At 63.2% G+C, this 56,276-nt stretch carries 53 protein-coding genes, 2 tRNA genes and 1 pseudogene (1 of these 56 running past the window's edge); 29 read left to right on the top strand and 27 right to left on the bottom strand.

The features are described from left to right. The 5 genes in view from kdpA to ACODSN_RS09670 are tightly spaced (at most 44 nt apart) and all read left to right on the top strand, a layout consistent with a single transcriptional unit that may run on beyond the window. Positions 1-683 carry the 3' end of a potassium-transporting ATPase subunit KdpA gene (gene kdpA, locus ACODSN_RS09690; RefSeq protein ID WP_489054957.1) on the top strand. Its footprint begins 1,021 nt before the window's first position, so only the last 683 of its 1,704 coding nucleotides appear in the window; its start codon lies off the left edge, out of view; it ends in the stop codon at positions 681-683. Positions 684-695: 12 nt separating this feature from the next. Then, positions 696-2,726: a potassium-transporting ATPase subunit KdpB gene (gene kdpB, locus ACODSN_RS09685; protein ID WP_489054956.1), complete on the top strand. Its 2,031-nt coding sequence runs from the start codon at positions 696-698 to the stop codon at positions 2,724-2,726. Positions 2,727-2,737: 11 nt separating this feature from the next. Continuing rightward, on the top strand, positions 2,738-3,343 hold the full coding sequence (gene kdpC / locus ACODSN_RS09680; protein WP_489054955.1) for a potassium-transporting ATPase subunit KdpC: 606 nt from the start codon (positions 2,738-2,740) through the stop codon (positions 3,341-3,343). Between the two features lie 44 nt (positions 3,344-3,387). Then, entirely contained in the window at positions 3,388-6,009 is a 2,622-nt protein-coding gene (locus tag ACODSN_RS09675; protein WP_489054954.1) for a DUF4118 domain-containing protein, read from the top strand. Beyond that, on the top strand, positions 6,006-6,674 hold the full coding sequence (locus ACODSN_RS09670; RefSeq protein WP_489054952.1) for a response regulator: 669 nt from the start codon (positions 6,006-6,008) through the stop codon (positions 6,672-6,674). The genes ACODSN_RS09675 and ACODSN_RS09670 overlap by 4 nt, the downstream gene beginning before the upstream one ends. Positions 6,675-6,681: 7 nt before the next feature. Here the strand turns inward: ACODSN_RS09670 and ACODSN_RS09665 are convergent, their stop codons facing one another. Continuing rightward, complete coding sequence (locus ACODSN_RS09665; protein ID WP_489054950.1) at positions 6,682-7,242, bottom strand: TetR/AcrR family transcriptional regulator; 561 nt, start codon at positions 7,240-7,242, stop codon at positions 6,682-6,684. Between the two features lie 109 nt (positions 7,243-7,351). On the opposite strand from ACODSN_RS09665, the gene ACODSN_RS09660 reads away from it, so the two are divergent. Beyond that, positions 7,352-8,008: a glutathione S-transferase gene (locus ACODSN_RS09660; RefSeq protein ID WP_489054949.1), complete on the top strand. Its 657-nt coding sequence runs from the start codon at positions 7,352-7,354 to the stop codon at positions 8,006-8,008. Between the two features lie 23 nt (positions 8,009-8,031). On the opposite strand, the gene ACODSN_RS09655 is transcribed toward ACODSN_RS09660, so the two are convergent. Beyond that, positions 8,032-8,931, bottom strand: coding sequence for an LLM class flavin-dependent oxidoreductase (locus tag ACODSN_RS09655; RefSeq protein WP_489055089.1), 900 nt, complete (start codon positions 8,929-8,931; stop codon positions 8,032-8,034). A gap of 170 nt (positions 8,932-9,101) precedes the next feature. Between ACODSN_RS09655 and ACODSN_RS09650 the strand changes: the two genes are divergently transcribed. After that, positions 9,102-10,253: an alpha-hydroxy acid oxidase gene (locus ACODSN_RS09650; RefSeq protein WP_489054948.1), complete on the top strand. Its 1,152-nt coding sequence runs from the start codon at positions 9,102-9,104 to the stop codon at positions 10,251-10,253. Positions 10,254-10,259: 6 nt separating this feature from the next. Here ACODSN_RS09650 and ACODSN_RS09645 read toward each other — a convergent pair whose 3' ends face one another. From ACODSN_RS09645 to ACODSN_RS09635, 3 genes are all read right to left on the bottom strand, one after another. Next, positions 10,260-10,442 (bottom strand): hypothetical protein, encoded by a 183-nt coding sequence (locus tag ACODSN_RS09645; RefSeq protein ID WP_489054946.1) that lies wholly within the window; start codon positions 10,440-10,442, stop codon positions 10,260-10,262. A 102-nt stretch (positions 10,443-10,544) separates the two neighbouring features. Continuing rightward, a complete protein-coding gene (locus ACODSN_RS09640; protein WP_489054944.1) occupies positions 10,545-11,216 on the bottom strand; it encodes a glutathione S-transferase family protein in 672 nt (223 codons plus the stop codon). Positions 11,217-11,290: 74 nt separating this feature from the next. Then, positions 11,291-12,031: an NADPH-dependent F420 reductase gene (locus ACODSN_RS09635; protein ID WP_489054943.1), complete on the bottom strand. Its 741-nt coding sequence runs from the start codon at positions 12,029-12,031 to the stop codon at positions 11,291-11,293. Positions 12,032-12,233: 202 nt separating this feature from the next. On the opposite strand from ACODSN_RS09635, the gene mazG reads away from it, so the two are divergent. Further along, entirely contained in the window at positions 12,234-13,022 is a 789-nt protein-coding gene (gene mazG, locus ACODSN_RS09630) for a nucleoside triphosphate pyrophosphohydrolase (protein ID WP_489054941.1), read from the top strand. A gap of 34 nt (positions 13,023-13,056) precedes the next feature. Here the strand turns inward: mazG and hflX are convergent, their stop codons facing one another. The 7 genes from hflX to dusB form a co-directional block, all read right to left on the bottom strand. Then, the gene (gene hflX, locus ACODSN_RS09625; protein ID WP_489054939.1) at positions 13,057-14,391 is read right to left on the bottom strand and encodes a GTPase HflX; all 1,335 of its coding nucleotides are present in this window, start codon (positions 14,389-14,391) and stop codon (positions 13,057-13,059) included. 63 nt (positions 14,392-14,454) lie between these two features. Beyond that, entirely contained in the window at positions 14,455-14,937 is a 483-nt protein-coding gene (gene hfq, locus ACODSN_RS09620) for an RNA chaperone Hfq (RefSeq protein ID WP_489054938.1), read from the bottom strand. 134 nt (positions 14,938-15,071) lie between these two features. After that, the gene (gene ntrX, locus ACODSN_RS09615) at positions 15,072-16,442 is read right to left on the bottom strand and encodes a nitrogen assimilation response regulator NtrX (RefSeq protein ID WP_489054936.1); all 1,371 of its coding nucleotides are present in this window, start codon (positions 16,440-16,442) and stop codon (positions 15,072-15,074) included. After that, positions 16,432-18,687: a sensor histidine kinase gene (locus tag ACODSN_RS09610; protein ID WP_489054935.1), complete on the bottom strand. Its 2,256-nt coding sequence runs from the start codon at positions 18,685-18,687 to the stop codon at positions 16,432-16,434. Before ACODSN_RS09610 ends, ntrX begins: the two co-directional genes overlap by 11 nt. Positions 18,688-18,836: 149 nt before the next feature. After that, positions 18,837-20,279, bottom strand: a complete 1,443-nt coding sequence (gene ntrC / locus ACODSN_RS09605) for a nitrogen regulation protein NR(I) (protein WP_489054933.1) — start codon at positions 20,277-20,279, stop codon at positions 18,837-18,839. Further along, the gene (locus tag ACODSN_RS09600) at positions 20,279-21,388 is read right to left on the bottom strand and encodes a two-component system sensor histidine kinase NtrB (RefSeq protein WP_489054932.1); all 1,110 of its coding nucleotides are present in this window, start codon (positions 21,386-21,388) and stop codon (positions 20,279-20,281) included. Before ACODSN_RS09600 ends, ntrC begins: the two co-directional genes overlap by 1 nt. Then, positions 21,385-22,419 (bottom strand): tRNA dihydrouridine synthase DusB, encoded by a 1,035-nt coding sequence (dusB, locus tag ACODSN_RS09595; RefSeq protein ID WP_489054930.1) that lies wholly within the window; start codon positions 22,417-22,419, stop codon positions 21,385-21,387. Before dusB ends, ACODSN_RS09600 begins: the two co-directional genes overlap by 4 nt. Positions 22,420-22,511: 92 nt before the next feature. On the opposite strand from dusB, the gene ACODSN_RS09590 reads away from it, so the two are divergent. Together ACODSN_RS09590 and ACODSN_RS09585 are read left to right on the top strand one after the other, a co-directional pair. Continuing rightward, on the top strand, positions 22,512-23,699 hold the full coding sequence (locus ACODSN_RS09590; RefSeq protein ID WP_489054928.1) for a bifunctional 2-C-methyl-D-erythritol 4-phosphate cytidylyltransferase/2-C-methyl-D-erythritol 2,4-cyclodiphosphate synthase: 1,188 nt from the start codon (positions 22,512-22,514) through the stop codon (positions 23,697-23,699). Positions 23,700-23,702: 3 nt separating this feature from the next. Beyond that, the gene (locus ACODSN_RS09585) at positions 23,703-24,221 is read left to right on the top strand and encodes a CinA family protein (protein ID WP_489054927.1); all 519 of its coding nucleotides are present in this window, start codon (positions 23,703-23,705) and stop codon (positions 24,219-24,221) included. Here ACODSN_RS09585 and ACODSN_RS09580 read toward each other — a convergent pair. Both ACODSN_RS09580 and lipA read right to left on the bottom strand, forming a co-directional pair. Then, positions 24,167-24,643: a type II toxin-antitoxin system RatA family toxin gene (locus ACODSN_RS09580; RefSeq protein ID WP_489054926.1), complete on the bottom strand. Its 477-nt coding sequence runs from the start codon at positions 24,641-24,643 to the stop codon at positions 24,167-24,169. The genes ACODSN_RS09585 and ACODSN_RS09580 overlap by 55 nt on opposite strands. A 3-nt stretch (positions 24,644-24,646) precedes the next feature. Next, entirely contained in the window at positions 24,647-25,582 is a 936-nt protein-coding gene (lipA, locus tag ACODSN_RS09575) for a lipoyl synthase (protein WP_489054925.1), read from the bottom strand. A gap of 65 nt (positions 25,583-25,647) precedes the next feature. Between lipA and ACODSN_RS09570 the strand changes: the two genes are divergently transcribed. Genes ACODSN_RS09570 through ACODSN_RS09560 form a run of 3 tightly spaced genes read left to right on the top strand, consistent with a single transcriptional unit; the run spans position 25,648 to position 27,361 of the window. Beyond that, positions 25,648-26,298, top strand: coding sequence for a carbonic anhydrase (locus ACODSN_RS09570; RefSeq protein ID WP_489054924.1), 651 nt, complete (start codon positions 25,648-25,650; stop codon positions 26,296-26,298). Further along, a complete protein-coding gene (locus ACODSN_RS09565; RefSeq protein ID WP_489054922.1) occupies positions 26,295-27,080 on the top strand; it encodes an NYN domain-containing protein in 786 nt (261 codons plus the stop codon). Before ACODSN_RS09570 ends, ACODSN_RS09565 begins: the two co-directional genes overlap by 4 nt. Continuing rightward, a complete protein-coding gene (locus tag ACODSN_RS09560) occupies positions 27,080-27,361 on the top strand; it encodes an acylphosphatase (RefSeq protein ID WP_489054921.1) in 282 nt (93 codons plus the stop codon). Before ACODSN_RS09565 ends, ACODSN_RS09560 begins: the two co-directional genes overlap by 1 nt. 52 nt (positions 27,362-27,413) lie before the next feature. Here the strand turns inward: ACODSN_RS09560 and ettA are convergent, their stop codons facing one another. Further along, positions 27,414-29,093, bottom strand: a complete 1,680-nt coding sequence (ettA, locus tag ACODSN_RS09555) for an energy-dependent translational throttle protein EttA (RefSeq protein ID WP_489055088.1) — start codon at positions 29,091-29,093, stop codon at positions 27,414-27,416. Between the two features lie 328 nt (positions 29,094-29,421). Here ettA and ACODSN_RS09550 point away from each other — a divergent pair, with 328 nt between their 5' ends. Further along, positions 29,422-29,634, top strand: coding sequence for a hypothetical protein (locus ACODSN_RS09550; protein ID WP_489054920.1), 213 nt, complete (start codon positions 29,422-29,424; stop codon positions 29,632-29,634). 106 nt (positions 29,635-29,740) lie between these two features. Here ACODSN_RS09550 and ACODSN_RS09545 read toward each other — a convergent pair whose 3' ends face one another. Continuing rightward, positions 29,741-30,451 carry a Crp/Fnr family transcriptional regulator gene (locus ACODSN_RS09545; RefSeq protein WP_489054918.1) on the bottom strand — a complete coding sequence of 237 codons (711 nt, stop codon included), beginning with the start codon at positions 30,449-30,451 and terminating at the stop codon, positions 29,741-29,743. A gap of 205 nt (positions 30,452-30,656) precedes the next feature. Between ACODSN_RS09545 and ACODSN_RS09540 the strand changes: the two genes are divergently transcribed. Beyond that, positions 30,657-31,127, top strand: a complete 471-nt coding sequence (locus ACODSN_RS09540; protein ID WP_489054917.1) for an NUDIX hydrolase — start codon at positions 30,657-30,659, stop codon at positions 31,125-31,127. A 22-nt stretch (positions 31,128-31,149) separates the two neighbouring features. Here the strand turns inward: ACODSN_RS09540 and ACODSN_RS09535 are convergent. From ACODSN_RS09535 to ACODSN_RS09525, 3 genes are all read right to left on the bottom strand, one after another. Beyond that, a tRNA-Ile gene (locus ACODSN_RS09535) sits at positions 31,150-31,226 on the bottom strand. Between the two features lie 24 nt (positions 31,227-31,250). Further along, positions 31,251-32,288, bottom strand: coding sequence for a polysaccharide deacetylase family protein (locus ACODSN_RS09530; RefSeq protein WP_489054916.1), 1,038 nt, complete (start codon positions 32,286-32,288; stop codon positions 31,251-31,253). Between the two features lie 58 nt (positions 32,289-32,346). After that, positions 32,347-34,092, bottom strand: a complete 1,746-nt coding sequence (locus ACODSN_RS09525) for a sensor histidine kinase (protein WP_489054914.1) — start codon at positions 34,090-34,092, stop codon at positions 32,347-32,349. A 204-nt stretch (positions 34,093-34,296) separates the two neighbouring features. Here ACODSN_RS09525 and ACODSN_RS09520 point away from each other — a divergent pair, with 204 nt between their 5' ends. After that, entirely contained in the window at positions 34,297-34,782 is a 486-nt protein-coding gene (locus tag ACODSN_RS09520) for an Lrp/AsnC family transcriptional regulator (protein WP_489054912.1), read from the top strand. A gap of 3 nt (positions 34,783-34,785) precedes the next feature. Here the strand turns inward: ACODSN_RS09520 and ACODSN_RS09515 are convergent, their stop codons facing one another. After that, positions 34,786-36,069 (bottom strand): hypothetical protein, encoded by a 1,284-nt coding sequence (locus ACODSN_RS09515; protein ID WP_489054911.1) that lies wholly within the window; start codon positions 36,067-36,069, stop codon positions 34,786-34,788. Positions 36,070-36,170: 101 nt separating this feature from the next. Further along, positions 36,171-37,445 carry a hypothetical protein gene (locus ACODSN_RS09510; protein WP_489055087.1) on the bottom strand — a complete coding sequence of 425 codons (1,275 nt, stop codon included), beginning with the start codon at positions 37,443-37,445 and terminating at the stop codon, positions 36,171-36,173. Positions 37,446-37,713: 268 nt separating this feature from the next. Here ACODSN_RS09510 and gyrA point away from each other — a divergent pair, with 268 nt between their 5' ends. Further along, positions 37,714-40,383, top strand: a complete 2,670-nt coding sequence (gene gyrA, locus ACODSN_RS09505) for a DNA gyrase subunit A (protein ID WP_489054910.1) — start codon at positions 37,714-37,716, stop codon at positions 40,381-40,383. After that, positions 40,380-40,727: a DUF952 domain-containing protein gene (locus ACODSN_RS09500; protein ID WP_489054908.1), complete on the top strand. Its 348-nt coding sequence runs from the start codon at positions 40,380-40,382 to the stop codon at positions 40,725-40,727. Before gyrA ends, ACODSN_RS09500 begins: the two co-directional genes overlap by 4 nt. Here the strand turns inward: ACODSN_RS09500 and ACODSN_RS09495 are convergent. Beyond that, complete coding sequence (locus tag ACODSN_RS09495; RefSeq protein ID WP_489055086.1) at positions 40,706-41,839, bottom strand: glycosyltransferase family protein; 1,134 nt, start codon at positions 41,837-41,839, stop codon at positions 40,706-40,708. The two genes, ACODSN_RS09500 and ACODSN_RS09495, sit on opposite strands and share 22 nt — an antisense overlap. 65 nt (positions 41,840-41,904) lie before the next feature. On the opposite strand from ACODSN_RS09495, the gene ACODSN_RS09490 reads away from it, so the two are divergent. From ACODSN_RS09490 to ACODSN_RS09460, 7 genes are all read left to right on the top strand, one after another. Beyond that, positions 41,905-42,768, top strand: coding sequence for a lysophospholipid acyltransferase family protein (locus ACODSN_RS09490; RefSeq protein WP_489054906.1), 864 nt, complete (start codon positions 41,905-41,907; stop codon positions 42,766-42,768). 31 nt (positions 42,769-42,799) lie between these two features. Beyond that, the gene (locus ACODSN_RS09485) at positions 42,800-43,441 is read left to right on the top strand and encodes a phosphoribosylanthranilate isomerase (RefSeq protein ID WP_489054904.1); all 642 of its coding nucleotides are present in this window, start codon (positions 42,800-42,802) and stop codon (positions 43,439-43,441) included. 114 nt (positions 43,442-43,555) lie between these two features. Further along, positions 43,556-44,797 (top strand): tryptophan synthase subunit beta, encoded by a 1,242-nt coding sequence (trpB, locus tag ACODSN_RS09480; protein WP_489054903.1) that lies wholly within the window; start codon positions 43,556-43,558, stop codon positions 44,795-44,797. Continuing rightward, positions 44,794-45,624: a tryptophan synthase subunit alpha gene (gene trpA / locus ACODSN_RS09475; protein WP_489054902.1), complete on the top strand. Its 831-nt coding sequence runs from the start codon at positions 44,794-44,796 to the stop codon at positions 45,622-45,624. Before trpB ends, trpA begins: the two co-directional genes overlap by 4 nt. Further along, positions 45,621-46,472, top strand: a complete 852-nt coding sequence (gene accD, locus ACODSN_RS09470) for an acetyl-CoA carboxylase, carboxyltransferase subunit beta (RefSeq protein WP_489054900.1) — start codon at positions 45,621-45,623, stop codon at positions 46,470-46,472. Before trpA ends, accD begins: the two co-directional genes overlap by 4 nt. Positions 46,473-46,493: 21 nt before the next feature. Continuing rightward, positions 46,494-47,816 carry a bifunctional folylpolyglutamate synthase/dihydrofolate synthase gene (locus ACODSN_RS09465; protein ID WP_489054898.1) on the top strand — a complete coding sequence of 441 codons (1,323 nt, stop codon included), beginning with the start codon at positions 46,494-46,496 and terminating at the stop codon, positions 47,814-47,816. A 66-nt stretch (positions 47,817-47,882) separates the two neighbouring features. Continuing rightward, entirely contained in the window at positions 47,883-48,320 is a 438-nt protein-coding gene (locus ACODSN_RS09460; protein ID WP_489054896.1) for a DUF6628 family protein, read from the top strand. On the opposite strand, the gene ACODSN_RS09455 is transcribed toward ACODSN_RS09460, so the two are convergent. Both ACODSN_RS09455 and ACODSN_RS09450 read right to left on the bottom strand, forming a co-directional pair. Further along, complete coding sequence (locus tag ACODSN_RS09455) at positions 48,308-49,630, bottom strand: AmpG family muropeptide MFS transporter (RefSeq protein WP_489054894.1); 1,323 nt, start codon at positions 49,628-49,630, stop codon at positions 48,308-48,310. The two genes, ACODSN_RS09460 and ACODSN_RS09455, sit on opposite strands and share 13 nt — an antisense overlap. A 78-nt stretch (positions 49,631-49,708) precedes the next feature. Then, positions 49,709-50,152, bottom strand: coding sequence for a response regulator (locus ACODSN_RS09450; RefSeq protein WP_489054893.1), 444 nt, complete (start codon positions 50,150-50,152; stop codon positions 49,709-49,711). A gap of 172 nt (positions 50,153-50,324) precedes the next feature. On the opposite strand from ACODSN_RS09450, the gene ACODSN_RS09445 reads away from it, so the two are divergent. Both ACODSN_RS09445 and rsmD read left to right on the top strand, forming a co-directional pair. Beyond that, positions 50,325-51,401: a pseudouridine synthase gene (locus tag ACODSN_RS09445; RefSeq protein WP_489054891.1), complete on the top strand. Its 1,077-nt coding sequence runs from the start codon at positions 50,325-50,327 to the stop codon at positions 51,399-51,401. Then, positions 51,398-51,934 carry a 16S rRNA (guanine(966)-N(2))-methyltransferase RsmD gene (gene rsmD / locus ACODSN_RS09440; RefSeq protein WP_489054889.1) on the top strand — a complete coding sequence of 179 codons (537 nt, stop codon included), beginning with the start codon at positions 51,398-51,400 and terminating at the stop codon, positions 51,932-51,934. Before ACODSN_RS09445 ends, rsmD begins: the two co-directional genes overlap by 4 nt. Before the next feature lie 46 nt (positions 51,935-51,980). Here the strand turns inward: rsmD and ACODSN_RS09435 are convergent, their stop codons facing one another. Together ACODSN_RS09435 and ACODSN_RS09430 are read right to left on the bottom strand one after the other, a co-directional pair. Continuing rightward, positions 51,981-52,397: a Fe-S oxidoreductase gene (locus ACODSN_RS09435; RefSeq protein WP_489054888.1), complete on the bottom strand. Its 417-nt coding sequence runs from the start codon at positions 52,395-52,397 to the stop codon at positions 51,981-51,983. Between the two features lie 143 nt (positions 52,398-52,540). Next, positions 52,541-52,937: pseudogene (locus ACODSN_RS09430) on the bottom strand (GFA family protein). 103 nt (positions 52,938-53,040) lie between these two features. On the opposite strand from ACODSN_RS09430, the gene ACODSN_RS09425 reads away from it, so the two are divergent. Together ACODSN_RS09425 and ACODSN_RS09420 are read left to right on the top strand one after the other, a co-directional pair. Continuing rightward, entirely contained in the window at positions 53,041-55,320 is a 2,280-nt protein-coding gene (locus tag ACODSN_RS09425) for an ATP-dependent helicase (RefSeq protein WP_489054886.1), read from the top strand. 51 nt (positions 55,321-55,371) lie between these two features. Further along, on the top strand, positions 55,372-56,064 hold the full coding sequence (locus tag ACODSN_RS09420; protein ID WP_489054884.1) for an HPP family protein: 693 nt from the start codon (positions 55,372-55,374) through the stop codon (positions 56,062-56,064). A 32-nt stretch (positions 56,065-56,096) separates the two neighbouring features. Here the strand turns inward: ACODSN_RS09420 and ACODSN_RS09415 are convergent. Continuing rightward, positions 56,097-56,172: transfer RNA gene (locus ACODSN_RS09415), tRNA-Ala, on the bottom strand. Positions 56,173-56,276 lie beyond the last annotated feature (104 nt).

The following is a 56,276-nucleotide window of genomic DNA, read 5'->3' as shown; positions in this document are numbered from 1 at the left end:
TCACGACCGCCGCGAGCTGCGGCGCGGTCAATGCGATGCATGACAGTTTCACGGCGCTGGGCGGCATGATCCCGCTCATCAACATCCAGCTTGGCGAGGTCGTCGTCGGCGGCGTCGGCGCAGGGATTTACGGCTTCCTGCTGTTCGCCATCCTCGCCGTGTTCGTCGCCGGGCTGATGGTCGGCCGCAGCCCCGAATATGTCGGCAAGAAGATCGAGGCGCGCGAGGTCAAGCTCGCCGTGTTCGCCATCGCGGTGCTGCCACTCATCATTCTGGGCTTCACCGCGATCGCCGCCGTGCTGCCCGCCGGCCTCGCCGGGCCGCTCAACAAGGGACCGCATGGCTTCACCGAGATTCTCTACGCCTTCACCAGCGCGGTCGGCAATAACGGGTCGGCCTTTGCCGGTCTCACCGCCAACACGCCTTTCTATGACGGCCTTTTGGGGATCGCGATGTGGATAGGCCGGTTTTTCGTCATCATCCCGATGCTGGCGATCGCGGGCAGCCTTGCGGCCAAGAAATATGTGCCGGCCGGGGCGGGGTCTTTCCCGACCACGGGGGCGCTGTGGATCGGCCTGCTGATCGGCATCATCCTGATCGTCGGCGGCCTCACCTTCCTGCCCAGCCTCGCGCTTGGTCCCATCGCCGATCATCTCGCGATGATCCATGGCCAGCTTTTCTGAAAGGCCCGCAACATGGCGCGCTCTCAATCCCTCTTCACCGCTGAACTGATCGCCCCCACGATCGGGCAGTCCTTCCGCAAGCTCGATCCCCGGCAGCTCATCCGCAACCCCGTGATGTTCACGACCGCGACGGTCGCGACCCTGCTCACCGTCCTCCTGCTCGTCGGGCAGGACGGGCTTTCCGCTGCTTTTCAGATCCAGCTTGTCATCTGGCTGTGGCTGACCGTGCTGTTCGGCACGTTCGCGGAGGCTCTCGCCGAAGGACGCGGACGGGCGCAGGCCGCATCGCTGCGCGCGGCCAAGGCGGACCTGACGGCCAAGCGGCTGTTGGGGGTCGGCGACACTTATGAGGTAGTGCCCGCGCACTGGCTGCAAAGCGGCGAACTCGTGCTGGTGGAAACGGGCGATCTCATTCCGGGCGACGGCGAAGTCGTCGAGGGCGTCGCATCGGTCAATGAAGCCGCGATCACCGGCGAAAGCGCGCCCGTCATCCGCGAAGGCGGCGGCGACCGTTCGGCCGTCACCGCCGGAACGCGGGTGATTTCGGACCAGATCAAGGTGCGCATCACCGCCGAGCCGGGCCAGGGATTTCTCGATCGCATGATCGCGCTGGTCGAAAGCGCCGAACGCCAGAAAACGCCCAACGAGATCGCCCTCACGATCCTGCTCGTCGGCCTGACAATCATCTTCCTCATCGCCGTCGCGACCATTCCGGGCTTTTCCCGCTATGCTGGCGGATCGGTGCCGGTCGCGATCCTCGCCGCCCTGCTCATCACGCTGATCCCCACGACCATCGCCGCGCTGCTGTCGGCGATCGGCATTGCGGGGATGGACCGGCTGGTGCGCTTCAACGTGCTCGCCAAGTCGGGCCGGGCGGTCGAGGCGGCGGGCGATGTCGACACGCTGCTGCTCGACAAGACCGGCACGATCACGATCGGCGACCGGCAGGCGAGCGCGTTGCGTCCGGTGGGCGGTGCTTCGGTCGAGGCGCTGGCGGAGGCGGCGCTGCTCGCCAGCCTGGCCGACGAGACGCCCGAGGGTCGTTCGGTCGTGGCGTTCGCGCGCGAACAACATCGCGTGATGACGAGCACCCTGCCCGCCGATGCCCAGATCATCCCCTTCACCGCACAGACGCGCATTTCCGGCATCCAGACCGACAGCCTCATCATTCAGAAAGGCGCGGTGGATTCCATCCTGCGCGCCAATCCGGGGCTGGAGGGTTCGCCGGACGCCGCCGATTTGCGCCGGATCACCGACGAGATCGCGCGCGGCGGCATGACGCCGCTGGCGGTGGCGCGCAACGGCAAGCTGCTGGGCGCGATCGCGCTCAAGGATGTCGTGAAGGCCGGGGTTGCCGAACGTTTCGCCGAACTTCGCCGCATGGGCATCCGCACGGTGATGATAACCGGCGACAATCCCCTGACCGCTGCGGCCATCGCGGCGGAAGCGGGGGTCGATGATTTTCTCGCGCAGGCGACGCCAGAGGACAAGCTGGAGCTGATCCGCAAGGAGCAGCAGGGCGGCAAGCTGGTCGCCATGTGCGGCGATGGCACCAATGATGCACCGGCGCTGGCGCAGGCCGATGTCGGCGTGGCCATGAACACCGGCACGCAGGCGGCGCGCGAGGCGGGCAATATGGTCGATCTGGACAGCGACCCGACCAAGCTGATCGAGATTATCGGCCTCGGCAAACAACTGCTGATGACGCGCGGCAGCCTGACTACCTTTTCGGTCGCCAACGACGTCGCCAAATATTTTGCCATCATCCCGGCGATGTTCATCGTGCTCTATCCCGGCCTTGGCGTGCTTAACGTGATGGGGCTGGCGACGCCGCAGAGCGCGATCCTGTCCGCCATCATCTTCAACGCGCTCATCATTCCCGCGCTGGTGCCGCTGGCGCTGAAAGGCGTGACCTATCGCCCGATCGGCGCCGGGCCGCTGCTGGCGCGCAACCTGTCCATCTACGGCCTTGGCGGGCTGATCGCGCCGTTCGTCGGCATCAAGCTGATCGACCTTGTCGTATCCGGCCTCCACCTCGCCTGAAGGAACGCGCCATGAAAAATGATATTGTCTCCGCGCTGCGTCCCGCCATCATGATGACGCTGCTCATGGCCGTGCTGCTCGGCCTCGCCTATCCGCTGACGATGACCGGCATCGGCCAGACGCTTTTCGCGCATCAGGCGAATGGCAGCCTGATCGTGGATCGGGGCCATGCGGTCGGCTCCGAACTGATCGGGCAATCCTTCACCGCCGACCGCTATTTCCACGGACGACCGTCGGCGGCGGGCAAGGGCTATGACGGGCTTGCATCCTCCGGCTCCAATCTTGGCCCCACGAGCAAGGCGCTGGCCGACCGGGTCAAGGCCGATGTCGCCGCCGCGCGATCCGCGCCGAACGAGCCGGTTCCGGCCGATCTTGTGACAGCCTCCGCCTCGGGGCTGGACCCGCATATCAGCCCGGATGCCGCCTTGTTTCAGATGGATCGCGTGGCGCGCGCCCGCCATGTCGTCCCGGCCCGGTTGCGCGCGATGATCGCTTCGGTTCGTGAAGATGCTATATTGGGCTTCATCGGGGAGCCGCGAGTCAATCTGCTCGCGCTCAACCGCGCGCTCGACGCTCAATGGCCTGAGGATCGATCGCAGAAGGGAGCGCCGCACTGAACCCGTCCGAACCTGTCCGCGCCGATCCGCAGGCGCTGCTTCGTGTGGCCGCCCGTGAAAATCGCGGGCGGCTGAAACTGTTTCTGGGCGCGGCGCCCGGCGTCGGCAAGACCTATGAAATGCTGTCGGAAGGCGCGGCGTTGCTCCGCGACGGGCTGGATGTGGTGGTCGGCGTGGTGGAAACCCATGGCCGCCGCGAAACGGAGGCGCTGGTCCAGCCATTCGAGATCGTGCCGCGCCAGACCATCGACCATCGCGGACAGACGCTGACGGAAATGGATCTGGACGCCATCCTGATGCGGCATCCGGCATTGGCGCTGGTCGATGAACTGGCCCATACGAACGCGCCGGGCACGCGCCACCCCAAGCGCTGGCAGGATGTCGAGGAACTGCTGGCGGCGGGGATCGATGTGTGGTCGACCGTCAATATCCAGCATCTCGAAAGCCTCAACGATGTCGTCGCCTCCTTCACCAAAGTCCGCGTGCGCGAAACCGTGCCGGATCATATGCTGGAGCAGGCGGAGATCGAGATCGTCGATATTCCGCCCGACGAACTGATCGCCCGGCTCAAGGACGGCAAGGTCTATGTGCCCGAAGAGGCCAGCCGCGCGCTCGACCATTTCTTTTCCAAATCGAACCTGTCGGCGTTGCGCGAACTGGCGCTGCGGCAGGCGGCGCAGGCGGTCGATGCGCAGATGCTCGACTATCTGCGCGCCCATGCGCTGGGCGGCAGCTTCGCGGCCGGCGAGCGGGTGCTGGTGGCGATCAACGAACGGCCCGAGGCGGCGACGCTGATCCGCGCGACCAAGCGCCTCGCCGATGCTCTGCGCGCGCCATGGATGGCGATCCATATCGAAACCGGCCGATCCGCCTCCTATCAGGATGCCGACCGGCAGGCGCTGGCGCGAAACCTCGCCCTGGCCGCGCAACTGGGTGCGACGACGCAGAGCGTGCCCGCGACCAACATCGTGCAGGGACTGACCGACCATGCGCGCGACATCCGCGCGACCCAGATCGTGCTGGGCAAATCAGAGCGTAGCTGGTGGTTCGAACTGCGCCACGGATCGGTGGTCGACCGGGTGGTCCGGCGGGCGCAGGGGCTTGCCGTCCATGTGCTGCCAGTCGGCGGAGCGCCGATATCCCGCGCCCGGCGGGACTTTAAGCGCACGGTCGATGCACGGCCCTATCTGGCCACCGTCGCCATGGTCGGGCTTACCGCCCTGTTCGGCCTTGGCCTGATGCGCCTGCTCGACATCGCCAACATCGCGATGCTGTTCCTGCTCCCGGTGCTGGCGGTCGCGAGCCGTTTTGGTCAGCGGCCCGGCCTGTTTGCGGGCCTGCTGTCCGCGCTCGCCTATAATTTTCTGTTCCTGCCGCCGCTTTACACCCTGTCCATCGGCAATCCCGAAAATGTCGTAGCCTTCGTCGCGCTGTTGACGGTAGCGCTGGTGACGAGCCACCTCGCGTCGCGCATGCGGGCGCAGGCTGACCTCGCCACCCGTTCGGCGCGACAAAGCGCGGCGCTCGCCGGGTTCGCGCAGCGCATCGCCGGGGCAGGCAATGCGGTGGAGCTGGCCCAGTTGGTCTGTGCGGAGATCGGACGACTGATGCATGTCGACACCATGTTGTTCACCCCCTCCCCGCTCGGCGCCGCGCTCACGGCGGCCCTGCCGGAACATGCGCAACCCGCACAGCTCGATCTGGCGGCGGCGAACTGGTCGCTCGAACGGGGCGTGCCGGCCGGGCGCGGATCGGATACGCTGACCGCATCGGACTGGCTGTTCCAGCCGATCCGCAAGGGCGACCGGACCTTGGCCACCTTGGCGCTGGCCGATCCCGACGGCGCGCAGGCGGTCAGGGCGGACGAGCTGCCCCTGTTGATGAGCCTGCTCGATCAGTCCGCGCTCGCCTTCGACCGCATGGAACTGGCCGACGCGATGCGGGAGCTGGACGCCGTGCGCGACCGCGACCGGCTGCGCGCTGCTTTGCTTTCATCGGTCAGCCATGATCTGCGCACACCGCTGACGACCATCATGTCGTCGATCGCCGAACTGCGCGAGCATGGCGCGGGACCCGGCCCGGTAATCGACGCGCTGGAAACCGAAATCCATCGGCTGAACCGCTTTATCGCCAATCTTCTCGATATGGCGCGGGTGCAGGCGGGTGCGATCCGGCTGGCGATCGAACCGGTCGATCTGGTCGATGCCGTGACCGCAGCGGCGCATGATGTCCGGCAGGTGCTGAGCGGCCATGACATCCGCCTCGACATGCCGCCCGACCTGCCCATGGTCCGCGCCGATCCGCAACTTCTCCATCACATCATGATTAATCTGCTCGATAATGCCGGGCGCTATGCCGATCCCGGCACGCCGATCACGATCGCGGGTCGCCGGTCGCCCGATGGCCTGACGCTTTCGGTCCGTGATGAGGGCGAGGGGCTGGCGGAAGGCGCCGAACAGGCGGTGTTCGAAATGTTTCGGCGCTTCGACGGCTCCGATCGGTCGCGCGGCGGGACTGGTCTCGGCCTCGCCATCGCACATGATTTCGCGGCGGCGATGCATGTGGATATTCGGGCGGAACGGCTGGTCGACCCTTCGGGCGCGAGCTTTACGCTGGCCTGGCCCGACCGGCTGGTCGTGCGCATACAGGATGAGGCGGACCAGTGAAGATTTTGGTTATCGACGATGAGCCGCATATCCGCCGGCTTCTGTCTGCCGCGCTCCGCCGCGCGCAGCATGATCCCGTGGAGGCGCATGACGCCGCCAGCGGCCTGCATGCCGCGAGGGTCGAACGCCCCGACCTGATCCTGCTGGACCTTGGCCTGCCGGATCGCGACGGGCTGGAACTGATCCCGCTGCTCAAGGCGGCGGGCGATGCCGCCCTGCTCGTCATCTCCGCGCGTGACGCGACCGAAGAGAAGGTAGCGGCGCTCGATCTGGGCGCAGATGACTATGTGACCAAGCCGTTCGATACCGAGGAATTGCTGGCCCGGCTCCGCACCGCGTCGCGCCATCGTGCATCGCGGGCGAGTGACCAGTTGGCGGCAGGCCCGGTGACGATCGATCTGGGCGCGCGGCGCGTCCGGCGCGATGGCGTGGAACTGCACCTTACCCGAAAGGAGTTCGCGCTGCTCGCACTGCTCGCCAGTCATCCGGGCCGGGTTTTGACCCACCGGCAGATATTGCACGACATCTGGGGACCGGCGCACGAACAGGATATCGAATATCTGCGCGTCGCGATGCGCAGCCTGCGGCAGAAGGTCGAGGTCGATCCGGCCCGGCCGCGCCTTTTGGTCAACGATCCCGGTGTGGGCTATCGCCTCGATCTTTAAGGCGCGGTCAGCCGGGCAGGAGACCCGCGCCCCGAAAGCTCTCGATCAGCGAGTCATAAATCCCCGCATCACAACGGCTTCTCGCCATAAGCTGCGCACCGATGATAGCTGCATAAATGGCGCGCGCCCTCGCCTGCCCATCGCCTTCGATCAGGCCAGCGGCGGATAATCGACCGGCCAGCCACGCCACATGAACGTCCGTGAACGCCTGCACCTCGACCTTCACCGCGTCGGGCAGATCATCATATTCGGTGGCCATGAAACTGGCGAGACACATGCGGTTATCATTCTCCAGCGCCGCCCGGAACAATATGGGATATCGGCGCAACGCCTCGACTGGATCGCCAGTTTCGTCCGTCAGCGCCTGCAATGCGGCCGCCGCATCCTCCCGATACCGTCGCGCCACCGCCGCGCCCAGATCCGCCTTGCCGGGAAAATGATAGTGGACGCTGGCCGCCTTGATGCCGACATGCTCGGCCAGATCGCGGAAATTCAACCCGCCATAGCCATGCGCCTGCGCCGCGCGCCGGGCCGCGTCGAGGATCAACTCCCGCCTGTTCTCGTTCATTCCCATATCCCGCCGGGCACCTTTCCACGAAAAGGCAAATAAGCATTTGACGCCCTTATCATCCTAGCCCTATTTCTGTCTACCAAGTGGCAGGTAGATTGGAGACGACATGAAGATTCACGATTTTCCGCTAGGTCCCTACCCCGCGCGCGTGCGCATCGCGCTCGGCGAGAAGGACATGGCGTCGCGGGTCGAGTTTGTGACCGTCGATCTTCGCACCGGGGAGCATAAAGCGTCCACATTTCTGGCGAAAAACTATTCCGGCACCTTGCCCGTGCTGGAACTGGACGATGGGACCTTCATCGCGGAATGCACCGCGATCACGCAATATTTTGACACGCTCGATGGTAAACCCACGCTTACGGGCGTGACACCGCGCGAACAGGGCGTCATCCACATGATGAACAAGCGCGCCGAAATCGAGCTGCTCGATGCCATCAGCGTCTATTTTCATCATGCGACGCCGGGCCTTGGGCCGCACGTCGAAATCTATCAGAATGCGGAGTGGGGCCTGTACCAGCGGGACAAGGCCATAAGGGGCATGCGCTATTTCAACGACATTCTGACGCGGCAGCCCTTTGTCGCCGGCGACAGTTTTTCCATGGCGGATATCACCCTCATCGCGGGGCTGATCTTCGCGGACGCCCTGGAATTTGCCATCCCCGCCGAGTGCGACACATTGCTGGCATGGTATAGGCGGATGCAGGAGCGCCCCAGCGTGAAGAACCGCATCGCCATATCAGAGGGGACAGAAGCGGAGGCGTAAAGCGATCTTTCGGAGGCAGGCTCTTAGTCATATAGCGCAAAAATATTCGCATAATGGCTGGTGGAGCCTGCCTCCCTCAACACGGGACTGAGGATGGGCATGACGCCGATGTCGAACAGCGCCTCGATACCGTCCCGCACCGTCGAGGGCGTCCCGAAAAGCGCGATGTTCCTGAGCCAGGCTTCGCTCAGCAATTGGGGCACCCGGTCCTGCTCGCCCCGAGCCAGGGCGGCTTCCACGGCGTCCATCTCTTCGACATAGCCGACAGACCGCCAGTAATTGCGATAATTTTCCAGCCCGACATAAAAGGCCTGGCTCTGCCGGATGACCTCCAGCGCGACCGCGGGATCGTCATCGATGACGGTCGGAATGGAATTGGCGACGATAAAACCCGCATCACGGCGCTCGGCCGGAATGCGGGCGACCCGAGCCGCAAGGTGCATGCGGCAGGCGCGTGAGGTGACGACCCCGTCGGCGATTTCCACCGCAAGGTCGAACATCCGGCCGCGAAGCGCCGCCATCACGATCGGCGGCTGCGGCCCGCTCCCTTCCGCTGCGGCGCGCAGAGCGGCCACATAAGCGCGGCAATCCTCAAGCGGCCGACCCGGCTCGATCCCGTAGGATTTGTTGGACAGGGCATGCCCCACCCCGATCCCCAAACGAAATCGTCCGCCACTTACTTCATGGATATGCGCCCCCGTTTCCGCGAGCGACAAAGGCAGGCGATGATAGATCGGCTGCACCGCGGCCATGACGGCGATCGATCCGGTCGCATGCAGGATAGATTGGGCCATCGCCACGCAATCCCCGCTGCTCGGACAGGAAATAAGGGAAAATCCCCGCCGCTCAATCTCGCCAGCAAGATCTATGATCTGCCTTCGATGCCCGATAACCGACGATACGCCCGTTCCAAAACCTGGCATCCTCGTCATTCCACAGTCCTTCCAAAGGCTAGCAAGCCGAAACAGAGAGGGGGCATAGCCCCAAAGCACCCCATCCCTATCAATATACAAAATTTACCAGAAGCCCCGTCAGAAACTATGCCTATCGGTAAAGCCGTTGCGCGAACAATTCGACGCGATTATGCAGCGTCATGCGATTGGATGATTGCCACAATATTGATGATTTTCGGCGTCTCGCCAAACAGCGGCTGCCATGGCCGGTATTTGATTATATCGATGGCGGCGCGGATGACGAGAGCAGCAAGGCACGCAATACGGCCGCCTATGATGATTTTGACCTTGTGCCCAATGTGCTGGCCGGCGTCGCGGAAATAGATAGCTCTGTCACTATCCTCGGGCGCAAGAGCGCGCTGCCGCTCATCCTCTCGCCAACGGCCCTCCAGCGCATATTCCATTGGCAGGGTGAGCGCGCGGTGGCGAAAGCTGCCGAGAAATTCGGTTTGTGGTTCAGCGTTTCCAGCCTTTCGACCGTGAGCATCGAGGAAGTGTCCGCGATGGTTACGGGTCCCAAACTGTTTCAATTCTACTATCACAAGGATCGCGGCCTGAACCGCTCCATGCTCGAGCGATGCAAAGCGGCCAATTTCGATGCGATCGCCCTCACTGTTGACACGATCGTGGCCGGCAGGCGAGAACGTTGTGCCAGAAGCGGTTTCACCTCGCCGCCACGCTTCACCTTATCATCTGCGTTATCCTACGCGATCAAACCACGTTGGGCGCTCGATTATCTGTTCCGCGAAAAATTCGCGCTTCCCAATCTGGACACCCATGTTCGAGAGGGCACGGACAAGCCGGTTTCGGTCGCCGACTACATCAATGGCATGCTCGACCCGTCCATCGACTGGAAAATGGCGGAGGAATTGCGCGAAAGCTGGGGCGGAAAATTCTGTCTCAAAGGTATCATGAGTGCGGGCGACGCCAGACGTGCCGTCGAAATCGGCGCGGATGCGATCATGCTATCCAACCATGGCGGGCGCCAACTCGACGGCAGCAGGGCGCCTTTTGACCAATTGCCCGAAATCGTCGACGCTATTGGCGGTGAGATCGAGATCATCTGCGACGGTGGAGTACGGCGCGGCACCCATATATTAAAATCGCTGGCAGCGGGGGCTGATTGCGCCTCTGGCGGCAGACTCTATCTCTATGCGCTCGCCGCAGCAGGCCAAGCTGGCGTGGAACGTGCGATTGGACTTCTGAAGGACGAGATCGAACGCGGGATGCGCCTAATGGGGGTGACCAGAATCGATCAACTCAACAACAGCCAGCTACGAAAGCGCAACTAACTGCAATCAGTCGTTGCGGTGAGGCTTACCGCGTACTGACGGTTTAACGGTCACATGGTCAAGCTTTGCGAGCAGATCGGCGAACAAATCGTCACTTTCCTGCAAGGGGAAATGCCGTGTGAACTGGCGTCCCAACATTTCCAGGTCTCGCTCACTCAGCAGTCCGACGGCAATAATTCGGTCGCGCATGGCGTTCTCCCAATCACTTAACCGACGACAACCGCTTGAGTGCCAAGGATTTCACATATGAAAGGAAAATGTCTGGACTTCCGGCGGGGCCGGCACGCAATCTCAGGATGAGCCTGTATCGGTTGCCCCATGCGCGCCTTCGAACACCGCCAATTGACCTGCAAAAGCACGTTTAAAGGCAGGTCGCGCTTCTCCGCGGGCGACATAGGCCAGCAGATTGGGATAACGGGTTAGCATGTCGCCTCCGCCCAACCGGCGCAGCACAGCGATCATCATCAAATCGCCTGCACTGAATATATCGTCGTCAAGCCAGTCAGCTTCGCCGAGTCGTTGGGATAATTCGCCCAGCCGGCCCTGGACGCGCTCCTCCAGACCGGGCAGGCGATCGGCGAACCAACTCTTCTTGCGGTCCAGCATTCTGGCCATCCCCCAATCGACGATGGGCGGCTCCATGGTGTTAAGCGCGGCGAACATCCACATGACCGCCCGAGCCCGCGCATCGGGGTTTTCCGGCAAAAGCCCGCCATGCCGCTGCGCGACATGCGATACGATTGCTCCTGATTCAAAGAGGGTAAGGTCATCTTCCTGATAAGCGGGGATTTGACCGAATGGGTTGAGCGCCCGGTAAGCTGGCTGCTTCAGCTCTGCCAACGATATCAGACGGACGTCATAAGGCCGCCCCACCTCTTCAAGCGCCCAGCGAACCGGCATATCGCGCGCCAGCCCACGACCACGATCGGGAGACCGACGAAATACGGTGATGGTAATCGTCATCCTGCCCCCCTGACGCGTCCTCAGCCGAGGGCTGACCATCTTCATGACGGTCGCCCTCGACGAGGCTTTGATGCTTAGGCGGGCGCCGTTCCCGCCCGGTTTAGCGCAATGATATCGTCATGAGTCAGGCTGTCGGCCTTTGCGAAAACTTCCTTGATCAATGCTTCGCGATATTTCGGCGCTTCGGTCTTGTTGGCGAGGGTCAGGGCGTTTTGAAGCTCCTCCCGGTTGAGTTCGGTGCAATAGGCAGGCGTGCCGGGCTGCTGACGCCAGGACTCGGCGAGGCTGCCAGCATCGACCGGATCGAAGCCCGCATCATCGACCAACTGGATGGCGATCGCCTTGCCACGCGCATCATCGCCCGCCACCGGCATCGCGATCCGGCCTGCGCTGCCTTTGGGCAAGGCTCTGGCCGCCTGGGTGTGAGCAAGGGCGGCATTAAACGCCTTGATGACCGGCCGGCCGATTTGCTCGCTTACCCAGACGCTCTCCGGCTTGCCGGCCTCCAGTTCCTCGACCGAACCATCACGGAACGGATAATAGTTGCCCGTGTCGATGATCGTGGCATCGGGAGAGACGCCCTGAAGCAGACCTGCCAGTTCGGGGATAGCGAGGGTCGGGATAGAGATAACAACCGCGTCGACGTCCTTGATCACATCGTCCAGCTCGACCGCGGTGGCACCGGCGTCCGCGACTTTCTCGCGAATGGCATCGCGTCCCTGCGCGTCCGCGACCCGAACCTCATGACCTGCCCCAGCGAGGTTGCGGGCGACGCTAGATCCAATATTTCCAGCGCCAATAATGCCGATTTTCATCGCTTTTTCCTATATTATGATGGGAAGACGGATCATTATCTAAGCTTGGCCATAAGGTTCTTCAAGCGCCGCGCCGCCTCCAACGCACGGCTATCCTAAATCTTGCAGGGCTCAACGGATTCACTCTTTGCGCGCTGCGGGACTGGCAGGCATGCGGGCAAATCGCTATCGATTACCGGCCCGTTCAAAAATTCAGGTTGTCATGCGCGATAATAGTGCCCTTCCCGCCGATGTCATGCCGCTCGCCGAGATTATGGCGCGCCTTCGCGATCCCGAAAATGGCTGTCCCTGGGACACAGCTCAGGATTTCCGGTCGATCGCTCCTTATACGATCGAGGAAGCCTATGAGGTCGCGGATGCGATCGAGCGCGATGACATGGCGGCGCTGCGCGACGAACTGGGCGATCTGCTGCTTCAGGTGGTATTCCACAGCCATATGGCGCAGCAGACAGGGCATTTTACATTACAGGACGTGATCGACGGGATCACCGCGAAAATGATCCGCCGACACCCCCATGTCTTCGATAGGGAAGCGCAGGCAATAGGCGGCGCGGGCCAGTGGGAAGCCATCAAGGCAGCTGAGCGCGCCGAAAAGGAACCGGACCCGAGCGCCCTTGCTGGCGTCGCCCGTGCTCTGCCCGCACTGCTCCGTGCGGAAAAGATTCAGAAGCGCGCCGCGCGTACTGGCTTCGACTGGCCCGACACGGTTGGCGCGGTCGCCAAGATCCATGAGGAAATGGACGAGCTCGCGGCAGCCGCTTCTCCCTCCGAGCGCGAAGAGGAAGTCGGCGATCTGCTGTTCGCGGTCGTCAATCTTGCGCGCCATCTCAAGGTCGATCCGGAAGTTGCGCTCCGGGCGGCCAATACGAAGTTCGAGATGCGTTTCAGGGCGATGGAAGCAATCGCCGCAGAGACCTTCCAAGACCTGTCGCTAGACGACAAGGAATCGCTATGGCGACGGGTTAAGCGGGAAGCTAATAAGGCAGGCTGATCCGTGCTAAGTCTCCGCAGGGCTGGCGAATGGGCTAAGGCCGCTCGCGCTTGAGAAAACGGGCGAGCGCGGAATCCGACAGCCGCACATCCAGTAGCGAATCCTCCCCGTCGACGCGGCTTCCCATCACTTCGCCATGTTCATGCAGCCAGGCGATCGCGGCACCGTCGGACATCGGCACGCGGAGCGTCTGGACCTGCGCACCCGCCGTCAGATGGGTGCTGACGGCGCGCTGAAGCCCATCTACGCCCGCGCCGGTCAAGGCCGACAGGATGACGACATCATCACGCCGGGCTGCCAGTTCATTGATGCGCGCCGCCCCGTCCGGGTCGAGCAAGTCGAGCTTGTTCCAAGCTTCGATAATCGGGGGCGGATCAGCCGCTTCGCCATCGCGGGCGTAGGCGGCTTCTCCGGCGACGCCCAGTTCGCCCAATACGTCCATGACATCGTCGCGCTGCGCTTCGCTGTCGGGATGAGCGATATCGCGAACGTGGACGATCAGGTCGGCGGACAGCACTTCCTCCAACGTCGCGCGAAAAGCCGCGATCAACTGGGTCGGAAGATCGGAAACGAAGCCCACCGTGTCGGACAGAATTGCCTTGTCGAGACCGGGCAACGCGATTTGACGCATGGTGGGATCGAGCGTTGCGAACAGCAGATCCTCCGCCATCACATCGGCCCCGGTCAGCCGGTTGAACAGCGTCGATTTTCCCGCATTGGTATACCCGACGAGAGCGATCACCGGCCATGGCGCGCGCTGCCGCCGGGCACGATGCAGCCCGCGGGTACGGGTCACCTGATCCAGTTCGCGTCGGATCTTCGCCATGCGATCGCGGATCATCCGGCGGTCGGCCTCGATCTGGGTTTCACCCGGCCCGCCGAGAAATCCGAAACCGCCGCGCTGCCGCTCCAAGTGGGTCCAGCTGCGTACCAGCCGTCCGGCCTGATAATCGAGATGCGCCAGTTCGACCTGAAGCCGCCCCTCGTTGGTCGCGGCCCGCTCGCCAAAAATTTCGAGGATCAGGCCGGTCCGATCGATGACCTTGGTCTGACAGGCCTTTTCCAGATTGCTTTGCTGGACCGGGCTGAGCGCATTATCGACGATGACCAGTTCGGCCTCCTCGGCCTGCGCCAGCGTCGCGATGCTATCCACCTGCCCGCTACCGAACAGCGTCGCCGGCTTGCGATCGCGCACGCGGAAAGCCTGCGCCGCGCGCACGTCGATGCCGATGGCCAGCGCGAGGCCTCTCGCCTCTTCCAGCCGGGCGTCACTGTCGCGGCGATCGGCGCCATGGGTTTCGGCATGAACGACAACGGCGCGCGTGCCGCGCGTAACCTCATCATCCGAATCGCGATTGAAAATGGCCATGGGCGCTTAACGCATCCGTTCGCCCTCCGGTCCACCCGAAAGCGGACCGGAAGCGAATCAGGATCAGTCGTCCTGCTCGTTCTCGCCGGTCAGATCGAGCGCGTGGAGTGGCTGGACGGTCGAAATGGCGTGCTTGTAGACCAGCTGAACCATGCCGTCGCGTTCGAGCAGCATGCAGAACAGATCGAACGCTGCGATCTCGCCCTGAAGCATGACGCCGTTCACCAGGAACATCGTGACCGGGCTGCCGGACTTGCGCACGGCGGTGAGGAAGATTTCCTGGAGCAGTTTGGATCGGCCGCCGCCGTCACCCGCCTTGCGCAATTCGCCCAGGTCCATGGGCTGTGCGGGCATGACCGTGGAAATGGCATGCTTGTACACCAGCTGCGACTGGCCGTCGCGGCGCAGCAGCACGGAGAAATTATCAAACCAGGTGATGATGCCCTGCAACTTCACGCCCTTGACCAGGAACATGGTCACCGGGGTCTTGGTCTTGCGCAGGTTGTTCAGGAAAATATCCTGAAGGTTGTTCACTTTGTCGGCCATGATGCTGCCGTTCCTTTATTGGCGGGACGTTACCCGCTCTTGCACCCCTGGGCAGGGTGTCTTGCCTGCCTCCGCTTGTCGAAGGCTGGTCATTCATATCGCAGTTGCGAACACACGTCTATCCCGAACGCGACTTAGCCATCTTTTCCGTCGGTGATGCCCAACAGCTTGAGTTTGCGGTGCAGCGCAGAACGCTCCATGCCGATGAAGGTCGCTGTGCGCGAGATGTTGCCGGAAAAGCGCCGGATCTGAATGCGCAGATATTCCCGCTCGAAACTTTCCCGCGCCTCGCGCAGCGGCGCACCCATGATCGCCGACTGGCCTACCCCCTCGCCGCCACTGCTGGTCAGTTCGACCGGCAGCATGTCCAGTTCGATTCGTCCGATCCGGTCGCCCGGCGCCAGGATCATCGTCCGTTCGATCACATTGCGTAATTGCCGGACATTGCCCGGCCATTCATTGGCCTGCAACGCAGCCAGCGCATCGCTCGCGATTTCAGGCGCGGGAACGCGGCGTTCGGCGGCGAAGCGGGCGAGATAATGTTCGACCAGGGGCGGAATGTCGTCGCGGCGCTCGGCAAGCGGCGGAATGGCGAGCGGAACCACATTGAGGCGATAGAAGAGGTCCTCGCGGAAGCGCCGCTCCTCGATCTCCATCGTCAGGTCGCGCGCGGTCGAGGATATGACCCGAACATCGACCTTCACCTGCCGCTGTCCGCCGACGCGCGTGAAGCTTTGATCGGTCAGCACGCGCAGGATCTTGCCCTGGGTAGTGACCGGCATGTCGGCGATTTCATCGATATAGAGCGTGCCGCCATGCGCCTGTTCCAGATAGCCCGGACGCACGAGCCCGCTAGGGTCCTCGACGCCGAAAAGCTCATCCTCGACGCGGTCCGGGTCCATCCGGGCGGCCGCCACGACCACGAATGGCGCGTCGGCGCGCCCGCTCCAGCTATGCAGCATACGCGCGGCGATTTCCTTGCCGACGCCGGCCGGCCCGGAAATCAACACACGGCTGCCCGTGCCCGCAACCTTCTTGATGGTTGCGCGAACCCCGTTGATGGACGCTGACGTCCCCGTCAGTTCGTCATCCTGCCCGAAGCGCGCGCGCAGCACCTGGTTTTCCCGACGCAGCCGCTCGGTTTCGGTCGCGCGCGATACGAGATGGAGCAGCCTGTCGGCCTCGAACGGCTTTTCGATGAAATCGGCTGCGCCACGACGGATGGCGGCGACCGCGGTGTCGATATTGCCATGGCCCGAAATCATCAGCACCGGGATCGTCGGGTCGCGCCGCTTGATTTCATCAAGCAGTTCCAGCCCGTCCATCTTCGACCCCTGCAACCAGACGTCGAGCAGGACCAGAGAGGGGCGCCGTGCATCCAGCGCCTCGATCGCGCCGTCGCTGTGCGCCGCCGTGCGCGCCGTGAAGCCTTCATCCTCCAGCACGCCCGCGACCAGATCGCGAATGTCCTCTTCGTCATCGACTATCAGAATATCAAGCGCCATTGGCCGTCACTTTTCCCTTCGACAAGGCGATAACCTGTCCTTCTTCGAGCTTTTCCAGCGCGGCGACGGGGAAGCGCAGGGTGACGCACGCGCCCCCGCCCTCCGCATCCTCCAGCCGGATGTCACCCATATGTTCTTCCACAATCTTCTTGACGATGGCGAGGCCAAGACCCGTACCTTTGGATCGCGTCGTCATATAAGGTTCGAGAATTCTTTCGCGCTCGGGCGGTAGCCCAATGCCGTCGTCGCGGACCGAAATGATCAGTTGCTCATCCTCGAGACGCAGGGCCATGGCAACATGTCCGCGCGGCTGACCGTCCTCGGTGGCGGGCCGGGTCTCGATCGATTCCACGGCGTTTTTGACGATATTGGTCAGCGCCTGACCCAATTGCCGCCGATCGCAGACCATCTCCGTATCCTGCGTATCGATGCGAAAATCAAACTTGATGTCCGGGTGCGCGACCTCATGCAGGAAGAGCGCGTGGCGGGCGATATCCTCCACCCCTTCGCGCCGGAATACCGGCTTCGGCATACGGGCGAAGGAGGAAAATTCATCCACGATCCGCCGAAGATCGGCCACCTGACGAACGATCGTGCCGGTCAGGCGAGTGAAGGTCGCCTTGTCACTCGTCACCTCCTCGCCATAACGGCGTTGCAGCCGTTCCGCCGCAAGCTGGATCGGCGTCAGCGGGTTCTTGATCTCATGCGCGATCCGCCTTGCGACGTCGGACCAGGCCGCGCGCCGCTGGTCCGAAAGCTGCTGCGTGATATCGTCGAAGGTCAGGATATGACGGGATGCGTCGTGCGACACCTTGACCGCCAGGGTGCGGATATCGCCCTGCACGCGCAGCTGGACGATGCCCGCGCTCTCCCCGCCCGCGACCAGTTCGGCCAGTTCGTCCGACACTTCGGCCAGCCTGCGCCCGACCGGATCGTCGCCCTCCGCCGCCAAAATAGCCGCGGCAGAACTGTTGAGCAACTGAATGACGCCGTCATGATCGACCGACAGCACGCCAGCGGTGACGCCCGAAAGGATAGCCTCGATAAAGGCGCGGCGTTCGCCCAACTGGCTGTTGGCGGCCACCAGCGCCCCGGTCTGCGCCTCCAGCCGCTGGGTCATGCGGTTGAACGCCGATGCCAGCGTGCCGATTTCGTCGCGGGCGGGAGAACTGGTCACCCGCGCCGACAGGTCGCCCGCCGTAATCCGGCGGGCAGCGTTCACCAGCTCGTTGACCGGACGGACCATCCAGTCCGCCACGGCGAGCGCGATATAGACCGCAATGCCGACCAGCAACAGCGATCCCACGAACAGCGCCATGTTGAAGCGCAACTGCAACGCGCGCGACTGGGCCGCGAACAGGTCGTAATCGGCCAACACCTTCTGCGCCCGCTCGACATTGCTGAACGCGGAGGACCCGGAGTCGCGGGTCGCATAGAGATAGATTTTGGCGCCCGGATAAAGCAGCGTCACCGCCTCGATCTGTTTGGGTTTCGCTTGAACGACGACATTCTCCCCCGCCTCGAGCCGCTTGACGACGGCGGGCGATAACAGGCCTGCGGCGGGGCGGCTGTCGGGGTCGACGGTGGCGGCCGTGCGGGCAACACCATCCGAGCCAACCTCGATGATGGCGGATCGATTGAGCTTCCGCGTGACGACCTGATAGATATAGCCCTCGGCAAAACGCGGGCTCGATACCTTCGACTGGTTCAGATAGTCGCGCAGGTCACTCGCCATGGTGACGGTTTCGTCGCCGACCTCGCGCAAATTCTGTTCATAATAGCCACGCGCCAGATCGCTGGCATTTTGCAGCATGCCGCGCGCACTGTCCGAAAACCAGAATTGCACGCCATATTGGAACAACAGCGACGCGAAGATCACCACCAGCAGCATCGGCACGCTGGCGACGATGGAAAAAATCGCGACGAGCCGAACGTGCAACTGGCCGTCGCTGCCGATCGCCGACTGAGTCGCACGCCGCTTCGCCACCCTGCGACCCAACAGCACCAGCAACGCAATGGCCGGGACGAGGTTGGCTACCAGCAACAGCGCCACGATAGGCGGCGTCAGCAGCGTGTAGGATTGGACCTGCCCCGACAGCAGGCGATAGGTGACACCCGCAATCGCGAGGAAGAGAATGAGCGTAACGCCCTCGATAACCGGCGCCAGCCTGCCCCCTCGCAAAAACGGAGGCAGCCGGGCGCGCCATCCGGTAATGTGTTGAGGGGGCAGTTCCGCAGTCGCCATAGTGGCTTTCTTACAACAAGGTCGGGCGCAATAAAACCACAGTATCGGGCGCACTGCGTCTCAACTATAAAATGCGCAGTGAAACGTCAGATGAACGGGCTACGTGGACCCGTTTCCGCGACGATCCGACCAGCGGTTGAAAGCAGCTGTCAGTCGTTCAGGCGCAATTGCATGGGATCCAGCCCATAATCAGTGAGCTTCTTGCGCAGCGTGTTGCGATTGATCCCCAGCAGCCCGGCGGCCCGGATCTGGTTGCCGTCCACGCTGGCCAGCGTCTCCTGCAGCAACACCGGCTCCACCATCGCGAGCAAATCCTCGTGCAAGCTGCAATTGGGCTGGAGGAGACCGACACCCAGCTGGCGCTTCGTCCATTCGCGGACGGCATGGGCCAACTGGTCGGATGTCACACCATGATCGAGCGGCATGGCGTCGAGCGGCAGGGCATGGCGCAAAATATCGGCGGCGATCACATTTTCACGGCTCAGGACAGCCAGCCGTTGCATCAAATTCTGAAGCTCACGCACATTGCCGGGCCAATGATAGGCCATCAGCAACTGCGCCGCATCTTCCGCCAGCGCCTTGCGCGGAAGTCCGTCCTGCGCCGCCCGATCGAGGAAATGGCGCGCCAGCAGAACCACATCCTCCCGCCGTTCGCGCAAGGGCGGCAGCGCGATAGGAACGACATTGAGGCGGTAGTATAGATCTTGCCGAAAGCGGTTGTCCTCGATCAACTGCGACAAATCCTTGTTGGTCGCGGCGATGATGCGCACGTTGACGCGTACCGGCTTGGAGCCGCCCACCGTCGTCACCTCGCCCGATTGCAGGACCCTCAGCAGCCGCGTCTGCGCCTCCATCGGCATGTCGCCGATCTCGTCCAGGAACAGCGTGCCGCCCTGCGCCTGCTCGAACTTGCCGGCGGTGCGCACCTGCGCCCCGGTAAAGGCGCCCTTTTCATAACCGAACAATTCGGCTTCGATCAGTTCGCGGGGGATCGCCGCCATGTTGATAGCGACGAACGGCTTGGTCCGCCTCTGGCCAAGGCTATGGATCGCTTCCGCCACCAGTTCCTTGCCCGTACCCGACTCCCCCAGCACCAATATGCTGAGGTCGTTGGAGAGGACGCGGGCGATGGTGCGATACACCTCCTGCATCGCCGGCGAACGCCCCACCAGCGGCAACCCGTCATGGGGCAAGCCCGTATCGGCAAGTTCCTCGCGGTTGAGCCGGGTCCCGAGCGCGTCCGCGACCGCGCGAGTCAGTTCGTTGAGGTCGAACGGCTTGGGCAGATATTCGAACGCACCCTTCTCGGTCGCGCGAATCGCCGTGTTAAGCGTATTCTGCGCGGACAGGACGATGACGTTGAGGTCGGGCCGATGCTCCAATATGCTGGCGACACCCTCCAGCCCGTCACCATCGGGTAGCATGACGTCGGTGATCAGAACGTCGGGCGCGAAGCTTTCAATGAGCGCCGCCCGCTCGCGGATCGAGGCTGCCGTCTTGACCCGATGGCCCTGCCGCCGCAGCGCTTCGCCGACGACGACGCAGATCGCGGGATCATCGTCCACGACCAGGATTGCACCCGCGACGCCCATCAGCCCATCCCCATCGACAGTAATATGCGGAAGGTGGATTCGCCCGCTTCCTGATCGCGCGAATATTGAACGAAGCCGTTCATGTCGCGCACCAGCTTGTCGACCAGCGCAAGCCCCAGCCCCTGCCCGTCGCGCTTGCCCGTGATGAACGGGTTGAACAGATGATCGAGAATATGTTCGGGCACGCCCGGACCATTGTCGATCACCAATATCTCAATCGGCAGAACCGAACTGCCCTTGCCATCACCGACGACGACCGAGACGCCGTGGCGGAAAGCGGTTTCCACGCGGATGCAGGGATTTTCCACATTCTCAAGTGCTTCGGCAGCATTTTTGAGAAGGTTTATCATGACCTGCACCAGCGCATCGTCATTGATGTTCGCAAAGGGCAGGGACGGGTCGTAGCGCTTGATGATCCGTATGTTGCGCGCAAAGCCTGCGGCCGCGACATGGGCCGCCCGGTCGATCAGCGGATAGATATTGCCCGGTCCGCATTCCAGATGAAGATCGGTCGTGAAATCCTGCATCCTGTCGATCAGGGCAGCAATGCGGTCCACCTCGTTGCAGATGAGCTGGGTAAGCGCGACATCGCGCCCGCCATTGCCCGATTCGAGCAGCTGCGCCGCGCCCCGGATGCCGGATAGCGGATTCTTGATCTCATGCGCCAGGATCGCCGCCGCGCCCATCGCCGATCGCGCACCGCCGGCGGTGCCGCGATGACCGATCTGGCGCGCCTGACTCTGGGCATGGATCGTCACCACGCGCCAGCCTTCATGATCGGAAATCGGCGCGATCATCAGATCGATCTCCATCTCCGCCATGCGGCCGACATGGACCTTGATGTCATAAGCCGCGATCGGCTTGTTATTATGCCAGATATCGAAACGCGCGCCCATTTCGGCGATGCGGATCGTGCGCGACACGTCGCTGCCGACGATCGCCGATCGCGCCATGTTGAGCAAGGTTTCCGCCGTGACGTTCGCGTCGGCGATGCTGTTGTCGGGCCGGACGATCAGGGTGGCGACCGGCAGGGCCGTCATCTGATCCGACAGAGAGGGTCCGTCCTGCTGCAACCGAAGCGGCGGGACGGAAACCGCTGGCATGGTCATGCCGCCCTGAGCGCCTCGGTCGGGCCGGCCTCGACCGCCTCTCCTGCCGCGATCAGAGGTTCGTAGAAACCCGCCAGCATCTCCAGCACGCGCGCGCCGTCAGGTTCCTGATTTACCGCATGACGAAACTCGGCCGATCCCGTTAGCCCCTTGGTATACCAGCCGATATGCTTGCGAGCCATATTGACGCCGGTATGAAGGTCATAATGATCCAGCATCGCCCGATAATGGCCGATGATGGCGCGATATTGTTCTTCCAGCGACGGGTCGGGCAAGCGCTCGCCGGTGGCGAACCAGTGCATGACCTGACCGATCAGCCACGGCCGACCATAAGCCCCGCGTCCGATCATCACGCCGTCCGCGCCGCTCTGGTCAAGCGCGGTATCGGCATCCTCGATCGAACAAATATCGCCATTGACGATCACGGGCAAGGAGACCGCATCCTTCACCTTGCGCACGAAAGCCCAGTCAGCCGATCCCTTGTACATCTGGCAGCGGGTGCGACCATGCACGGTGATGAGCTTCGCGCCCAAATCCTCGGCAATGTGCGCGAGTTCGGGCGCGTTCAGGCTCGCATGGTCCCATCCCATGCGCATCTTGACCGTCACCGGCACGTCCACCGCCTTGACCGTCGCGGCGATCAGCGCGGCGGCGAGCGGCAGGTCGCGCATCAGCGCGCTTCCGGCATCGCCGTTCACGACCTTTTTGACCGGGCAACCCATATTGATGTCGATGATCGCCGCGCCGCGATCAGCATTCAGCTTGGCCGCGTCCGCCATCTCCTGCGGCGAGCAGCCGGCGAGCTGCATCGAAACCGGCTCTTCCAGCGGATGCCAGGCGGCTTTTTGCAGCGACTGCCGGGTCTCGCGAATCATCGCCGCCGTCGCGATCATCTCGGTGACGTTCAGGCCCGAGCCATAGCGCCGGACCAGCGTGCGAAAGGGCATGTCGGTGACGCCCGTCATCGGCGCCAGCACGACCGGCATGTCGATCGTCACCGGACCGATGGAGATAGGGGAAAGCCTGCGCATGAAACCTGATTGCCTAAAAAACAGGCAGGCATTAGCCGGAATCACGCGCTGCGGCAAGACGCAGCCACTGGCGGGCGGCGCATCGCTCGTTTATGCGGCGCGATATGACAATGGGCAATGACAGGACGGTTGCACTGCTGATGGCAGCAGGACAGGGCAGCCGCGCAGGCGGAGACCGTCCCAAGCAGTTCCGGCTGGTGGGCGATAAAGCCGTGATCGCCCATGCGGCCGAGGCGCTGGCGGCGCATCCCGCCATCGACGCGCTCTATATCGTCGTAAGCGACGGACAGCAGGCCGAAGCGCAAATGCTAGTCGGCGCGCTTCCCGTCGCAGGGTTCATTGCCGGCGCGGACAGCCGCTGCGGCTCGGTGCGCGCGGGACTGGAGGCGATCGCTGCGTCAGGCGGCGCTGCGAACATCCTCATTCATGATGCGGCGCGTCCGTTCCTGCCGCACGAAGTTGTCGACCGGCTGATCGAAGCGCTGGGGAGCGGCGTCGGCGCCATTCCGGTCCTGCCGGTCATCGACACGCTGTTGCATGGGGTTGGTGGCCACGCCGGGGAAGCGGTGGATCGCACAGGCCTGTATCGCGTGCAGACGCCCCAGGCGTTCCGCTTCGACGCCATATTATCGGCGCACCGCGCCTGGAACCCGGCCGATGAAGCGACCGACGACGCGCAAATCCTGAAAGCTGCGGGTCATGATGTCATGCTCGTAGCTGGCGACGAAGGACTTGAGAAATTGACCTACCCCCAGGATTTCGAACGGGCAGAGGCGCGTCTCGCCGCGTGCATGCGGACCAGCGTCGGCATGGGCTATGATGTTCATCGCCTCGTCCCCGGCGCGCCTTTATGGCTAGGGGGCCTTCTCATCCCCCACGATCAGGGGCTTGCGGGCCATAGCGATGCCGATGTCGCGCTCCACGCGCTGGTCGACGCCATCCTGGGGGCACTTGCGGAAGGGGATATCGGCAGTCACTTTCCCCCCAGCGATCCGCAGTGGCGCGGCGCGGATTCGTCGCAATTCCTGCGTTATGCCGGTGATCGGGTCGCGGCGCGCGGCGGCCGGATCGATCATCTCGACCTGACGATCATCTGCGAAGCACCCAGGATCGGCCCGCATCGCGACGCCATGCGCGCCCGGATCGCTGGGATATTGGGAATCACGACCAACCGTGTCAGCGTGAAGGCCACAACCACCGAAGGTCTGGGCTTTACCGGACGGCGCGAAGGGATCGCCGCGCAGGCGGTTGCCAGCCTCTCCCTCCCCGCGCTATCCTGAGCCATGCCTGACACCATCCTCAACCCGCAACTGGTCGAACTGGCCGAGCGCGTCATCATCGCCAACCGTCGCGCCGGTCGCACCGTCGCCGTGGCGGAAAGCTGCACCGGCGGCCTCGTGTCCGCAGCGCTCACCGAAATCGCCGGCTCGTCCGATGTCTTCGAGGCGGGTTTCGTGACCTATTCCAACGAGATGAAGGTCGAACTGCTCAAAGTTTCGCAGGATGTGCTGGAGACCTTTGGCGCTGTGTCGATCGCGACAGCCTGGGCGATGGCGCAGGGCGCGCTGGTCAAAAGCCATGCCCATGTCGCCGTCGCCATCACCGGCATCGCCGGACCCGGTGGCGGATCGGAGCAAAAGCCGGTGGGAACCGTCGTGTTCGCCCGGGCGGAACGGGGCGGCAGTCCTGACAAGGTGGTCGCGGACATGCATCATTTCGAGGATAATGGCCGGGCCGGCGTTCGCCTTCAGGCGGCGTTGTGCGCGCTCGAACTGCTGCTGCCCGACGCCCCCGCGCCGTAAAGCGCGGCGGCCCGATCCTCGAACGCGCCGATCATCTTGCGCAACGCCTTGTCGAACATCTGGCCGGCGAGCATTTCGAACAGGCGATTCTTGAATTCGAACTCCACCTCGAAATCAACCAGCACGCCGCCATGCCCGTCATCGCGAAACGCCCAGAGATTGTGGAGATGCTTGAGCGGCCCGTCGAGATAATCGACGCGCACGCTGTCGGGCCGGTGCTTGACCACGCGAGAGGTGAAGCTCTCCTTGATCCCCTTGAACCCGACGATCATGTCGGCGACCATCTCGGTCTCACCGGAGGATCGAACCCGGATCGCGCTCACCCAGGGCAGGAATTGCGGATAGGCGGCGACGTCCGCGACCAGATCGAACATCTGCGTCGGCGTATAGGGCAGATGCCGCGTCTCATGATGCGTGGGCATGGCCTAGCGGGCGGTCTTGGCCAGCTTAGCTTCGCGCGCGGCGCGCATTTCCGCGAAATCCTTGCCTGCATGATAGCTTGAGCGCGTGAGCGGGCTGGACGCCACCTGAAGAAACCCCTTGGCGCGCGCAATCGAGCCATAGGCGGCAAACCCGGCCGGGGCGACGAACTCAATCACCTTGGCATGTTTGGGCGTGGGTTGCAGATATTGCCCCATCGTCAGGAAATCGATGTCGGCCGATCGCATGTCGTCCATCACCTGATGCACTTCCAGCCGCTCCTCCCCTAGCCCCAACATGATGCCGGACTTGGTGAAGATCGACGGGTCGAGTCGCTTTACCGATTCGAGCAAACGCAGCGACGCATAATAGCGCGCGCCGGGCCGGATCGTCGGATAGAGCCGGGGCACCGTTTCCAGATTATGATTATACACGTCCGGCCGGGCCGTAACGATCATCTCCACCGCCCGCTCATGCTTGTTGCGGAAGTCGGGGGTTAATATTTCGATGGTCGTGCCGGGCGTCGTGCGGCGCAGCGCCTCGATCACCTTGACGAATTGCGACGCGCCGCCATCGGGCAGGTCATCGCGATCGACCGAAGTAATCACAATATGCTCCAGCCCCATTTCCGCGCAGGCATCCGCGAGATTTTGCGGCTCGTTCACGTCCACCTTGCGGGGCATGCCGGTCTTGACGTTGCAAAAGGCGCAGGCGCGCGTGCACACATCGCCCAATATCATGACCGTCGCATGTTTCTTGGTCCAGCATTCGCCGATATTGGGACATGCCGCCTCTTCACAGACCGTCACCAGCCCCTTTTCCCGCATGAGCTTGCGGGTTTCGTTGAAGCCCGGACTTGTCGGGGCCTTCACCCTGATCCAGTCGGGCTTGCGGGGGCGTTCGGGCTTCGCCGGTGCGGGGATCGCGGTCATATCGGTCATGCGCTCCAGATAGCGACGCTTGCGCCCACTTGCCAGCCCTGAACTTGTGCGGCAGAGAACCGCGCATGACCGACTTTACCGACATGCTCCAGGGCTATCGCCGCTTCCGCAACACCGGCTGGTCGCAACAGCGCGAACGCTGGGGCGAATTGAGCGAGGGCCAGAACCCGCGCGTCATGGTGATCGCCTGTTCCGACAGCCGCGTCGATCCCGCGCAGATTTTCGACAGCAGCCCCGGCGAAATCTTCGTCGTACGCAACGTCGCGGCTTTGGTGCCCCCGTTCGAAACCAATCCCGGCCATCATGGCGTGTCGGCAGCGCTCGAATTCGCGGTTCAGGTGCTCAAGGTCGGCGAGATCGTCGTGATGGGCCATGGCAAATGCGGCGGCTGCAAGGCCGCGCTCAGCCAGGAGTTGAAGGATGCGCCTCCCGGCGAAGGCGGCTTCATCGCCGACTGGATCGAGATGCTGGACGGCGCGCGCGATACCGTGGTTGCGCGCTTTGGTGACGATCGCGGCCGCGATGCACATCGCGCGATGGAGCAGGAGGGCGTCAAGGTCAGCCTCGCCAATCTGCGCACTTTCCCCTGCGTGCGCTCCAAGGAGCGCAGCGGCGAACTCAAACTGGTCGGTGCATTCTTCGCGATCGCCGATGGTCAGTTGCATCTGCTGGACGAACAGAGCGGGGAGTTTCAACCGGCCGAGCAGGACGCATGACCCCGTCAGGGGGCGCTAGCGGCAATATCGCGCTGCTGATCGACGCGGACAATGCGTCGGCGGCGCATTTCGACCCGGTCATGACCGTGCTGGCGGAGCTTGGCACCGTCAATATCCGTCGCGCCTATGGCAATTGGAGCAAAACGACACTCAAGAACTGGGCGGCGCTTTCGGTGGCGCAGGCGATCGAGCCGCAGCAGCAGTTCGACCTGACCAAGGGCAAGAACGCGACCGACATGAAGATGACGATCGACGCGATGGACCTGATGGCCAGCGGACGGGTCGACGGCTTCGGTCTGATGTCGAGCGACAGCGATTTCACGCCACTCGTCACCCGCATCCGGCAACAGGGCATTCCCGTCTACGGCTTCGGGTCGGCGAACACGCCCGAAGGGTTCAAGCGCGCCTGCACCCGCTTCATCGACGTCAAGGCGCTGGTTCCAGCGGAAGTCGTGGTTCCGGCGAGAATTGTGGCGAAGCCGCGCAGTACACCAGCATCTTCGCCGCCTCCGGCCCCCGCGGCCAAAGCGCCCCAACCCGTGCCGGTGCCAGCGGTCGATGAAGAGGTCGTCCGGCTGCTGATCGACGCCTATGATGCGGCCAAGCGCGACGAGCGCGGCTTCGTGGCGCTGGGACCCGTCGGCCAGCGGGTCGGCAACCGATCCAGCTTCGACGTGCGCAATTACGGCTTCAAGCGCCTGTCCGATCTGGTTCAGGCGATCCCAGAGTTCATCACCGAAATCCGCGAGGGCGGACAGACCTGGATCAAACGGGTCCGCTGATGTCGATTATCGCGCGGCGGCTGATGATCCATGGCCGTGTGCAGGGCGTATTTTATCGCAAATGGGCGGCGCGGACCGCGACCGATCTGGGATTGACGGGCTGGGTCCGCAACCTGGCCGAAGGCAGCGTCGAGGCCGTGATCGAGGGGCAGCAAGACAGTGTGGAACGCTTCGTCGCGCTTGCCCGCCAAGGCCCGGCGGCTGCGTCCGTAAGCCGGATCGACATGGAAGAGGCCGAGCCGTTCGGGCTGGCGACCTTCGAACAACGAAACACGCTATAGTTTCGAAGGAGAGGGCCACTCCTTTGAGAAGCCCTCCCCATCACTGTTGGCTTCAGCGCGTCAGCTTTTTATAGGCAAGGCGCGTCGGGCGGTCGGCCGCATCGCCCAGACGGCGGCGCTTATCCTCCTCATAGGCTTCGAAATTGCCTTCGAACCATTCGACATGGCTGTCGCCCTCGAACGCGAGGATATGCGTCGCGAGCCGATCGAGGAAGAAGCGATCATGGCTGATGACGACGGCACAACCGGCGAAATTCTCCAGCGCATCTTCCAGCGCGCGTAGCGTTTCGACGTCCAGATCGTTGGTCGGTTCGTCGAGCAGCAGCACATTGCCGCCCTGCTTCAACATCTTGGCGAGGTGGACGCGATTGCGCTCACCGCCGGACAATTGCCCGACCTTCTTCTGCTGGTCCGGCCCCTTGAAATTGAACGCGCCGACATAGGCCCGCGTCTGAATTTCATGCTTGCCGATGGTCATGAGTTCATGCCCGCCGGAAATTTCCTGCCACACATTATGGTCGGGGTTCAGGCTGTCGCGGCTTTGGTCGACATAGCCAAGCTGCACGGTCTCGCCGACCTTGATGCTGCCCTCGTCCGGCTCTTCCTGCCCGGTGATGAGGCGGAACAATGTGGATTTGCCCGCGCCGTTCGGACCGATGACGCCGACGATGCCGCCCGGCGGCAACAGAAATTCCAGATTTTCAAACAACAGCTTGTCGCCATAGCTTTTCGTCAGACCATGTGCTTCGATCACCTGCCCGCCGAGCCGCTTGGGCGTCTGGATGACGATTTGCGCCTTGCCGGGCGCCCGGTTTTCCTGCTTTTCGACCAGTTCGTCGAACGCGCGGATGCGGGCTTTGGACTTGGTCTGGCGCGCCTTGGGCGACTGCCTGATCCACTCCAGCTCTTCCTTGATCGCCTTCTGGCGGCCCGCCTCCTCGCGCTCCTCCAGCTCCATCCGCTTGCCTTTAGCTTCGAGCCAAGCCGAATAATTGCCCTCATAGGGAATACCCCGGCCGCGATCGAGTTCGAGTACCCAGCCTACGACATTGTCGAGGAAATAGCGGTCATGGGTAACGAGGATGACGTTGCCAGTGTAGTTGATGAGATGCTGTTCGAGCCACTGGACGCTTTCGGCGTCGAGATGGTTGGTCGGTTCGTCGAGCAGCAGGATATCCGGCTTTTCGAGCAGCAACCGGCACAGCGCTATGCGACGCTTTTCGCCACCTGACAGGCTTTCGACGCTCCAGTCGCCGGGCGGGCAACGGAGCGCTTCCATCGCGATTTCGAGCTGATTGTCGAGCGTCCAGCCATCGACCGCGTCGATCTTTTCCTGAAGCGTGCCCATTTCCTCCATCAGCGCGTCGAAATCGACATCTTCCGGTGGGTCGCCCATGATCGTGCTGATTTCGTTGAAGCGATCGACGAGATCCGCGATCGGGCGCACGCCGTCCTTCACATTTTCCATCACCGTCTTGCTGGCGTCGAGTTGCGGCTCCTGCGCGAGATAACCGACGCGCATTCCTTCCGCCGCCCACGCCTCGCCCTGAAAATCCTTGTCCATACCGGCGATGACTTTCATCAGCGTCGATTTACCCGCGCCGTTGACGCCGATGACGGCGATCTTCGTGCCGGGCAGGAATTGCAGGTGGATATTGTTGAAAACGGGCTTGTTTGCACCGGGGAAGGTCTTGGTCAGGCCCTTCATGACGAAGCTGTACTGGACGGCCATCGGGTCGGTCTCTCTCATATAGGCGTGCGACGGATTTGGCGCCCGGTTAGCGGAGGCGCGGCGCATTGGCAAATCGCCGTTGGCAGGACGCAGCCATTTCCCCCCGCCCGCGAGGCTGAGGTATAGATAAAGGCCCCGTGAGAGAGCCGATGAAAACAGGAGTGCTAACCGAACTTTTCTTGTAGACAACGATCCATCGCGTGATTCCATCGTTTCACCGATGTAGAAAAGCATTGATTTGTGCATCGCACACGTTAATGCGGGTCGCTCGCGTAGGGTCACATCTGTAACGTGCCTGACGCGGCATATGCTATGGGAGCCGTACACAATGAAGAAGATCGCTGTTGTTTTCGCTTCGGCCAGCCTGATGGCCCTCGCTGCTTGCGGTGAGAAGCCGGCCAACGAAACCGCGAACGCTTCGAACGCAGTCGTTGAGAACGTTGTCGAAAACGCCGCTAACGCTGCTGACAACGCCGCCAATGCAGCGAATGCCGCTGGCAACGCTGCAAACGCAGCCGCGAACGCGTCGAACGCGATGTAATCTTCGCTTTCGCGAGATTTTTAAGGGGCGGGTCGTTAAACGGCCCGCCCTTTTTATTGGCGTTCAGTTCCGGTCATGACTGATGCCGGAGAGCGCAACTATCGCCTCATCTCTCGATGAAGAGGTAGGACGGGTCGAACTCGCAGAGCCGAATGAGCGCGGGTTTGTCGATCATCGTCACCATGCCGTGCCGCACTGTCATCAGCCCCATTTCCTTCAGTTCCCGCAACATCCGGTTCATGTGGACGGGCGTTATCCCACATGCTTCGCCTAGGTCCGCCTGGGTCAGGGGGAGCCGGAACGTCGAACCATCGCTCCGGCCCACGGCCCTGAGTTTGGCTTCAATCTCGCAGAAAAAATGCCCGACCCTCGCGATCGCATCGAGGCGGCCCAGACGAAATATCCATTCGCGATGCATCGCCGCGTCCAGCAAAGTGCTGAACCACAGCATCTTCGCCAGGTTGGGACGGGTCGCTACGATTTCATCCAGCGCACCATGGGATACGGTGGCGATCTTGCAAGCCGAGATAGTCGCGACATCATGATCCAGACGTTTGAGCGGATATCCGTGCAAATCCACGAAGTCGCCCGGCACATGAACGGCCACCAACTGCCTGGCCCCGTTTCGATCATCCATATAGCGGCAGATGATGCCCTCGATCAGATAGGTGCTATACGCGACCGGCTCGCCCTTTTCCGCTATGGTGTGGCGGGCCGGAATGCCGCGGATTTCACTGACCGCGCTTTCCAATGTCGCCAAATCCTCCGGCGTGAGCTGATCGCGCCGTCTTTGGCGAAGGAAATCATCAAAGATCATTGTCGATCGCCTTCATCAGCCCTGGATCGCCCTCTTCTACTCGCCTCGCCTGCCCGACGCGACTCTGGATAACGGTCAGGGTGATGGTTCATGCGGTGGCGTCTTGCCGGATCCTTGAACCCGCATGAATGTTTCAGCATGATGTCCCTGTACGTTATCAAACGATCCGCCCATGACCTCGTCTATATGATTTGCCGGCCCAGTTATGATTGAGCGAAGTGCCGGCCTTCTTCTTTATGAGCGATATCCATCGTTACGGGTGCTGCTGGTCCATCCGGGTGGTCCCTATTGGCGCCATCGTGACAAAGGCGCGTGGCAAATTCCGAAGGGCGGTATCCATGCGGACGAGACAGCGGATCTCGCCGCTTTGCGGGAGGTAGAGGAAGAGCTTGGACTGCGTGTCAGCGTTTCACTCCTGCCCTTGGGCGAGATTCGGCAGAAAGGCGGCAAATGGGTCACGACGTTCGCGGCAGAACAGGCGGTCGACACGGAGACCGTCATCAGCAACCTTTTCGAAATCGAATGGCCCCCACGCAGCGGCCAGATCCAATCCTTTCCGGAAGTCGATGCGGCCCGCTGGTTCTCCATGGCGGATGCGCGCGATGCCATGCTGCCCAGTCAGCTACCTCTGCTGGACAGGCTGGAAGAGGCGCTGCGAGGCAGTGCGCGACAATGAATGAGACTTCGGGAGTAGATGTTGGTGGGCCCGGCAGGACTTGAACCCGCAACCTATCCGTTATGAGCGGACAGCTCTAACCAGTTGAGCTACAGGCCCCACCCCGCCGCCGAATAGGGAGCATCAGGCGGCTTGGCAAGCCCGGTTCCGTGCAGGAACGGCGTTGAGAAACTGATCGATGCTGGCGGGCAGGACGCCGCGACGAGCAAGATGGCCGAGCACCATGTCCCACCAGAGATAAAAGGCCGTTCTGTCGCTTTCATCGCGCACATAGGGCGTATGTCCGGGCGCGAGCGTCGGCGAGTGGAAACTGAAGTTGAGAAGCCGCACCCCTTCTTCGATCAGGGCGTCGATGGCTGCGATGGCGTCCCGCGCGGGCACGCCCTCTGGCGTCAATGGCACCCGGCTGAGCGCTCGCCCGCGCGCCAGCGCGCCAGCGACCGGCTCCATGCGATGTGCCATCCGGTACAGTCGCTCGCCCCCGCCGCGCATCCATCCGACGAACGCGGTCGAGAGCGGCAATTCTACGAGAGAGCGGTTCGGCCCCGCCCAATAGGGAGACAGCGGCAGACCCTGAAAATCCGGTCCATGCTGATGGCTGTAGTCGAACCGGCTGCGCACGGAGCTGTCCAGCCGAAATCCTGCTTGTTCCAGCAGCCGGGCGCTATTTGGCCCGACGCCGTAGCGCCCCGCCCGATACGCCACCGGACGCTGGCCGAAGCGCGCGGCGATCCGGGCGGACAGCGCTTCCAGTTTGGCGCGCTCGACCGCCTCGGGCAGAAATCCCACATAGCTGTTGGCATCCGACACCTGTTCGACATGTGGCGGATTGACCCACGGGTGCAGATGCGCGCCGATATCCGCTTCGCCAGCGGCCATCCAGTTGCCCATCATGTCGGCGGCGGCGTCACTGTCCACGACCGGATAGTCGGTTACGTAAACGGGGCGCACGCCCGCCTGAGTGAAATAGCGCTGGCCGCGCGCCATCCCTTCCAAAGCGGTGACGCCATGGCCTGAACGGCTGAATGGCGCATTCCAGTCAAACTCTTCCTCGGTATCGACGAACAGCATGAAGCGGGTGCCAAAGCTGGGATCGAGCGCGATCATATCGTCGGGCGAAGGCGCGATCAGCAAATTGCCGTCATGGATGGGGGCGGTCATATCCCGATCCTAGGGCTTAATAGTTGCCATAGGGTTGCCCCGCACGCTCGCCCCATATTCAGGCGTGGCCCGCTGCGTCCCCGAATGTCTGGACGGCGGGGATCGCCAGCATGAAACGGTTAGTCTCGATATCCAGCGCACCCCCGGCGCCCGTCGCCAGACTGCGGATCAACCGCAAGGAAAAGCCGAGGCCCAGCAGCGGTCCATCGGCCCAGTCTCCTTCCGGTGTGTAGCCAGGGTCGAGCAGTTGGGTCTCCTCCATGCCGACAAGGCTGGCCGGACGGTCGATCGCCAGAATCACGCGCCCGTGGCTCCCGTCAGGCTGGAACCAGCAGGCACCGTTCAGCCCCTCTCCCGCCGCACACACCGACACCAGTGTCCGGACGAGATGCTGCACCATCCGCTCACCCTGCAACGGATCGATGCACACGGACGGGAGGTCCGGCGCGATCATGATGTCCATTGGCGCATGGCCGGGTTCGGCTTGCTGCTCAAACCGCGCGACCACATGCGTCACCAGCAGGGCGGGGTCGAGCGGGCGCGGGGTTCCGCCTTCATCGCCGCGCGACACGCGGGCCGCAAGGTCCAGATCATCGAAGGCGGTCAGCAAGTGGCGCGCGTCGGTCGCGATCCGGCCCGCCATGTCGCGATATTCCGGACCGGCTTCGCCGAACAATTGTTGCTCGATAATCTCCGCGAAGCCCAGAATAGCGTTGAGGGGCGTGCGCAATTCATGCACCAGTTGCCGTAGAGAGTCCGCCGAAAGGCCCGCGATACCGACAGATTCCGCAACAGGCGATACCGCTACTTCGTGAAGATGGGGACGACGCGCCTGCCCCCGATAGCCTTCGAACCGACCGGATCGCGGGTCGAAAAACGGGGTAGCCGATATCCGCCATTCCCCCGCCATCGCCCCGCCGACGATGGTGAATCGACCATTTTGAAAGCCGCTCCGGCGAGCGAAGGCGCCCGCGACATGGCCGTCCGGCCCGCTGCCACCGTCGATCGGCGCTTCGCCCAGCATCAGGCCGATCACCGCCGTTCGCGGCGCATCATCGACCCAGACGAATATTCCGGACGCATCGGTTTCGAAACTGAACGCGCGGGGCGCCGATGCGGCCGCCGAAACGGACGCGCTTTCCTTGTCCGGGATGCGCCGCTCGCTGGTGAATCGCTCGATCCTGTCGACCAGATTGCGGATCTGATTCTGGCCGGCGCCAACGGCTGGCTTTGCGGCAGCATTGGCATTGGCATTGACCAGACCGATCGTCGCAGCCTGCTCTTGTTCTGAATCCGCCACCGCCATGTCCGGCGTCAGCAGCATATCGTCGGCTGCATCGTCGGTTCGCGGTTCGAGAGTCAGCACCAGATCCGTGGCGCCGAACGCCTCCAGCGCCTGATAAACGCCCTGCCCCACATCGCGCCGACCGCGCAACACGCCGCGTGCCGTTGGCGTAAGATGGGCGAGCAGCTCGATCCAGAAACTGTCGGGCAATTGTGCCCGTGCGATCGCGGCCGCGGCGATGGAAGGCCGGTCATGTGCGAAAAATCGGACGAGTGACGGCGATTTCAGCTGCCGTCCCAGTTCGACGACTGTGGCGATCCGCTGCGTTTCGGACAATTTGGGTCGCAGATCGGCAAGCCGCTGAATCAGTCGCTGGCAATCCTGTGAAGGCAGCGAAGGGCGGTCATACCGGTCATGCTGGGCAAGCAGATCCACGCACTGCCGCCATAGTGTCACCGCACCCAGCCCACTTCGGTCTTCGGCCGCCAGCACCGTCTGCATAAGATCGTTAAAACGCACCCAAAGTCCCCATTGGCACTATCGCCGCCAATCCAGAAATTGCGCTACCCGACTTTCGCGCTGTCTATCGATAAGGCCTGCCGAGGCAAAGGGAAAGGGGCGCGGCTGCGATCTCGCGCCTACCGTCGCATAGTGGGACAATTGCATTGTCGTGAAACATTATTATAAGGCGGGCAGGCCAATGGAATAGGAAATAACCTAATAATGCCGGTGCCGAACATCGATGACATCGACCTGCAAATTTTGGGTGAGTTGCAGGATGACGGCCGGATGACCAATGTCGAACTGGCGCGCAAGGTCGGACTGACCGCGCCGCCCTGCTTGCGGCGTGTCCGGGCGCTCGAGGATGCCGGGGCCATCACATCCTATCATGCGGTCGTCGATCCGGCGATGCTCGGCTACACTATATCGGTCTTTGCGATGGTCAGCCTCAAAAGTCAGGCTGAAGATGACCTCAAGGCCTTTGAGGACCATATCGCAGCGCTGCCTGAAGTGCGCGAATGCCATATGCTGAACGGCGAGATCGACTTCATCCTGAAGGTCGTCGCGCGTGATCTGCAAAGCTTTCAGCAATTCCTGACATCGAAACTGACGCCAGCGCCCAATGTCGTCAGCGTCAAGACATCGCTGACCATCCGTACGTCGCGCGATTTGCCGGGCGTGCCGCTGCCCCGTGCGCCTTTAACCTGAGCCTCAGCCCGCGCCGTCCGGACGTTGGGACGATTGCTGCGCCACCTTGCGGCTTTGCTGCGCAACCCACACCGACCAGAAACCCGCGACAGTGGTCCATCGCCCATTGGCCGCCGCGAGAGCGGAACTGCTGCCCACCAGATCGCCCGATCGGGCCAGCGCCACACCGAGCCTGGCATTGGCATGGGCCGCATCGACACCGCCTTTCGCCAGTGCGAGGCGATAATATTCCGCAGCCTGCGGGAATTGCGCCAGCGAGAAATAATTGTCGGCGACATCCAGCGCGGGGCCGCCCTTGCTGGCGGCAGCGGCTTTCTTCGCCTGTGCCGGAAGCGTGGCAATTTCCTTGGTGGCCTTGGGCGTGACGGTTTTGAGCAACTGGCTCGTCACCGATTGCGTCGGCGTCAGCTTGCCGGCGGCGCGGCCCGCTTCGATGATCGCCTTGGCCTCGGCGCTGTAGCCTGATTTTTCGGCCAAGGTGGCATAGGCCTGATAGTCACGCTCGCTCGCCATGGCGCCGTTCGCGGCCTGAAGCCGATAGAGATCGAGCTGAATCTGCTTCTCCATGTCCGGCGCCGCCAACATGTTGACCAGCGCGGATCGCCATTCCGGCGCGGAAGAAAAATGCGCCAGCCTTTCGCGATACAGAGCACCTAATGCGTCCCAGTCTCCGGCCGAATAGGCCATGGAAATGGCCCGGTCATACCAGGCGACCGAGATCGGCTGACCCGCGCTGCGCTGGCTTGCCAGGGCCGCGTCCACCAGCGGGCGCGCTTCCCTGGGCTTGTTTTTGCGAATATAGGTATCGGCCGCGAGCAAGGTCGCATCGATATTGTCGTAGCCAAGCGTCCGGGCATAAGCGAGCTGGGCCAGCGTATCGTCGTAATTTCCAACCATATATGAAAACAGGGCGGCCAGATAACGCAGGCGGGGCGCTTCGGTGCGAGGCACGGCGCTGCTTTTGAACATATCGGTCAGCGCAATCCGCTGGGCCTGAATGTCGCGCCGCTGAGCCGCCAGTTGGAAACGGACCCCGGCGGCAGCGTAGACCTCAAAATCCGTCATCGGAGTCAGGGCCGCGACGGCGGTACGGGCCGAACCGATATCTCCCGCCTTGAGTGCCACCTGCGCCGCCGCCAAATTCGTCCGGAAACCATCCGACATTTCCGTGGAAGGAGTGCCGGATGCCTTTTTCGCTTCGACCGCAGGCGCCAGCATCACGACCGCGCCCATCATGAGCGATGCCGCAGCAGCCTTGCCAAAAGAAAAAGTGGATCGCATTCGCATGGCCAACGGCCCTCCCCCTGTCCGGCAGATGAAACCGCCGGCTTTTGCCTGTCAGTCTGGAAAAAAAACGCGCCGTCCGCACGAACGGCGCGTTTGTCGCGTTACGCTCCCTTGGTGGCGAGATAGCTTAGCCAGAGGTTCGCAATCTGCTTGCGCGCGCCGGCTTGCACCAGACCGAAAGCCGCCTTGGCTCCAGCGTTATCGCCTCCCAATGCCTTGGCGACGCCAAGCCTGGTATTCACCTCATCGGTGTCCACCCCACCCTTTTGGAGCGCGAGCGTGAACAGTTCCGCCGCCTTGGGGTAATTGCCATAGCCAAGCTGTGCGTCAGCGGTTGCCGCCGCGATCTTGCCCGTAGCGGCCTTGCGTGAATCAGATTCAGCCGCGCCGAGCGTGCTCTTGTCGCCTGCGATCTTGCCGACGGCCGCCTGATAGAAGTCGCCGCCCTGCGTGGCGTTCAGCACGCCCTTGCTGCGGCCAAGATCGATGGCGCTCTTCACTTCCCCGTAAATGCCGAGGCGCGACGCCGTTTCGGCATATTCGAGATAGTCCGCCGCGATGACCAGACCGCCCGACGCCGCCATCAGACGCAGCACGTCCAGATTTTCACGGGTGGAGATGTTCGGATTACCCTGCTGGAATATACGGATCAGCGTGCGCAGATTTTCGCCGGTAGGTTCCGCTTGATAGGCAAGGTTGGCCCATTCGCCCATATCCGGGGTCTTGGCAGCGGCGGCGCGCGAAACGCCGATCTTGTACCATTGCGCCGGAACAGGCTGGCCCGAAGCCTTCGACGCTGCGATCGCCGTCTTGAGCGCGGCCAGGCCATTTATGGTGTTGGTGCGACCCGGCTCGACGTTCATATTGCCGGTGCCCGCCTTGCCGAAATAAGCCTGAGCGATCGTCACATTGCTTGCGTCGGCCCGGTATCCCGCCTTGAGCGCAGTCTGCGCGCGCGCAAGCGCCGAGTCATAATTTTTCGAGAAGAGATCCGATTCCGCCACGATCTGCGAAAACTGGCCGAGCTGGCTGGGGGGCACGAGGCCCGTGTCCAGCATGGCGCGCAGTGCATCGCCCTGCAACCCCGGGTCCTTGGTGCCAATCGACAGGTTCAGCTTGACCGCATTGACCTGATAACGATCGTCCGGCGATTTCGCGATCGCTTCCGCTTCCGCGATGGATGCTTTGGCACTCGCGAAGTCGTTCTTGCCCATGGCTGCCTGAGCGGCCTGCAAAGGCTTTAGTACCTCGGGCGAGACCTTGAGCTTGGGGGCGTCGTCCGCCTTTTCCTTCTTGGCGGCGAATGCGGGCGCGGACATGGCGCCACTCGTGACGGCCAGAGCCAAAGCAAGCGCCACGGGGGTAACGAAACGCATCATCCAATCTCCTTCATGCGCCCTTTTGGCGACCATGTTGAGCACCGGTTAGGGGCCGGCGCGTGAATACGGTTTGAACAGCCTATATGCGCCGCATTCGTAACTGTCAGCCCCTCCGTTCGTTCCGGTGGGCGAACGATGATGGCGCGGCGATACTGTTTTGCCTCGCGCGAGCGAGCGCGCGCGTAGGCGCGAGGGGTGACAGACATGTTTCGCTCGGCTAGTGCGGCATCTGGAAACATTGTTCACCCGAAAAAAGAGAATCGCATTGACCGACGAGACCGCACTCGCCGACCCTTCGGATATCAGCCCCGTCAGCATCGTCGATGAGATGAAGGCGAGCTATCTCGACTATGCCATGTCGGTGATCGTGTCGCGCGCCCTGCCCGACGTGCGCGACGGCCTCAAGCCGGTTCACCGCCGCATTCTCTTCGCCGCGCAGGAAGCGGGCTTCGTCTACAACCGCCCCTACCGCAAGTCGGCCCGCCTGGTCGGTGAGGTGATGGGTAAATATCACCCGCATGGCGATAGTTCGATCTACGACGCCTTGGCGCGCATGACCCAGGACTGGTCGATGAGCGTGCCGCTGATCGACGGGCAGGGCAATTTTGGATCGATGGACCCCGATCCGCCAGCGGCGATGCGCTATACTGAAGCGCGACTTGCCAAGGTCGCCAATGCGCTGCTCGACGATCTCGACAAGAACACCGTCGATTTCACGCCCAACTATGATGCCTCGGAAAGCGAGCCGCAGGTCCTGCCCGCGCGCTTCCCCAACCTGCTCGTCAACGGGGCGGGGGGCATCGCGGTCGGCATGGCGACCAACATTCCGCCGCATAATCTGGGCGAAGTGCTGCGCGCCTGCCTCGCCTATATCGAAAATCCCGGCATCACGATCGATGAGCTGATCGCAATCGTCCCCGGCCCAGATTTCCCCACCGGCCCGCTGATTCTGGGGCAATCGGGCGCGCGCAGCGCCTATCATACCGGGCGCGGGTCAGTCATGATGCGGTCGCGCCATGTGATCGAGGAAGGACGCGGAGATCGTCAGTCGATCGTCCTGACCGCCATTCCCTATCAGGTCGGCAAGAACGGCCTGGTCGAAAAGATCGCCGAGGCCGCCAAGGACAAGCGGATCGAGGGCATCAGCGACATCCGTGACGAATCGAGCCGCGAAGGCGTGCGCATCGTCATGGATCTGAAGCGCGACGCTACGGCGGAGGTCGTGCTGAACCAGCTGTGGCGCAACACCCCCGCGCAGACGAGCTTCCCGGCCAATATGCTCGCCATTCGCGGCGGCCGGCCCGAACTGCTCAATCTGCGCGACATTATCGAAGCCTTCGTCAAATTCCGTGAGGAGGTCATTACCCGCCGCACTAAGTTCGAGCTGAACAAGGCGCGTGAACGGGCGCATATCTTGCTGGGCCTGGTCGTCGCGGTCACAAATCTCGATGAGATGGTGAAAATCATCCGGGGATCGTCCAGCCCGGCAGAAGCACGCGAAAAGCTTTTGGCGCGCGAATGGCCGATCGGCGAAATTGCGCCTTATATCCGGCTGGTCGAAGCGATCGACACCGAGATTTCGGGCGATGTCTACACGCTCTCGGACTTGCAGGTCCGCGCCATTCTCGACCTGCGCCTGCATCGCCTGACGGCGCTCGGCCGCGACGAGATCGGCAAGGAACTGGCGGAACTGGCCGAAGCTATCGCCGAATATCTGGCGATCCTGGGCGACCGGGTGAAGCTTTACGCCGTCATGCGCGAAGAGTTCGAGGCGATCGAGCGCGAATTCGCCAAGCCGCGCCGCTCGGAAATCACCGCCGCGGCCGATGGCATCGACGACGAGGACCTGATCGAGCGCGAGGAGATGGTCGTCACCGTCACGGTGCAGGGCTATATCAAGCGCACCCCGCTTGAAAGCTTCCGGGCGCAGGCGCGGGGCGGCAAGGGCCGTTCCGGCATGGCGACCAAGGATGAGGATGCGATCACCGAACTGTTCGTCACCTCCACCCATACGCCGGTGCTGTTCTTCTCGACTGCCGGCAAGGTCTATCGCCTGAAAGTGTGGCGCCTGCCCGAAGGTGGCCCGGCGACGCGGGGGCGGCCGATGATCAACCTGTTGCCGCTGGGTCCGGGCGAGACCATCCGCACGGTGTTGCCGCTGCCGGAGGATGAAGATAGCTGGAAAGACCTGCACGTCATGTTCGCGACCGCCAACGGGACGGTTCGTCGCAACAGCATGGACGCCTTCGCCAATGTGCCCAGCAACGGCAAGCTGGCCATGCGCTTCGATGAGGGCAGCGACGATCGCCTGATCGGCGTTGCGCTGCTGACGGAAGATGATGACGTTCTGCTAGCCACACGCCAGGGCAAGGCGATCCGCTTCGCTGCTACCGACGTGCGCGAGTTCCAGAGCCGCACCTCGACCGGCGTGCGCGGCATGACGCTCAAGGCCGATGACGAGGTGATTTCGCTGTCGATCCTCAAGGGCTTCGACGCCACGCCGGACGAACGCGAAGCCTATCTGCGGGCTGCGCCGTGGAAGGAAAATGAAATCGCGCCGACACTCGCGGCCGATCGCGTCGACCAGTTCGCCAGCGCGGAGCAGTTCATCCTGACCGTCTGCGCCAATGGCTATGGCAAGCTGTCGTCCGCTTATGATTATCGCCGGACGGGTCGCGGCGGTCAGGGCATCACCAATATCGACAATATCGGCCGCAATGGCCCGGTCGTCGGCAGCTTTCCGGTCGCGCATGAGGATCATCTGATGCTCGTCACCGATCAGGCGAAGCTGATTCGCATGGGGCTGAACTCGATGCGCGTCATCGGCCGCAATTCGGCGGGCGTTCGCCTGTTCAACGTCGCGGATAACGAGCATGTGGTGAGCGCCGCGCGGATTGAGGACAGCGACGAGGAACAGGAAGCGACGTCGGCGTGAACGAACTGTTCGCCTATAAAATCCTGACGGCTGCGCAGTTTGAGCAGTTGAAGGACGAAGGCTTCTTTCGCGGCGCGCCGGTCGACCTCACCGATGGCTATATCCATCTCTCCACCCGCGATCAGGCCGCGGAAACGGCGGCGAAGCATTTTGGCGGACAGGATCGCCTCGTCCTGGTGATGGTCGATCTTGCAGCGTTCGGCGACGCCATCCGGTGGGAGCCATCACGCGGCGGCGCGCTGTTCCCCCATCTCTATGGCGATCTTCCGCTCAGTGCCGTCGCTGGCAAAGTCGTGTTGCGCATCGGCGACGATGGCTTGCATCAATTCCCGGCGGGTTTCTGATCCACCGGCGCCATCCGCACCACGCGCCCGCGCCTGACCCAATAGTCCCATTCACCCCAGCGGATGCGGGATGAGGTGATCGCCATGATCTGCAATGTCAGGTGGCTCCATGTCACCGCGAAGGGCGCGGCGATATCCCACCAGAGTGACCGACGCACGATCCGCGCCTGATCCGGGTCGACAACGCCGGCAATGATCCGCAGCCGCAGCAGCGCCCGCCCCCACGCCGCCGCATAGCCGATGGCGACAGCCATCCACCCGCCCCAGCCGATCGCCCACCCCCACGCCGCCGCCTGCACCACCACGACCAGCGTCGCGAGCGACCACATAGCAGGGCTGTTCGACCAGATATGCCGATATTGCCGCACGCCAAAGCCCCATGCCGCGCGGCCATCCCCCTCCAGTGGACTGGCCACAAGCAGATCGCGCACTGGCCGCAGTCGCAGCTTCGCGCGCCACCCGGCGAGACCGATCGCCATGTCATCGGACAACCGCCCCGCCATCGCCTCCTCCAGATTCAGGCGATCGGCAGTGTGTCGAGTCAATGCCATCGCCCCGCCCCAGGGCATCGTCGCGCTGGGAAAACGCGGCAGGGTCGCGAGTTGCATTTCCACCGCGCCGATCAGCGTGTGAACCGGCGCGGCGCGTGGCATCAACAGGCGATAGCCGGTGACGATATCGGCTTTGTCGCGAACGAGCGGGAACAGCAGCCTTCCGACAAGACGCGTCGGCGGCTCGATATCGGCATCGATAAACAGGATATAGCGATCCTCGGGCCGTAGGGAGCGCAACGCCGCGCGCAGTTTGTGGACTTTCTGGCCCTCGTCCGCCGCGACCCCGGCGTGGATCACCTCTACCCAGTCGCTTTCACGCGCGGCCAGCGCCTCCGCTGCCGGGCAGCGTCCCGATGTCGCGATGCACAGGCGAAAGGGCGCGCTCTGCGCCTTCAACCGGGCCATTAGCGCCGGGTCGCCATCCCAGTCGTTGCGCACGGACAGCAGCATGACGACCCCTTCAGGCGCTTCGATCCGCGCGTTGCGGGGCAGATGCCGCAGATAATTGGCCACGCCGATCAGGCTCAGCCCTTGCAACAGCAGCCATAAAGTCAACATCATCGGCGCAGGTCCCTTGTCCGGGCTATTTACCGCGCCCCGCTCTGCTGTAAGACGCTGGGGCGATGCTCTCCAGCCCCTTTCTCTTTGCGCTGCTGCGCTTCCTGCCCGCCGCCCTCGCATCGTGGATCGGTGGCTGGCTTTCCGCCCATGTCGCCCGGCCGCGCATGAAGCTGCGCGACGCCCGCGCGCGCGCCAATCTCGCGATCCTGCGCCCCGATCTGTCCACGGCGGAACGCGAGGCGATATTGACGCGGCGCTGGTTCAATATCGGCCGGACGATGGGCGAACTCGCCAATATCGACCGGCTGGTGAACGAACGGCATGTGACGGTGGAGGATCGCGCCGGCTATCAGGCCGTGCTCGACGGGCCGGGACCGATGATCAGCCTGACGGTGCATACCGGCAACTGGGATCTGCTCGCTGCACATATCAAGGCATCGACCGACCGGCCGGGCCTCGGCATCTACGAGCCGCCCGAAAATCCCGCGCAGGCCGCGCTGCTCAAACGCGCGCGGCAAAGCTATATGGGGGAGGCGATCGGCGGCGAAGGTGCGGCGCGCGGCGTGTTGAAACATCTCACGCAAAAGGACCGGGCGACGCTCTATATCCTCCTGGACGAGCGGCGCGACGGGCAGGTCTGGTTCCCGACCTTCGGGCGCGACCTCGCGCCATCGGGCAATCTTTCGGTCGCGCTGCGGCTCGCGCGCAAGGTCGGCGCGACATTCCTGCCCTTCTATCTCGCGCGCACCAGCGGCCCGCACTTCGTCCTGCGCTGGCACGCGCCGCTCGACCCGCGCGAGATGGACGATGCGGAGATAGTGCGGCAACTCGACGCCTTCCTTGGGCCTGCCTGCATCGCCCATGCCGATCAGTGGCTGGCGTTGCATGACATGGATCTGACGCAGCCGGTCGCGCCGCAGATGTGACTTGCCGCGTGCAAGCGGCTAAAGCGCGTCCATGTCCCGAATCGCGATCAAAATCTGTGGTCTTTCGACCAGCGACAGCGTTGGCGCCACGATCCGGGCGGGGGCGAGCCATGTGGGGTTCGTCCATTTCCCCAAAAGTCCGCGCCATGTGGACGCCGATCAGATGCGCGCGCTCGCGGCGGGCGTTCCCGCGCATGTCGAGCGGGTCGCCGTGGTGGTCGATCCCGACGATGACATGCTCGCCGCGCTGACCGAGGGCGGAGCGGTCAGCGCGATCCAGCTTCATGGCAAGGAATCCCCTGATCGCGTCGCCGCCATTCGCCGGCGCTTTGGCCTGCCGCTATGGAAAGCGATTTCGGTCAAGACCCGCGCCGACATTCTGGCAGCGGACGCCTATGCCGGCACCGCCGACCGTCTGCTGTTCGACGCCAAGACGCCGGACGGCGCGGCGCTGCCGGGCGGCATGGGGCTGCGTTTCGACTGGACGCTGTTGCGGGGCCATGCCTTTCCCCTGCCCTGGGGCCTGTCTGGCGGCCTGTCGATCGACAATGTGGCTGAGGCGATCCGCGTGACCGGGGCGCCGCTGGTCGATATTTCCTCCGGCGTCGAAAGCGCGCCGGGCATCAAGGATGTGGACAAGATCATGGCCTTCTGCAAAGCGGTTGGGCCATGACGACGCTGGCTTTCCCCATTTCCGCACCTGCCGATCCCACCGGGAGTCGATGGCGCTGAACGCTTCCCCTTTTCGAAGCGACCGCCCATTACGCCCGAAGGACCTGAAACGATCATGACCGACACTGTCACTTTGCCCAACAGCCTGCGAAGCCAGCCCGATGCAGACGGCCATTTCGGCCCGTTCGGCGGACGCTACGTCGCCGAAACGCTGATGCCGCTGATCCTGGAGCTGGAGCGGGTCTATCGTGCGGCCAAGCTCGATCCGGCATTTACGGAGGAGTTTGAGCAGCTTCTCAAACAATATGTCGGCAGGCCCAACCCGCTTTATTATGCTGGCCGCCTGACCGATGCACTGCGCGCTGACGCCGCACCGGGCAAGGGCGCGAAAATCTACCTCAAGCGCGAGGAATTGAATCACACCGGCGCGCATAAGATCAACAATTGCATCGGTCAGGCGCTGCTCGCCCGCCGCATGGGCAAGAAGAAGGTGATCGCCGAAACGGGCGCGGGCCAGCATGGCGTGGCAACCGCGACCGTCGCCGCCCTGTTCGGCATGGAATGCAAGATCTTCATGGGCGCGAAGGATGTCGAGCGGCAGAAGCCGAACGTATTCCGCATGAAGCTGCTGGGCGCGGAGGTGATCCCGGTCACATCCGGATCGCAGACGCTCAAGGATTCGATGAACGACGCGCTGCGCCATTGGGTGTCCAACGTCCACGACACATTCTACATTATCGGCACCGCCGCTGGCCCGCATCCCTACCCCGAACTGGTCCGTGATTTTCAGTCGATCATCGGCAAGGAAATCCGCGCCCAGATCATGGAGGCCGAAGGCCGCCTGCCCGACATGCTGATCGCGCCAGTCGGCGGCGGCTCCAACGCCATCGGCATGTTCCATCCCTTCCTCGACGATCCGGAAGTCGCAATGATCGGCGTCGAGGCGGCGGGCGAAGGGCTGCAGGGCAAGCATGCGGCGAGCCTCGCCGGGGGCGCATCGGGCATATTGCACGGGAACCGCACCTATCTGCTTCAGGACGAGGACGGGCAGATTACGGAGGCGCACAGTATTTCCGCCGGTCTCGACTATCCCGGCATCGGCCCCGAACATAGCTGGCTGCACGAAATCGGCCGCGTCCGTTATATGCCGATCACCGACGATGAAGCGCTGGCGAGTTTTCAGCGACTCTCGGCACTGGAAGGCATCATCCCGGCGCTGGAGTCGGCCCACGCCGTTGCTGCCGCGGAGCAGATTGCGCCGACGCTGGACGCCGACAAGATATTGGTCATCAACCTGTCGGGACGAGGCGACAAGGACATCTTCACCGTTGCCGATGCTCTGGGAGTGGAAATGTGAGCAGCGACCGCCTCTCCGCCCGTTTCGACGCCTGCCGCGCACAGGGGCGCGCCGCGCTCATTACCTTCGTCACGGCGGGAGACCCCACACCTGCCGATTCACCAGCTATCCTTGATGCGCTGGTCGCGGGCGGGGCGGATATCATCGAACTTGGCATGCCCTTCACCGATCCGATGGCGGATGGGCAGGCGATTGAACTCGCCAATTTGCGCAGCCTGGGTTCGGGAACGAAAACGAAGGATATTTTCGCCATCGCCGCCGCTTTTCGCGACCGGCATCCCGCCGTGCCGCTGGTGTTGATGGGCTATGCCAATCCGATGCTGGTGCGCGGGTCCGACTGGTTCGCCGATCAGTGCAGGGCGGCGGGTGTCGATGGCGTGATCTGCGTCGATGTGCCGCCCGAGGAAGATCGTGAGATCGGCCCCGCCCTGCGCGCAGCCGGTGTTCATCTGATCCGGCTCGCGACTCCCACTACAGACGCCGCGCGACTGCCCGCCGTGTTGGAGGGCGCGAGCGGCTTCCTCTACCATGTGGCGGTAGCGGGCGTCACCGGGCGGCAACAGGCGGCAACGGCCGCGATCGAACTGGCCGTCGCCAAGCTGAAAGCAGCGACCAACCTGCCCGTCGCCGTGGGCTTTGGCGTGCGCTCGCCCGAACAGGCGGCTGCCATCGGCCGCAGCGCGGACGGCGTCGTCGTCGGCTCCGCCATTGTCGACATCATCGGCTCGCATGGCGATGCCGCCGCGCCTCTGGTGCAGGAATTCGTCGCGGCCCTGCGCGGGGCGCTCAATCAAAACAGCCCTCATTTTCGGGAGACCGCCGCATGAGCTGGATCAACCGCGTCCGCAACGCCATCCCCTTCATTGCCAAGAAGGAAGGCACGACCGAGACGCTTTGGCACAAATGCCCTGCCTGCCACGAAATGGTCTTCATCAAGGAGTGGGAAGAGAATCTTTCCGTCTGCCCGCAATGCGATCATCATGACCGGATCGGCCCGGCCGAACGGTTCGAGCAGATATTGGATGCTGGCTTCATCCTGCTGCCGACCCCGGTGGTGCAGGAAGACCCGCTCAAATTCCGCGATTCCAAGAAATATCCCGACCGCATCAAGGCGGCACGCCAGTCGACCGGCGATCAGGATGCGCTCATCAACGCGCGCGGAGCGATCGACGATGTGCCGCTGGTGCTGGGCGTTCAGAATTTCGCGTTCATGGGCGGCTCGATGGGCATGGGCGTGGGCGCGGCCTTCATTCAGGGCGTCAATGACGCGATCGCCCATCATTGCCCCTATGTCATCATGACGGCGGCGGGCGGCGCGCGCATGCAGGAGGGCATCCTGTCACTGATGCAGATGCCGCGCGCAACCGTGGCCATCCGCAAGCTCCACGATGCGGGCCTGCCCTATATCGTCGTGCTGACCGACCCGACCACCGGCGGCGTCACCGCCAGTTACGCGATGCTGGGCGATGTCCAGATTTCCGAGCCGAACGCACTCATCGGCTTTGCCGGCCAGCGCGTCATCGAAAGCACGATTCGCGAAAAGCTGCCCGAAGGGTTCCAGCGCGCCGAATATCTGCTGGATCATGGCATGATCGACATGGTCGTGCACCGGCGCGACCTGCGCGATACGCTGGCGCGGGTCATCGGCTATCTGACGCCGCGCGCCGTCGCCTGACGCCCGACCGGAAAACGCGCCATGCCCGACCATGCCGTGTCCGACGATCACGCGGTACAGGCGCAGCTTGACCGGCTGGCGACCCTGTCCCCCGGCGCGGACATATTGGGGCTGGAGCGGATAACCGCGCTGCTCGCCCGGCTTGGCGATCCGCACCGCGCCCTGCCGCCAGTATTCCATGTCGCTGGGACCAACGGCAAGGGATCGACCTGCGCCTTCCTGCGCGCCGCATTGGAGGCGGACGGCAAGACCGTTCATGTATTCACCTCGCCCCATCTGGTGCGTTTCAACGAACGGATCCGCGTGTCCGGCCAGTTGATCGCGGACGCCGCCCTGGCGCGCGCGCTCGAACGTGTGCTCGACGTCGCCGAAGGGATTGGCGCGAGCTTCTTCGAGGTGACGACAGCCGCCGCATTTCTCGCCTTCGCCGAACATCCGGCTGACGCATCGATCATCGAAGTGGGCCTCGGCGGTCGGCTGGACGCCACCAACGTCATTCCTAATCCCGTGGTGTGCGGGATCGCGCAACTGGGCATCGACCACCAGTCGTTCCTTGGCGATACGCTCCGCGAGATTGCGGGCGAGAAAGCGGGCATCGCCAAGGCGGGTGCGCCCCTCGTCACCCAACATTATCCCCCATCGCTCCATGGCGTGATGGCGCAGGCCGCCGCCACAGCGGGCACGGACTGGCTCGCCATGGGGGAAAGCTGGGATGCGGCCGGCTATCGCGGACGCCTGCACTATCGCGATGCCGCAGGCCGAATCGATACCCCGCTGCCGCGGCTGCCGGGCGCGCATCAATTGCAGAACGCCGCGCTCGCCTTTGCGATGCTGCGGCATCAGCACGCCGTGCCGGTTACGGAGGCGGCGCTCAAAGCCGCGCCGCTCTGGGCGCATTGGCCCGCCCGGCTCCAGCGGCTCGATCACGGACCACTACTGGCGCCACTGGCCGAGCGGACCGAAGTTTGGCTCGACGGTGGACATAATGCGAGCGCGGGGCAGGCGATCAGCAATTTCTTCGATGAAGCGCGGCTGGACGGGGAGCCACTGCATCTCGTCATCGGCATGCTCGCCAATAAGGATGTCGATGCCTTCCTTTCGCCCTTTGCCGGACGGATCGCGCATATCCACGCCTTGCCGGTGCCGGGACACGAGCATCATCCGCCAGAGCGATTCGCAACGACCGCTGCCCGCTGGGGCGTCGGCTATACGACCCATGCGACGCCCGAGGACGCGATCGCGGCCATCGCCACCCAGTCGCCGCCACCGCGTCACCTCCTGATCGGCGGCTCGCTCTATCTCGCGGGCGAAATTTTGCGGCTGAATGCACAAATTTCCGATTAATAGACTTGCGAATGCCTCGCAATAGCGTAACCTCCTTTCATCGATCCCGATGAGAGGCGAGAAAGCATGACGAACGGAGAGAGCTTACCCCAGGAACTGTCCCGCGAAATGCCGGGGGGCTATGGCAACCGCCTGTTCCTGTTCGTGATGCGCCGGATGGCGAGCGCGGGCGTGGACGATGCGCACGCCGCCAATGCACTCCTCGGCGCCTTCGGGCGAAGTTATCGGCGACCACTGGTGCTGATGCGGGCGATGATGCTGGAGTTCGCCCGCATGTCGAGCCGCAAGATACTGGTTGCGCCCTGCTGCTGTTCGCGCATGACCGCCGATGAAGCGCTGATGATGCGCGCGAGTGGCGAAGCGTTGCGCGATCCGCGCGTCGCCTATGACCATGTCAGCGTGCTGCTGGGCAACGACCATGCGCTGGGCGCGCTCACCTGCATGCAAGCGGTGGCGCAGGCCCATGCCGATCTGGGCCGCCCGCTTGATCTCTACGCGGGCTGATCGCCCTCCTGCGTCGCCGCCGTGCCGACACTTGCGTCGATCAGGCCCGCGCGCATCATCAGCCAGAATAGCAAGATGCCCGGCAAAGCGATGACGGTCGTCAGCAAGTAAAATTGCACATAGCCAAATCGCTCGATCATTGCGCCAGCGGTCGTGCCGGTCAGGAACCGGCCGACGATGCTGGCGGCGGCCGAAATGAGCGCATATTGCGCCGCCGTGAAGCGCAGGTCGCACAGGGCGGAGAAATAGGCGACCACGGTGACGCCGCCGATGCCGCTCGCGACATTCTCGAACCCGATTGCGCCCGCCATGCCCCAATTGCTATGGCCAGAGGCAGCCAGCGCCGCAAAACTGAGGTTGGAAATGCCCATGAGCAAAAGGCTGAGAAGGACGGACCGCTTCATGCCCATCCGGGCGTAAAGGATGCCGCCAATGAAGATGCCGATCAGATAGGCCCAGAAACCGATGCCGATATCGTAGATCGCGATCTCGTCATTGCTATAGCCCATGTCGTTGAAAAGCAGGCGGAACGTCAGATTGGCGAGCGTATCACCGATCTTGTGCAGCAAGATGAACAGCAGCACCAGAAATGCACCGCGACGCTGAAAAAATTCGGCGAGCGGCCCCACGATCGACTGCCACACTTCCCCCATGCCTTGTCGCGCCGACGGCTCCCGCCGCCGCTCCGGCTCGCCCAACATCAGTCCGGTCAGCATCGCCGGTAGAGCGAATAGCGCGCAGGCCATATAGGCGCTCGACCAACCGACCCGCGCCGCCAGCACCAGCGCCAGCCCGCCCGCCGCAACCGAACCAATTCGCCAGCCATATTGCGACATGCCTGAACCGACGCCGAGTTGTTCGGGCTTCAGCATTTCGATGCGATAGGCGTCGATCACGATATCGAGAGTCGCACCGGCAATCCCGACGAGGATCGCGGCATAGGCCGTCTGCAATAGGCCCGCTTTAGGATCGACCAGCGCCAGATTGACGACTGCGACCATCACAAGCGCGCCCGCCAGCACAAGCCAGGACACCCGCTGACCCAGCCGCCCGAGCAACGGCAGATGAACGCCGTCCACCACCCAGGCCCATAGAAATTTGAGATTGTAGACAAGGAACGCCAGCGTGAACGCCGTCACAGCCTTCTTGTCGATGCCATCCTGCGCGAGCCGCGTCGTCAGCGTCGCGCCGATCATCGCATAGGGAAATCCCGAGGATATGCCGAGGAAAAAGGCCGCAAGCGGCGCTTTTTCGACATAGGGCTTCACGGCATGCAGCCAGCCGGAGCGGCCCGTTACGGCGTCGGTCATTCTGCCCATTCCCCCGGTGGCGATTCAGGCGGCCACCATATGAGCAAACGCGGCGGTGACAAGCCGTCGTGCGGCGGATCAGCGGGCGTCGGCGAACAAATGGAAGCCGGCCGGAGCGCGGGGGCGGGCGCCGCCGCGCAACACGGCGTCGACCAGATTGATCGCGCCGACCAGATCGCGCGGGGCGTAGGGCTTGGACAGGCACCCCATCGCCAGATCGCGCGCATGGGCCGGGCAAGCGCCGGTCACGAACAGCACCGGCAGGCCATGTTGCCCGGCATGCCGGGCCAGGTCGATCCCGGTCTTTTCGCCATGCAAATGCACATCCGCAACGATCAGGTCCACTCCCCCCGTTTCGATAACGGCAACCGCATGGTCATAATCCTCGACCGTGGCGGCGATGCGAAAACCCGCCTGCTCCAGTGCATGTTCATTGTCGAAGGCGACCAATGGCTCATCTTCCACCACCAATATGCTGTGGATCGCCTTGCGCCCAGCCCCTCTCAACCGCCCGAAAAACATTTGCCGATCCGCCCTCTTTGCGCCATGCAACCGCTAAACGCCGTGCTCCCCTTTCCGGTTGCCCGGCGAGGACGCCGCTTTCCTCGCACGAGCGCGGTGGCGGCGCATTTCGGCCTGTTACTGGCACCCGCTGATATAGGGAGAGCCAGTCCCCACAAAAAGGAATTGCCCGTTGGAACCGCCAAAAAAATCAGGACCGCCTCGTCGGACCGGACCGGGCGGCCCGAAACGTCCGGGTGGCCCAGCTAGAGGTCCGGGATCGGGCAGCGCAAGACCCGGTGCCAGCGGGTTCCAGGCAGGAAAGGCCAGTGCAAAGACTGAGGGCGAAAGGTCGGAGCGGCAGGACGCGCGCGGTGGGAAGCCCGATCCGCGACGCCCCGGTGCGCCCCGGCCAGCGGCGGCAAATCCCGACAACGCCCGCCCTTATGTACGGAAACCCGCCTTCAGGAAGAAGGGGGTCGCGCCCGCCTCTCCGGCCAATCCGCATCCCGCACGCGCCGCGGCCAGCGCCGATGGCAAGGGCGAACCGCAGCGCATCGCCAAGCTGCTCGCCCGCGCTGGCGTCGCATCCCGCCGCGAGGTTGAACGGATGATCGAAGAAGGCCGCGTGACCCTGAACGGCGTCACCGTGGAAACCCCTGCCACCCTGCTCGCCTCGCTTTATGGCGTCGCCGTCGATGGCGTCGCTATCGACGCGCCCGCGCCGACGCGGCTTTTCCTGTTTCACAAACCTTCCGGCTATCTGACCGCCGAGCGCGATCCGCAGGGTCGCCCGACGATATACGATCGCTTGCCCGACGATCTGCCCCGCGTCATCCCCATCGGCCGGCTCGACATGACGACCGAGGGGCTGTTGCTGCTGACCACCGATGGTGGCTTCAAGCGGCAGATGGAACTGCCGTCGACCGGCATCCCGCGTACTTACCGCGCCCGCGCCTTTGGAGAGGTCAGCCAGCAGCAACTGGAGGATTTGTTCGACGGCATCGAGATTGACGGCATGCGCTATGGCCCGATTGAGGCCAATCTGGAGCGGCGCACCGGCCGCAACCAGTGGATCGAAATGACGCTGACCGAGGGCAAGAACCGGGAAGTTCGCCGCGTGCTCGAACATATGGGGCTTCAGGTCAATCGCCTGATCCGCACCAGCTATGGTCCGTTTCTGCTGGGCGATCTCGCCGCCGGAAAAGTGGAGGAGGTGCGCCCGCACGATCTCGACCAGTTCCGCGCCAGCCTGAAGGGCAAGTCGTGAGGATCATCGCCGGGCAGTGGCGCGGCCGTCCGCTCGTCGCGCCAAAGGGCGACGCCACCCGACCCACGGCCGATCGTACGCGCGAAACGCTGTTTTCGATGCTCGTCAGCCGACTTGGTTCGTTCGAGGGATTGTCGGTCGGCGACTTTTTCGCTGGATCGGGCGCGCTCGGATTGGAAGCGCTATCTAGGGGCGCTGCCTCCTGCCTGTTCGTGGAGCAGGACAAAGCGGCGATCGACGCGATCCGCACCAATGGCGATAAGCTGGGCATCCGACCGGACATCCGCGCGTCCAGCGTACTGTCACTCGGAAGCTGCCCCAAGCCGCTCGACCTTATCTTCATGGACCCGCCCTATGGCACGGGCGCAGGGGCGGTTGCTCTCGACAAACTGTCGCGCCTCGGCTGGACAGGACCGGCAAGCTGGATCAGCATCGAAACAGACTGCCGCGAGGACATCGTGGTCAAAGGCTTTGCAGTGGACGTCGTCCGGGACGTCGGCAAAGCGCGGCTGACGCTTTTGCGAACAGAATAATAAAGACGCGCCCTGCAACGCGAAGTGCTTTGCAGGGCGCACAAGATCAATGGCGGCGCGATTTCCGATGTGCTTCGCCGGGATTGATGCAGCTATCCTGAACAGTCTTGCTGCAAACCGGATAGTCTTTCGCCTCGGTCGGGGGCGGTGTCACATTGCCGCCAACAGTGACCGGATTGGCTGAACTGCCCACTGGAGCGGCAGGATCCTTGGCCGCGTCGGCAGGCGCGGGCATCATGCCGGTATCCGCCGGTACGGCTCCTGTAGGCTGCCCGGCATTGGGGTCCGCAGCCGCTGGTGCTGCTGGATTCGGCTGCATAGTTTCACCGGAGGGCGCTGGCGAAGTGCCCATTGGTGGCTGCGCGGCGGTTGCGGCTGCGGGGGCATCCTGCGCAACTGCGATGCCAGTCAGCCCGGCGGAAAATGTCAGCAGGGCAGCGCTAGCCAGCATGATGGATTTCATTGGAATATCCTTCCTTCTTTTATCGACCCGTTACATTCCGGTGGAATGCGGCGAATGCAGAACCGGCGGCATCCCGTAGCCGTTCCGCTCCGCACGACGAAACGTTGCCAGCGCGCCGTCAATCGAAGAAGGAAAAGCGATTCTCAGCCGGACGGATAGCGATCAAATTTCGGAAGTTCATGCACTCCAGCCATCCATGCTGGCGCTTCGGCCATTTGTATATGAGCCTGTGGCGGCAGAGCGGACGGGTGATCGAGCGTTCCTGTCTGAACATCGACCATATCGGGAAAAATCGCCTCGTTCCTGTAGAACAGGCCCGTCCCGCACGTGCCGCAAAACTGCCGGATCACATTATCCGACGATTGGAAACTCACTGGCGTGCCCGTGATCCTAAGCTGATCGTTGGAAAACAGCGCCCAGCCCACCATCGGGTGCGCCTGCGCTTCTGCGGCAATCCGAACAATGACAGAGCGTGCTATGGACGGGATCGCCCTCCGCCACATAATGGATGGCGCCGCACCGGCATCGACCCGAGACCATGATCTTCCTCCTTGCGTGATTCTCTTTTTGTTCTCATAGAAATGACTTCACGGCAAGCGCGACGGCCTTGCCCCCGTCCCTGCCCCTTCCTAGTTGTTCAGCAATGACCCGTGACACGCCCCCCGCCGACGAACCATCCTATCTCCGGGGGCTGAACGCGCCTCAACGGGATGCTGTGCTGACGACCGAGGGGCCGGTGCTCGTGCTCGCCGGTGCCGGCACGGGCAAGACGGCGGCACTTACGGCCCGCCTCGCCCATCTGGTCGCGACACGGCGTGCCTATCCGTCCGAGATTCTGGCCGTCACCTTCACCAACAAAGCGGCGCGGGAAATGCGCGAACGTGTGGGGCGAATGATCGGCCCTGCGGTCGAGGGCATGCCATGGCTTGGCACGTTTCACGCCATCGCCGCAAAGATGCTGCGCCGCCATGCCGAACTGGTCGGCCTGCACTCAAATTTCACGATCCTCGACACCGACGATCAGTTGCGCCTGATGAAGCAATTGATCCAGGCGGAGGGCATCGACGAAAAGCGCTGGCCAGCGCGGCAACTGGGGGGCCTGATCGACCAGTGGAAGAATAAGGGTCTGACTCCACAGGAGATCGGCGCGGGCGAAAGCGAAGGCTATGCCAATGGCAAGGGGCAGAAGCTCTACGCAGCCTATCAGGCGCGACTGCGCGAGGTGAATGCCTGCGATTTCGGCGACTTGTTGCTGCATGTTCTCACGATATTAAAGCAGCATCGCGACGTGCTGGAACAGTATCAGCAGCGCTTCCGCTACATCATGGTCGACGAATATCAGGACACCAACTCCAGCCAGTATCTCTGGTTGCGCCTGCTCGCGCAGACCCGGAAGAATATCTGCTGCGTCGGCGACGACGACCAGTCGATCTATAGCTGGCGAGGGGCTGAGGTCGCCAACATCCTGCGGTTCGAGAAGGATTTTCCGGGTGCCACGATCGTGCGGCTGGAGCAGAATTATCGATCGACCCCCCATATATTAGGCGCCGCATCGGGCGTGATCGCCGTAAATGGCGGACGGCTTGGCAAGTCGCTGTGGACCGAGATTGACGTCGGCGAGAAAGTGCGCGTGCTCGGCGTATGGGACGGGCCGGAGGAAGCGCGCCGCGTCAGCGAGGAGATCGAAGCGATCCAGCGCAAGGGCGGATCGCTGGACGATATCGCCATTCTCGTCCGCGCGCAGCACCAGACCCGCGAGTTCGAGGACCGCTTCATCCAGATCGGCTTGCCCTATCGCATCATCGGCGGCTTCCGCTTCTACGAGCGGGCCGAAATCCGCGATGCGCTTGCCTATCTGCGGCTGGTGAATCAGCCCGCCGACGATTTGGCATTCGAACGTATCGTCAATGTCCCGAAGCGAGGTCTTGGCGACAAGGCCGTGGAAAAGCTGCATCGGCTCGCCCGCGCGGAAGGCATTCCGCTGGCGCTGGCCGCCGCGCGCATCCTCGATACGGACGAGTTGACCCCGCAAGCCCGCCGGGCGCTAGGTGCTTTCATCGGCGATCTCGCGCGCTGGCGCGACCGGGCGGGCCAGTTGCTGCACGCCGAACTCGCCCGGCAGATACTGGACGAAAGCGGCTATACCGCCATGCTTCAGGCCGATCGCACCACCGAAAGCGCGGGGCGGCTGGAAAACCTGTCCGAACTGGCGCGCGCCATGGAAGAATATGACACGCTGGGCGCATTCCTGGAGCATGTCAGCCTCGTCATGGACAATGAAGCGCAGCAGGACGAGCGCAAGATCACGATCATGACGATCCACGCCGCCAAGGGGCTGGAATTCGGTACGGTATTCCTCGCTGGCTGGGAGGAAGGCATATTCCCGTCACAGCGCGCGCTGGACGAAGGCGGCCTCAACAGTCTGGAGGAAGAACGGCGGCTCGCCTATGTCGCGATCACCCGCGCGCGGCGCACCTGCATCATCCTGCACGCCGCCAATCGACGCATTTATGGTCAGTGGACCAGTTCCATCCCGTCGCGCTTCGTTGGTGAATTGCCGCCCGAGCATGTAGAGGAGGAAAGCAGCATGACGGGGGGCGCGTCGCTGTGGCGCGCCAACTGGTCGGAACGGGCCGACCCCTTCGCCGATGTGCAGCGCGGCGACGGGCGCGGTCCGGGCTGGCAGCGCGCCAAACAATCCGGCCAGTTCAGCCGCGATCCCGTTCGCATCGTGGAGGCGCGGGCATCGGCGGTATCGCTCGGCAATAAGGGCCGCGACGATATGAGCGTGGGCCTGCGCGTCTTTCACCAGAAATTCGGTTATGGCCAGGTGGCGGAGATCGAAGGCAACAAGCTGGAGATCGATTTCGAAACCGCCGGACGCAAGCGGGTCATGGACAGTTTCGTGTCGGTGCCGGACTGAGGCGTGCTGCTTAAGGGTCGCTTTCCCCTCCGGCCGCGGTAAAGACGCGCCATGCCTTATCGACTTTTCAAACCGCTGCTGGCCGGCGCGCGTCCTGTTGAACGGATCGTCGGCGCGGTGGGCGCTATAATCTGCATTGCGCTCACCATAGTCGTTTGCGCCGAACTGCCGCTGGCGGCGATGGATTTGCCGATTATCGTCGCCCCGCTCGGTGCGTCGGCAGTGTTGATCTTTGCCGTGCCATCCAGCCCACTGGCGCAGCCCTGGTCGGTCGTGGGCGGAAATATGATTTCCACGCTCGTCGGTGTGGCCGCCTTCCAGTTCGTGCCGTCGCCGGCGATCGCGGCGGGGCTGGCCGTGGGCGGCGCGATCCTGCTGATGTCGCTATGCCGCTGCCTTCATCCGCCGGGAGGGGCTGCGGCGCTTACCGCCGTGATCGGCAGTCAGGGCATTCATGCCGCCGGTTATGCCTTCGCCTTCGCGCCGGTCGGGATCAATTCCATCGCGCTCGTGTCACTCGGCATGTTCTTCCACCAGATGACGGGCCGCTCTTACCCGCATCGGCCACACATCGACCCGGCTCCAATGGAAAAGGTTCAGCAAGCGCCGGGCTTCCATGCGCAGGATATCGACGCCGCGCTGGCGGATATGCACGAAAGTTTCGACATCAGCCGGGAGGATCTCGACCTGCTGCTGTCGCGCGCAGAACTCCACGCCATGAAAAGGGGCGCGGGGCCAGTATGAAACATCACCGAACAGCGATTTCAGGGGACGATTGGTGGAGCCTAGCGGGATCGAACCGCTGACCTCCTGCATGCCATGCAGGCGCTCTCCCAGCTGAGCTAAGGCCCCGTGATTGCGGCAATGCCGCCTGCCGTCCGCAGACAGCCCATATGTCGAAATTGGTGGAGCCTAGCGGGATCGAACCGCTGACCTCCTGCATGCCATGCAGGCGC

This window comes from Sphingobium sp. FG11 (assembly GCF_057809915.1).
The sequence above is the reverse complement of the archived record's forward strand: the minus strand, read 5'-3'. Positions and strand labels throughout refer to the sequence as shown.

Excerpts from the sequence above, each read along its gene's own strand:
- kdpB (WP_489054956.1), top strand. The coding sequence starts at position 696 with ATGGCGCGCTCTCAATCCCTCTTCACCGCTGAACTGATCGCCCCCACG.
- kdpC (WP_489054955.1), top strand. The coding sequence starts at position 2,738 with ATGAAAAATGATATTGTCTCCGCGCTGCGTCCCGCCATCATGATGACG.
- ACODSN_RS09665 (WP_489054950.1), bottom strand. The coding sequence starts at position 7,242 with ATGAACGAGAACAGGCGGGAGTTGATCCTCGACGCGGCCCGGCGCGCG.
- ACODSN_RS09660 (WP_489054949.1), top strand. The coding sequence starts at position 7,352 with ATGAAGATTCACGATTTTCCGCTAGGTCCCTACCCCGCGCGCGTGCGC.
- ACODSN_RS09655 (WP_489055089.1), bottom strand. The coding sequence starts at position 8,931 with ATGCCAGGTTTTGGAACGGGCGTATCGTCGGTTATCGGGCATCGAAGG.
- ACODSN_RS09650 (WP_489054948.1), top strand. The coding sequence starts at position 9,102 with ATGCGATTGGATGATTGCCACAATATTGATGATTTTCGGCGTCTCGCC.
- ACODSN_RS09645 (WP_489054946.1), bottom strand. The coding sequence starts at position 10,442 with ATGCGCGACCGAATTATTGCCGTCGGACTGCTGAGTGAGCGAGACCTG.
- ACODSN_RS09640 (WP_489054944.1), bottom strand. The coding sequence starts at position 11,216 with ATGACGATTACCATCACCGTATTTCGTCGGTCTCCCGATCGTGGTCGT.
- ACODSN_RS09635 (WP_489054943.1), bottom strand. The coding sequence starts at position 12,031 with ATGAAAATCGGCATTATTGGCGCTGGAAATATTGGATCTAGCGTCGCC.
- mazG (WP_489054941.1), top strand. The coding sequence starts at position 12,234 with ATGCGCGATAATAGTGCCCTTCCCGCCGATGTCATGCCGCTCGCCGAG.
- hflX (WP_489054939.1), bottom strand. The coding sequence starts at position 14,391 with ATGGCCATTTTCAATCGCGATTCGGATGATGAGGTTACGCGCGGCACG.
- hfq (WP_489054938.1), bottom strand. The coding sequence starts at position 14,937 with ATGGCCGACAAAGTGAACAACCTTCAGGATATTTTCCTGAACAACCTG.
- ntrX (WP_489054936.1), bottom strand. The coding sequence starts at position 16,442 with ATGGCGCTTGATATTCTGATAGTCGATGACGAAGAGGACATTCGCGAT.
- ACODSN_RS09610 (WP_489054935.1), bottom strand. The coding sequence starts at position 18,687 with ATGGCGACTGCGGAACTGCCCCCTCAACACATTACCGGATGGCGCGCC.
- ntrC (WP_489054933.1), bottom strand. The coding sequence starts at position 20,279 with ATGGGCGTCGCGGGTGCAATCCTGGTCGTGGACGATGATCCCGCGATC.
- ACODSN_RS09600 (WP_489054932.1), bottom strand. The coding sequence starts at position 21,388 with ATGACCATGCCAGCGGTTTCCGTCCCGCCGCTTCGGTTGCAGCAGGAC.
- dusB (WP_489054930.1), bottom strand. The coding sequence starts at position 22,419 with ATGCGCAGGCTTTCCCCTATCTCCATCGGTCCGGTGACGATCGACATG.
- ACODSN_RS09590 (WP_489054928.1), top strand. The coding sequence starts at position 22,512 with ATGCGGCGCGATATGACAATGGGCAATGACAGGACGGTTGCACTGCTG.
- ACODSN_RS09585 (WP_489054927.1), top strand. The coding sequence starts at position 23,703 with ATGCCTGACACCATCCTCAACCCGCAACTGGTCGAACTGGCCGAGCGC.
- ACODSN_RS09580 (WP_489054926.1), bottom strand. The coding sequence starts at position 24,643 with ATGCCCACGCATCATGAGACGCGGCATCTGCCCTATACGCCGACGCAG.
- lipA (WP_489054925.1), bottom strand. The coding sequence starts at position 25,582 with ATGACCGATATGACCGCGATCCCCGCACCGGCGAAGCCCGAACGCCCC.
- ACODSN_RS09570 (WP_489054924.1), top strand. The coding sequence starts at position 25,648 with ATGACCGACTTTACCGACATGCTCCAGGGCTATCGCCGCTTCCGCAAC.
- ACODSN_RS09565 (WP_489054922.1), top strand. The coding sequence starts at position 26,295 with ATGACCCCGTCAGGGGGCGCTAGCGGCAATATCGCGCTGCTGATCGAC.
- ACODSN_RS09560 (WP_489054921.1), top strand. The coding sequence starts at position 27,080 with ATGTCGATTATCGCGCGGCGGCTGATGATCCATGGCCGTGTGCAGGGC.
- ettA (WP_489055088.1), bottom strand. The coding sequence starts at position 29,093 with ATGGCCGTCCAGTACAGCTTCGTCATGAAGGGCCTGACCAAGACCTTC.
- ACODSN_RS09550 (WP_489054920.1), top strand. The coding sequence starts at position 29,422 with ATGAAGAAGATCGCTGTTGTTTTCGCTTCGGCCAGCCTGATGGCCCTC.
- ACODSN_RS09545 (WP_489054918.1), bottom strand. The coding sequence starts at position 30,451 with ATGATCTTTGATGATTTCCTTCGCCAAAGACGGCGCGATCAGCTCACG.
- ACODSN_RS09540 (WP_489054917.1), top strand. The coding sequence starts at position 30,657 with ATGATTGAGCGAAGTGCCGGCCTTCTTCTTTATGAGCGATATCCATCG.
- ACODSN_RS09530 (WP_489054916.1), bottom strand. The coding sequence starts at position 32,288 with ATGACCGCCCCCATCCATGACGGCAATTTGCTGATCGCGCCTTCGCCC.
- ACODSN_RS09520 (WP_489054912.1), top strand. The coding sequence starts at position 34,297 with ATGCCGGTGCCGAACATCGATGACATCGACCTGCAAATTTTGGGTGAG.
- ACODSN_RS09515 (WP_489054911.1), bottom strand. The coding sequence starts at position 36,069 with ATGCGAATGCGATCCACTTTTTCTTTTGGCAAGGCTGCTGCGGCATCG.
- ACODSN_RS09510 (WP_489055087.1), bottom strand. The coding sequence starts at position 37,445 with ATGCGTTTCGTTACCCCCGTGGCGCTTGCTTTGGCTCTGGCCGTCACG.
- ACODSN_RS09495 (WP_489055086.1), bottom strand. The coding sequence starts at position 41,839 with ATGTTGACTTTATGGCTGCTGTTGCAAGGGCTGAGCCTGATCGGCGTG.
- ACODSN_RS09490 (WP_489054906.1), top strand. The coding sequence starts at position 41,905 with ATGCTCTCCAGCCCCTTTCTCTTTGCGCTGCTGCGCTTCCTGCCCGCC.
- ACODSN_RS09485 (WP_489054904.1), top strand. The coding sequence starts at position 42,800 with ATGTCCCGAATCGCGATCAAAATCTGTGGTCTTTCGACCAGCGACAGC.
- trpB (WP_489054903.1), top strand. The coding sequence starts at position 43,556 with ATGACCGACACTGTCACTTTGCCCAACAGCCTGCGAAGCCAGCCCGAT.
- accD (WP_489054900.1), top strand. The coding sequence starts at position 45,621 with ATGAGCTGGATCAACCGCGTCCGCAACGCCATCCCCTTCATTGCCAAG.
- ACODSN_RS09465 (WP_489054898.1), top strand. The coding sequence starts at position 46,494 with ATGCCCGACCATGCCGTGTCCGACGATCACGCGGTACAGGCGCAGCTT.
- ACODSN_RS09460 (WP_489054896.1), top strand. The coding sequence starts at position 47,883 with ATGACGAACGGAGAGAGCTTACCCCAGGAACTGTCCCGCGAAATGCCG.
- ACODSN_RS09455 (WP_489054894.1), bottom strand. The coding sequence starts at position 49,630 with ATGACCGACGCCGTAACGGGCCGCTCCGGCTGGCTGCATGCCGTGAAG.
- ACODSN_RS09450 (WP_489054893.1), bottom strand. The coding sequence starts at position 50,152 with ATGTTTTTCGGGCGGTTGAGAGGGGCTGGGCGCAAGGCGATCCACAGC.
- ACODSN_RS09435 (WP_489054888.1), bottom strand. The coding sequence starts at position 52,397 with ATGAAATCCATCATGCTGGCTAGCGCTGCCCTGCTGACATTTTCCGCC.
- ACODSN_RS09425 (WP_489054886.1), top strand. The coding sequence starts at position 53,041 with ATGACCCGTGACACGCCCCCCGCCGACGAACCATCCTATCTCCGGGGG.
- ACODSN_RS09420 (WP_489054884.1), top strand. The coding sequence starts at position 55,372 with ATGCCTTATCGACTTTTCAAACCGCTGCTGGCCGGCGCGCGTCCTGTT.